45 protein-coding genes are annotated in these 55,173 nt (G+C 68.0%); 29 read left to right on the top strand and 16 right to left on the bottom strand.

Going from position 1 to position 55,173, the window contains the following annotated elements:
• Positions 1–682: 682 nt before the first annotated feature.
• From mraZ to lpxC, 15 genes are all read left to right on the top strand, one after another.
• Entirely contained in the window at positions 683–1,129 is a 447-nt protein-coding gene (gene mraZ, locus FKV25_RS04395; protein ID WP_141517581.1) for a division/cell wall cluster transcriptional repressor MraZ, read from the top strand.
• An 11-nt stretch (positions 1,130–1,140) separates the two neighbouring features.
• Complete coding sequence (gene rsmH, locus FKV25_RS04390; protein WP_246071903.1) at positions 1,141–2,082, top strand: 16S rRNA (cytosine(1402)-N(4))-methyltransferase RsmH; 942 nt, start codon at positions 1,141–1,143, stop codon at positions 2,080–2,082.
• Positions 2,079–2,345 carry a cell division protein FtsL gene (gene ftsL, locus FKV25_RS04385; RefSeq protein ID WP_141517579.1) on the top strand — a complete coding sequence of 89 codons (267 nt, stop codon included), beginning with the start codon at positions 2,079–2,081 and terminating at the stop codon, positions 2,343–2,345. The genes rsmH and ftsL overlap by 4 nt, the downstream gene beginning before the upstream one ends.
• Positions 2,346–2,479: 134 nt before the next feature.
• A complete protein-coding gene (locus tag FKV25_RS04380; protein WP_211345364.1) occupies positions 2,480–4,222 on the top strand; it encodes a peptidoglycan D,D-transpeptidase FtsI family protein in 1,743 nt (580 codons plus the stop codon).
• A 5-nt stretch (positions 4,223–4,227) separates the two neighbouring features.
• On the top strand, positions 4,228–5,688 hold the full coding sequence (locus FKV25_RS04375; protein WP_141517585.1) for a UDP-N-acetylmuramoyl-L-alanyl-D-glutamate--2,6-diaminopimelate ligase: 1,461 nt from the start codon (positions 4,228–4,230) through the stop codon (positions 5,686–5,688).
• Positions 5,685–7,079: a UDP-N-acetylmuramoyl-tripeptide--D-alanyl-D-alanine ligase gene (locus FKV25_RS04370; protein ID WP_141517577.1), complete on the top strand. Its 1,395-nt coding sequence runs from the start codon at positions 5,685–5,687 to the stop codon at positions 7,077–7,079. The genes FKV25_RS04375 and FKV25_RS04370 overlap by 4 nt, the downstream gene beginning before the upstream one ends.
• Entirely contained in the window at positions 7,069–8,154 is a 1,086-nt protein-coding gene (mraY, locus tag FKV25_RS04365; RefSeq protein WP_141517576.1) for a phospho-N-acetylmuramoyl-pentapeptide-transferase, read from the top strand. Before FKV25_RS04370 ends, mraY begins: the two co-directional genes overlap by 11 nt.
• Positions 8,154–9,458 carry a putative lipid II flippase FtsW gene (gene ftsW, locus FKV25_RS04360; RefSeq protein ID WP_141517575.1) on the top strand — a complete coding sequence of 435 codons (1,305 nt, stop codon included), beginning with the start codon at positions 8,154–8,156 and terminating at the stop codon, positions 9,456–9,458. The genes mraY and ftsW overlap by 1 nt, the downstream gene beginning before the upstream one ends.
• Positions 9,455–10,567 carry an undecaprenyldiphospho-muramoylpentapeptide beta-N-acetylglucosaminyltransferase gene (gene murG, locus FKV25_RS04355; protein WP_141517574.1) on the top strand — a complete coding sequence of 371 codons (1,113 nt, stop codon included), beginning with the start codon at positions 9,455–9,457 and terminating at the stop codon, positions 10,565–10,567. Before ftsW ends, murG begins: the two co-directional genes overlap by 4 nt.
• Positions 10,564–12,027 carry a UDP-N-acetylmuramate--L-alanine ligase gene (murC, locus tag FKV25_RS04350; RefSeq protein WP_141517573.1) on the top strand — a complete coding sequence of 488 codons (1,464 nt, stop codon included), beginning with the start codon at positions 10,564–10,566 and terminating at the stop codon, positions 12,025–12,027. Before murG ends, murC begins: the two co-directional genes overlap by 4 nt.
• Positions 12,024–12,995 (top strand): D-alanine--D-alanine ligase, encoded by a 972-nt coding sequence (locus tag FKV25_RS04345; RefSeq protein WP_141517572.1) that lies wholly within the window; start codon positions 12,024–12,026, stop codon positions 12,993–12,995. Before murC ends, FKV25_RS04345 begins: the two co-directional genes overlap by 4 nt.
• Positions 12,992–13,729, top strand: coding sequence for a cell division protein FtsQ/DivIB (locus FKV25_RS04340; protein ID WP_141517571.1), 738 nt, complete (start codon positions 12,992–12,994; stop codon positions 13,727–13,729). Before FKV25_RS04345 ends, FKV25_RS04340 begins: the two co-directional genes overlap by 4 nt.
• Positions 13,726–14,976: a cell division protein FtsA gene (gene ftsA, locus FKV25_RS04335; RefSeq protein WP_141517570.1), complete on the top strand. Its 1,251-nt coding sequence runs from the start codon at positions 13,726–13,728 to the stop codon at positions 14,974–14,976. The genes FKV25_RS04340 and ftsA overlap by 4 nt, the downstream gene beginning before the upstream one ends.
• Positions 14,977–15,200: 224 nt before the next feature.
• Positions 15,201–16,421, top strand: coding sequence for a cell division protein FtsZ (gene ftsZ / locus FKV25_RS04330; RefSeq protein WP_141517569.1), 1,221 nt, complete (start codon positions 15,201–15,203; stop codon positions 16,419–16,421).
• Between the two features lie 246 nt (positions 16,422–16,667).
• Entirely contained in the window at positions 16,668–17,579 is a 912-nt protein-coding gene (lpxC, locus tag FKV25_RS04325) for a UDP-3-O-acyl-N-acetylglucosamine deacetylase (protein WP_141517568.1), read from the top strand.
• 284 nt (positions 17,580–17,863) lie between these two features.
• On the opposite strand, the gene FKV25_RS04320 is transcribed toward lpxC, so the two are convergent.
• Complete coding sequence (locus tag FKV25_RS04320; protein WP_425462605.1) at positions 17,864–18,310, bottom strand: DciA family protein; 447 nt, start codon at positions 18,308–18,310, stop codon at positions 17,864–17,866.
• A gap of 7 nt (positions 18,311–18,317) precedes the next feature.
• Here FKV25_RS04320 and FKV25_RS04315 point away from each other — a divergent pair, with 7 nt between their 5' ends.
• The 3 genes from FKV25_RS04315 (at position 18,318) to FKV25_RS04305 (ending at position 23,470) form a co-directional block, all read left to right on the top strand.
• Entirely contained in the window at positions 18,318–19,226 is a 909-nt protein-coding gene (locus FKV25_RS04315) for a M23 family metallopeptidase (RefSeq protein ID WP_141517567.1), read from the top strand.
• Between the two features lie 437 nt (positions 19,227–19,663).
• Entirely contained in the window at positions 19,664–22,408 is a 2,745-nt protein-coding gene (gene secA / locus FKV25_RS04310) for a preprotein translocase subunit SecA (RefSeq protein ID WP_141517566.1), read from the top strand.
• Positions 22,409–22,525: 117 nt separating this feature from the next.
• Entirely contained in the window at positions 22,526–23,470 is a 945-nt protein-coding gene (locus tag FKV25_RS04305) for a Nudix family hydrolase (RefSeq protein ID WP_141517583.1), read from the top strand.
• 121 nt (positions 23,471–23,591) lie between these two features.
• Here the strand turns inward: FKV25_RS04305 and coaE are convergent, their stop codons facing one another.
• Genes coaE through pilB form a run of 4 tightly spaced genes read right to left on the bottom strand, consistent with a single transcriptional unit; the run spans position 23,592 to position 28,119 of the window.
• Positions 23,592–24,200, bottom strand: coding sequence for a dephospho-CoA kinase (gene coaE, locus FKV25_RS04300; RefSeq protein WP_141517565.1), 609 nt, complete (start codon positions 24,198–24,200; stop codon positions 23,592–23,594).
• Positions 24,201–24,252: 52 nt separating this feature from the next.
• The gene (locus FKV25_RS04295) at positions 24,253–25,116 is read right to left on the bottom strand and encodes a prepilin peptidase (RefSeq protein WP_141517564.1); all 864 of its coding nucleotides are present in this window, start codon (positions 25,114–25,116) and stop codon (positions 24,253–24,255) included.
• A gap of 24 nt (positions 25,117–25,140) precedes the next feature.
• Entirely contained in the window at positions 25,141–26,397 is a 1,257-nt protein-coding gene (locus FKV25_RS04290) for a type II secretion system F family protein (protein WP_141517563.1), read from the bottom strand.
• A gap of 3 nt (positions 26,398–26,400) precedes the next feature.
• Positions 26,401–28,119, bottom strand: a complete 1,719-nt coding sequence (pilB, locus tag FKV25_RS04285) for a type IV-A pilus assembly ATPase PilB (protein ID WP_141517562.1) — start codon at positions 28,117–28,119, stop codon at positions 26,401–26,403.
• A 123-nt stretch (positions 28,120–28,242) separates the two neighbouring features.
• On the opposite strand from pilB, the gene FKV25_RS04280 reads away from it, so the two are divergent.
• Genes FKV25_RS04280 through FKV25_RS04265 form a run of 4 tightly spaced genes read left to right on the top strand, consistent with a single transcriptional unit; the run spans position 28,243 to position 31,823 of the window.
• A complete protein-coding gene (locus FKV25_RS04280; protein ID WP_141517561.1) occupies positions 28,243–29,115 on the top strand; it encodes a glycosyltransferase family 2 protein in 873 nt (290 codons plus the stop codon).
• Positions 29,112–29,837 (top strand): class I SAM-dependent methyltransferase, encoded by a 726-nt coding sequence (locus FKV25_RS04275; RefSeq protein ID WP_141517560.1) that lies wholly within the window; start codon positions 29,112–29,114, stop codon positions 29,835–29,837. Before FKV25_RS04280 ends, FKV25_RS04275 begins: the two co-directional genes overlap by 4 nt.
• A gap of 17 nt (positions 29,838–29,854) precedes the next feature.
• Complete coding sequence (locus tag FKV25_RS04270; protein ID WP_170218522.1) at positions 29,855–30,985, top strand: glycosyltransferase; 1,131 nt, start codon at positions 29,855–29,857, stop codon at positions 30,983–30,985.
• Positions 30,978–31,823, top strand: a complete 846-nt coding sequence (locus FKV25_RS04265) for a GNAT family N-acetyltransferase (protein ID WP_170218520.1) — start codon at positions 30,978–30,980, stop codon at positions 31,821–31,823. Before FKV25_RS04270 ends, FKV25_RS04265 begins: the two co-directional genes overlap by 8 nt.
• Here the strand turns inward: FKV25_RS04265 and FKV25_RS04260 are convergent.
• From FKV25_RS04260 to FKV25_RS04220, 9 genes are all read right to left on the bottom strand, one after another.
• Positions 31,806–32,867, bottom strand: coding sequence for an NAD(P)-binding domain-containing protein (locus FKV25_RS04260; RefSeq protein ID WP_170218518.1), 1,062 nt, complete (start codon positions 32,865–32,867; stop codon positions 31,806–31,808). The genes FKV25_RS04265 and FKV25_RS04260 overlap by 18 nt on opposite strands.
• A complete protein-coding gene (locus tag FKV25_RS04255; protein WP_170218516.1) occupies positions 32,864–33,613 on the bottom strand; it encodes a class I SAM-dependent methyltransferase in 750 nt (249 codons plus the stop codon). Before FKV25_RS04255 ends, FKV25_RS04260 begins: the two co-directional genes overlap by 4 nt.
• Positions 33,600–34,505: a lysylphosphatidylglycerol synthase domain-containing protein gene (locus FKV25_RS04250; RefSeq protein WP_170218514.1), complete on the bottom strand. Its 906-nt coding sequence runs from the start codon at positions 34,503–34,505 to the stop codon at positions 33,600–33,602. Before FKV25_RS04250 ends, FKV25_RS04255 begins: the two co-directional genes overlap by 14 nt.
• A gap of 86 nt (positions 34,506–34,591) precedes the next feature.
• Positions 34,592–35,755 (bottom strand): DegT/DnrJ/EryC1/StrS family aminotransferase, encoded by a 1,164-nt coding sequence (locus tag FKV25_RS04245; protein WP_141517554.1) that lies wholly within the window; start codon positions 35,753–35,755, stop codon positions 34,592–34,594.
• 95 nt (positions 35,756–35,850) lie between these two features.
• Positions 35,851–37,671: a hypothetical protein gene (locus FKV25_RS04240; protein WP_141517553.1), complete on the bottom strand. Its 1,821-nt coding sequence runs from the start codon at positions 37,669–37,671 to the stop codon at positions 35,851–35,853.
• Positions 37,672–37,805: 134 nt separating this feature from the next.
• Positions 37,806–38,213 carry a pilin gene (locus FKV25_RS04235; protein ID WP_141517552.1) on the bottom strand — a complete coding sequence of 136 codons (408 nt, stop codon included), beginning with the start codon at positions 38,211–38,213 and terminating at the stop codon, positions 37,806–37,808.
• Between the two features lie 121 nt (positions 38,214–38,334).
• A complete protein-coding gene (locus FKV25_RS04230; protein WP_141517551.1) occupies positions 38,335–38,769 on the bottom strand; it encodes a pilin in 435 nt (144 codons plus the stop codon).
• Positions 38,770–39,463: 694 nt separating this feature from the next.
• Positions 39,464–40,846 (bottom strand): sigma-54-dependent transcriptional regulator, encoded by a 1,383-nt coding sequence (locus tag FKV25_RS04225; RefSeq protein WP_141517550.1) that lies wholly within the window; start codon positions 40,844–40,846, stop codon positions 39,464–39,466.
• 95 nt (positions 40,847–40,941) lie between these two features.
• Positions 40,942–42,537 (bottom strand): sensor histidine kinase, encoded by a 1,596-nt coding sequence (locus FKV25_RS04220; protein WP_246071905.1) that lies wholly within the window; start codon positions 42,535–42,537, stop codon positions 40,942–40,944.
• A 260-nt stretch (positions 42,538–42,797) separates the two neighbouring features.
• On the opposite strand from FKV25_RS04220, the gene sucC reads away from it, so the two are divergent.
• Together sucC and sucD are read left to right on the top strand one after the other, a co-directional pair.
• Positions 42,798–43,958, top strand: a complete 1,161-nt coding sequence (sucC, locus tag FKV25_RS04215; RefSeq protein ID WP_141517549.1) for an ADP-forming succinate--CoA ligase subunit beta — start codon at positions 42,798–42,800, stop codon at positions 43,956–43,958.
• Between the two features lie 109 nt (positions 43,959–44,067).
• Positions 44,068–44,943: a succinate--CoA ligase subunit alpha gene (gene sucD, locus FKV25_RS04210; protein ID WP_141517548.1), complete on the top strand. Its 876-nt coding sequence runs from the start codon at positions 44,068–44,070 to the stop codon at positions 44,941–44,943.
• A gap of 75 nt (positions 44,944–45,018) precedes the next feature.
• On the opposite strand, the gene FKV25_RS04205 is transcribed toward sucD, so the two are convergent.
• On the bottom strand, positions 45,019–45,408 hold the full coding sequence (locus FKV25_RS04205) for a tautomerase family protein (RefSeq protein WP_141517547.1): 390 nt from the start codon (positions 45,406–45,408) through the stop codon (positions 45,019–45,021).
• Positions 45,409–45,866: 458 nt separating this feature from the next.
• Between FKV25_RS04205 and FKV25_RS04200 the strand changes: the two genes are divergently transcribed.
• Positions 45,867–47,534 carry an NAD+ synthase gene (locus FKV25_RS04200; RefSeq protein ID WP_141517546.1) on the top strand — a complete coding sequence of 556 codons (1,668 nt, stop codon included), beginning with the start codon at positions 45,867–45,869 and terminating at the stop codon, positions 47,532–47,534.
• A gap of 379 nt (positions 47,535–47,913) precedes the next feature.
• Here FKV25_RS04200 and FKV25_RS04190 read toward each other — a convergent pair whose 3' ends face one another.
• A complete protein-coding gene (locus FKV25_RS04190) occupies positions 47,914–48,774 on the bottom strand; it encodes an outer membrane protein assembly factor BamD (RefSeq protein ID WP_141517544.1) in 861 nt (286 codons plus the stop codon).
• A gap of 102 nt (positions 48,775–48,876) precedes the next feature.
• Here FKV25_RS04190 and rluD point away from each other — a divergent pair, with 102 nt between their 5' ends.
• The 4 genes from rluD (at position 48,877) to clpB (ending at position 55,110) form a co-directional block, all read left to right on the top strand.
• The gene (gene rluD / locus FKV25_RS04185; protein WP_141517543.1) at positions 48,877–49,851 is read left to right on the top strand and encodes a 23S rRNA pseudouridine(1911/1915/1917) synthase RluD; all 975 of its coding nucleotides are present in this window, start codon (positions 48,877–48,879) and stop codon (positions 49,849–49,851) included.
• Between the two features lies 1 nt (position 49,852).
• Complete coding sequence (gene pgeF / locus FKV25_RS04180) at positions 49,853–50,602, top strand: peptidoglycan editing factor PgeF (protein WP_141517542.1); 750 nt, start codon at positions 49,853–49,855, stop codon at positions 50,600–50,602.
• Between the two features lie 190 nt (positions 50,603–50,792).
• Positions 50,793–52,397, top strand: coding sequence for a SulP family inorganic anion transporter (locus FKV25_RS04175; protein WP_141517541.1), 1,605 nt, complete (start codon positions 50,793–50,795; stop codon positions 52,395–52,397).
• Between the two features lie 127 nt (positions 52,398–52,524).
• Positions 52,525–55,110 carry an ATP-dependent chaperone ClpB gene (gene clpB, locus FKV25_RS04170; RefSeq protein ID WP_141517540.1) on the top strand — a complete coding sequence of 862 codons (2,586 nt, stop codon included), beginning with the start codon at positions 52,525–52,527 and terminating at the stop codon, positions 55,108–55,110.
• Positions 55,111–55,173: the final 63 nt, after the last annotated feature.

The raw sequence follows: 55,173 nt of genomic DNA, 5'->3' as shown, positions 1-55,173 counted from the left end.
GGGGATTGGGGATTGGGGGTTGGGGGTTGGTGATTGGTTTCGGGATCCACCTGGGGGCCGTGGCATCGAGGGTCTGAACGACCGATCCGGCTGCTTTCACCGTCATCCCAGCGAACGCTGGGATCCAGCTCTATCGTTGAGTCGGGCGTCCGGGTTCGGCATCAACCGCCGACGTTGGTGCAATGCGCTTGGCTTATTGCGCCCTGCGGGGCTGCCGGGAGCCGCCTTCGGCTCCAGTGATCCTGGGGGTCGGGGGCGCGCATCCCGGATCCGGGCGCTCGCGGGCATCAGTGTCCCCTGACGTCAGCCCGCCTATCGAAATCCGATGCGCGATATGTCATATCGATCCCGCGCAACATGCTGCGCCGCAGCAATCCCCGTCAGGCCTTGCCTGAACCAGTCTTCACACGGTCGCCGGGGGTGTTCCAGTCTCAAAATATGAGACTAAACAAGGCTTAGTGGATAAGTCTTGAACAAGTCTGTGAAGTTCTCCGCAAGCCATTGATGTGCCTAGTGAAAATGCACTGGAAAACTTGTTGACAAGCTTTGGGGGCGTGCCTAAGGTGGACATCCGAGGGAAAGCCGGGTTTTTTGTGGTTTTTCGTGGCCGGAGCCGCCCCGTTCGGGCGTTTCCATCGACAGGCAGACCCGCCCGCAGAGGTGGGCGCCAACAGGTGAACCGATGTTCCAGGGCGAGACCGCCATCACGATTGACGACAAGGGCCGATTGGCGGTGCCCACCGCCCATCGCGAGCTTGTCGCGTCCGAGTGCGGCAATCGCCTGGTCATCACCTACAACCCGTTCGAGTCCGGCTCGCTGTACCTCTACCCGCAAGCGGTCTGGGAGCGCGTGCGCGACCAGGTCAACAAGCTGCCAAAGGCCAAGAAGGTCAATCGCAACCTGCAGTTGAAGCTGGTCGGTGCGGCGACCTTCGTCGAGCTGGACGGCAACGGCCGGATCACCGTGCCGGGCAGCCACCGCGCCGCGGTCGGCATCGAGAAGAAGGCCGTCCTGCTGGGCATGGGCGAGAAATTCGAGCTGTGGAGCGAGCAGGCACATCACGCACAGATCCGTCAGACGGTGTCCGACGACGATCTGAGCGACGAACTGCTCGACCTGCAGCTATGACGGGAGGTGGCATGGAGCGCGCGACCGCGTCATCCGGCCACCTTCCCGTGATGTACGCGCAGGTGCTGGACGGCCTGCGCATTGTCGGGGATGGAGCCTACCTGGACGGCACGTTCGGTCGCGGCGGGCATGCGCGCGGCGTGCTGGCACAACTCGGCCCGGGAGGCCGGCTGCTGGTGATGGACAAGGATCCCGAAGCGATTGCCGTGGCCGAACGCGAGTTCGGCGCGGATCCGCGCGTGGCGATCTTCCGCGGCAGCTTCGCCGCGCTCGCCGGCTGGGACGCGACCGCTTCCGGGCTCGACGGCGTGCTGTTCGACCTCGGCGTGTCCTCGCCGCAACTCGACGTGGCCGAGCGCGGCTTCAGCTTCGGCAAGGACGGTCCGCTGGACATGCGCATGGATCCCGACAGCGGCGAGAGCGCGGCGCAATGGCTGGCCCGCGCCGACGAGCGCGAGATCGCCGACGTGCTGTGGACCTACGGCGAAGAGCGGCAGAGCCGCCGCATCGCCCGTGCCATCGTCGCCGACCGCGAGGCGACCCCGCTGCTGCGCACCGCCCAGCTGGCCGAGCTGATCGCCCGGGTGATGCCACGCGGCGACAGCAAGATCCATCCCGCGACGCGCAGCTTCCAGGCCATCCGCATCTTCATCAACCGCGAACTGGCCGACCTCGAGCTCGGCCTGGAAGCGGCGATGGCGCGCCTCAAGCCCGGCGGGCGGCTGGCGGTGATCAGCTTCCACTCGCTGGAAGACCGCATCGTCAAGCGCTTCATCGGCGCCCGCGCCAAGGCGCCGCCGGCCAACCGGCGCATGCCGGTCGAGCAGGCCTTCACCCCGAGCCTGCGGGCCATCGGCGGGGCGATCAAGGCCGGCGACGACGAGACCGCCACCAACCCCCGCGCCCGAAGCGCCGTGCTGCGCGTGGCCGAGAAGCTGGGAGCCCAGGCATGACCCTGCGCCTGGCCCTCGTCGTGCTCGTGGCCGCCAACCTGCTCAGCGCGTTGGCGGTGGTGTATGCCCGCCACGAGAACCGGCAGTTGTTCGTCCAGCTCACGCGCCTGGAGAAGGCCCGCGACGAGCTCGACATCGAGTTCGGCCGCCTGCAGCTGGAGCAGGCCACCTGGGCGGAGAGCAACCGCATCGACCAGGTGGCGCGCGACCGCCTGGGCATGAAGTTCCCGGAAGGGCCCGAGATCGTGGTGGTGCGTCCATGAACCGCCGACCGGCACGGGGCCCTGGACTGGGCGAACGCCTGGGCGACTGGTGGCGCGCGCGGCGCGAGGCCTCGGGCGCCCGCGGCGGCCGCCCGCGCAGCAACCGCGCGCGCTACAACCCGCGCCATCGGCTCATGCTGGTCGGCGGCGTGATGGGCCTGTGCGCCGTCGCGCTGGTCGCGCGCGCGTTCACCCTGCAGGTCGTCAACAGCGAGTTCTACCGCAAGCAGGGCGACGAGCGCATCCTGCGCGAGATCGAGATCCCGACCTCGCGCGGCATGATCACCGACCGCAATGGCGAGCCGCTGGCGGTGTCCACGCCGGTCGAGTCGGTCTGGGGCAATCCGCAGGAACTGGTCGAGGTGCCCGACCGGATCCCCGAGCTGGCCGCGGCGCTGGGCGTGCCCGCCGACGAGCTGGTGCGCCGCATCAGCCAGCGCGCCACGCGCGAGTTCATGTACCTCAAGCGCCGGATCAACCCCGACCAGGCGCAGGCCATCCTCGCCCACGAGATCCCGGGCGTGTACTCGCAGCGCGAGTTCCGCCGCTTCTACCCGCAGGGCGAGGCGCTGTCGCACGTGCTGGGCTTCACCAACGTCGATGACAACGGCCAGGAAGGCCTCGAGCTGGCCTTCGACGAATGGCTCAAGGGCAAGCCCGGCAGCAAGCGCGTGATACGCGACAGCCGCGGCCGCATCGTCGAGAACGTCGAGCTGATCGAAGCCGCGCAGCCCGGCCACGACCTCAACCTGACCATCGACCGCCGCATCCAGTACCTGACCTTCCGCGAGCTGCGCAAGGCGCTCGAGCGCACCGGCGCCAGCAGCGGCTCGGCGGTCGTGCTGGACGTCGCCACCGGCGAGATCCTGGCGATGGCGAATCTGCCGACCTACAACCCGAACGCGCTGGACGGGCAGGGCGCGGACACCCGCCGCAACCGCGCGGTGACGGACGTGATCGAGCCGGGTTCGACGATGAAGCCGCTGACGGTGGCGATCGGCCTGGAGTCCGGTGCGATCACGCCGGCGAGCGTGTTCGACACCAATCCCGGCTGGATCCCCAACGGTCGCTACCGCACCACCGACCACCGCAACTACGGCGTGCTCGACACCACCGGCGTCATCCGCAAGAGCTCGAACGTGGGCGCGGCGAAGATCGTCCATCGCATCGACGACAAGGTCTTCTACGACTTCCTGCGCCGGATGGGCTACGGCAGCAGCACGCACAGCGGTTTCCCCGGCGAGTCGTCGGGCGTGCTGCCGGTGCCCGGCAGCGCGAGCTGGTACGGCACCACCAAGCAGGGCCTGTCCTACGGGTATGGCCTGTCGGCGACCCCGTTGCAGATCGCCGCGGCCTACGCCGCGCTCGGCAATGGCGGCCGGCTGATCGCGCCGACCTTCGTCAAGGGCCAGCGCAACGAGGCCCGGCAGGTACTGGACCCGGCCATCGCCAGCGAAGTGCTGCACATGATGCAGACCGTGACCGAGCCCGGCGGCACCGCGACGCAGGCGGCGATCCTGGGCTACCACGTCGCCGGCAAGACGGGCACCGCGCGCAAGTTCAACGCCAGCGGCGGTTACTCGCGCCGCTACATCTCCTTCTTTGCCGGCCTGGTGCCGGTGGAGGCCCCCCGCTTCTCGATGGTCGTGGTGATCGACGACCCCGATCCAGCCAAGGGCTACTTCGGCGGACTGGTGTCGGCGCCTGTCTTCAAGAGCGTCATGGACGGCGCCCTGCGCCTGATGGACGTGCCGCCGGACGACATCGAGACCTGGCTTGCCGCGCAGGCCGAGGAAGACGCCCGTCGCAGCGGCGCCACGCCGCCGCTGGCGGCCGCCGCGGTGCCGCGCGCCGGCGCACAGGGGGGCACGCCATGACCACCATGCCCCTGGCCGAACTGCTGCCCGACGTCGACGCCGTGCCTGCCGGGCTTTCCATCAATGGCCTGGTCATGGACAGCCGCGAACTGTCGCCTGGCAACGCCTTCGTCGCCATCGCCGGCTTCGGCACGCACGGGCTGGCCTTCGCCGACGAAGTCCGGGCCAAGGGCGCCGCCGCGATCCTGTTCGAGCCTCCGGCGCCGGACGACCTGCCGGCGCCGCCGGACGCGATCGCCGTGCCGGGCCTGCGCGCGCGCCTGGGCGAGATGGGCGACCGCTTCCACGGGCGACCGAGCGCCGGCATGGACGTGGTCGGCGTGACCGGCACCAACGGCAAGACTTCGACGGTCCAGCTGCTCGCCCAGGCCTGGACATTGCTGGGCACGCGCAGCGCGACGATCGGCACGCTCGGTGCGGGCCTGTACGGGCAGGCCGTTGCGACCGGTTTCACCACGCCGCTGGTGTTGCGCCTGCACGGCCTGATCGCCGAGCTGCGCAACGCGGGCGCCGAAGCGCTGGCGATGGAGGTCAGCTCCCATGCCCTCGACCAGGGGCGTGCGGCGGGCGTGCACTTCGACGTCGGCGTCTTCACCAACCTCACCCGCGACCACCTCGACTACCACGGCGACATGCTCGCCTATGGCGCGGCCAAGGCCCGCCTGTTCGAGTGGCCGGAGCTGAAGGCGGCCGTGATCAACATCGACGACGCCTTCGGGCGCGACCTGATGGCATCCCTCGGTACGGGCGTGAAGGCGCTTGCCTGCAGCTCCCACGGCAACCCGGATGCCGGCATCCGGGCAGCCGAGCTGCGGCTGGACGCGCGCGGGCTCCTGTTCGACCTGCAGATCGACGGCGAGTCGCACCCGGTGATCTCGCCCCTGCTCGGTCGCTTCAACGTCGACAACCTGCTGGCCGTCGCCGGCGCGCTGCGTGCGTTCGGCGAAAGCCCGGCGCGCATCGCCGACGTGCTGTCGAGGCTGGAGCCCATCCATGGGCGCATGAACCGGCTCGGCGGCGATGGCCGCCTGCCGCTCGTCGTGGTCGACTACGCGCATACCCCGGACGCCCTCGAGCAGGCGCTGGTCTCGCTGCGCGGGCACGTGCACGGGCGGCTGGTCTGCGTCTTCGGCTGCGGCGGCGAGCGCGACACCGGCAAGCGCCCGCAGATGGCGGCGATCGCCGAACGCCACGCCGACGCGGTGTTCGTCACCGACGACAATCCGCGGGGCGAAGACGGCGACGCCATCGTCGCCGACATCATGGCCGGCTTCGAACGGCCCGATGCCGTCCGCGTGGTGCGCGACCGCCGCGCGGCCATCTCGCGCGCGGTCGCCGAGGCCGGACGCAGCGACATCGTCCTCGTGGCCGGCAAGGGCCACGAGCCCTACCAGGAGATCGACGGCGTGCGCCATCCGTTCGACGACACCCGTGTCGCGGGCGAAGCGCTGGAGGCTCGCGCATGAAGCCGATGACGCTGTCGTCGATCGCACGCGCCGCCCACGGTCGGCTGCAGGGCGGGGACCGGTCCGTCGACGTACTGGCGACGGATACCCGTGCCCTGCCCCGAACGGGCGCCGCGCTGTTCGTCGCGATCAAGGGCGCCAACTTCGATGGCCACGACCATGTCCCGGCCGCCGCCGCGGCAGGTGTGGCCGCCGCCCTGGTGTCGCGCGAGATTCCGCTCGACCTGCCGCAGGTGGTCGTGGCCGACACCGAGCGCGCGCTGGCCGACCTGGCGGGCTTCGTGCAGGGCCAGCGCCAGGGTCGCGTCATCGCGATCACCGGCAGCAACGGCAAGACCAGCGTGAAGGCGCTGGTGACCGCGATCATGCAGCGCGCCGCGCCCGGCACCTACGCCACGCCCGGCAACCGCAACAACGAGATCGGCCTGCCCCTGGCCGTCCTGGACGCGCCCGAAGACGCGCCCTTCGCAATCTATGAAATGGGCGCCGGCAAGCCGGGCGACATCGCCTACCTGGCGCATATCGCGCGTCCCGACATCGCCCTGGTCAACAACGTCGCCCCCGCGCACCTGGAGCGCATGGGCAGCCTGCTAGGCATCGCCGACACCAAGGCCGCCATCTATGACGCACTGCCCGCGGACGGCGTGGCGGTGATCAACGCCGATGACGCCTTCGCGCCGTACTTCGCCGAGCGCGCGCACGGCCGCCGGCTCATCCGCTTCGGCCTGGAGGCCAGCGCCGACGTGCGCGCCCGCGACATCACGGTGGAAGGCGCGGGCTCGCGCTTCGTCATCGAGACCCCGCTGGGCGACGCGCCGGTGCGGTTGTCCCTGCCTGGCCGCCACAACGTCGCCAACGCCCTGGCCGCCGCATCCATGGCGCTGGGTGCCGGCGTCGACCTGGACACCATCGTCGCCGGGCTGGAAGTGGCCCGTCCGGTGCCCGGGCGTCTGGTCACGCACCGGCTGCCCAGTGGCGCCCTGCTGGTGGACGACAGCTACAACGCCAATCCCGGCTCGATGGCCACGGCGATCGACACCCTGGTCTCCCTGGGAGGCGAGGGCTGGCTGGTACTGGGTGACATGCGCGAGATCGGCGACGACGCCGAGGCGATGCACGCCGAGGTCGGCCGCCGCGCGCGCGCCGCCGGCGTCCGCCACCTGCTGGCGCTTGGCCCGATGAGCGCCTGCGCCGCGCGCGCCTTCGGCGACGGCGCCGAGGTCTTCGACAGCCACGAAACCCTCGTCGCGACCCTGGCCGGGCGCATCGGCACCGACGCGCGGGTGCTGGTCAAGGGCTCGCGGGGCAGTGCGATGGACCGGATCGTGGCGGCACTGGTCCCCGCGTCCGGCGCGACCGAAACACCGACAGGGGGCCCAAATGCTGCTTGAACTCTTCCGCTGGCTCGAGCAACTGCAAGGGCACTTCGCCCTGTTCGGCTACCTCACCTTCCGCGGCATCCTGGCGGCGCTGACGTCGCTCGGCCTCTCGTTGTGGTGGGGGCCGGCGGTCATCCGCCGCCTCGCCCAGCTCAAGGGCGGCCAGCCGATCCGCAAGGACGGCCCGGAGTCGCACTTCTCCAAGGCCGGTACGCCGACCATGGGCGGCGCGCTGATCCTGCTGACCATCCTCGCCGCGGTCCTGTTGTGGGGCGACCTGCGCAACCGCTACGTGTGGCTGGTGCTGCTGGTGATGGTGGCGTTCGGCTGGATCGGCTGGTGGGACGACTGGATCAAGATCGTCAAGCGCGACCCCAACGGGATGAAGTCGCGCTGGAAGTACCTGCTGCAGTCGCTGTTCGGCCTTGGTGCCGGCCTGTTCCTGTTCCATACCGCCGACGTGCCGGCGGCGACCAACTTCTACGTGCCGTTCTTCAAGGCGGTGGCCCTGCCGCTGGCCGGCATCAGCTTCGTCGCCATCGCCTACTTCTGGATCGTCGGCTTCTCCAACGCGGTCAACCTGACCGACGGCCTGGACGGCCTGGCGATCATGCCGACGGTACTGGTGGCGTGCGCACTGGGCGTGTTCGCCTACGCGTCCGGCCACGCGCAGTTCGCCGAATACCTGCAGATCCCGCGCGTACCCGGCGCCGGCGAGCTGGTCATCATCTGCGCGGCGATCGCCGGCGCGGGACTGGGCTTCCTGTGGTTCAACACCTACCCGGCGATGGTCTTCATGGGCGACATCGGCGCGCTGGCGCTGGGCGCGGTCCTGGGCACCATCGCGGTGATCGTCCGACAGGAGCTGGTGCTCGTGGTCATGGGCGGCGTGTTCGTGATCGAGACCCTCTCGGTGATGATCCAGGTCGCGTCGTTCAAGCTGACCGGCAAGCGGGTCTTCCGCATGGCGCCGATCCACCACCATTTCGAACTCAAGGGCTGGCCCGAGCCGCGCGTGATCGTGCGTTTCTGGATCATCTCGGTAGTCCTCGTCCTCGTCGGCCTGGCAACGCTGAAGGTGCGCTGATGAGCGAACACGCGTCCAGGCAAGCCACCCGCATCGACGACATCCAGGGGCGTTTCGATCCCTGGCTGCTTGGCGTCGTGCTGGCGCTGGCGTCGCTGGGCGTGGTGATGGTGGGCTCGAGCTCGATCTACCAGGACGCCGACCCCTTCCACTACCTCAGCCGCCACCTGATGTTCCTGGGCGCGGGCGCGGTACTGGCGCTGATGGCCGCGCGCACGGAACTCAAGACCGTGGAGCGGCACAACCACCTGATGCTGCTGGGCTGCGTGGTCCTGCTGCTGCTGGTGTTCATCCCGGGACTGGGGGTGAGCGTCAAGGGTGCGCACCGCTGGATCAACCTGGGGGTGTCGAACTTCCAGGTGGTCGAGGCGGTCAAGGTGCTCTTCATCATCTGGCTGGCCAGCTACCTCGTGCGCTTCCGCGACGAAGTCAACGCCACGTGGAGCGCGATGCTCAAGCCGCTCGGCGTGGTCGTGCTGCTGGTCGCCCTCCTGCTGCTGCAGCCGGACTTCGGCTCGTCCTCGCTGCTGCTCGCCATCACCGCGGGCATGCTGGTGCTGGGCGGCGTCAACATGCCGCGGATGTTCGGCCCGGTGCTCGTCGGCCTGCCTGTCCTGGCCTTCATCGCGGTGCTCGAGCCCTACCGCATGCGCCGCCTGACCTCGTTCATGGACCCCTGGGCGGACCCGTTCGGCAGCGGTTACCAGCTGACCAACGCGCTGATGGCCGCCGGCCGCGGCGAATGGTTCGGCGTCGGCCTGGGCAGTTCGATCCAGAAGCTCTATTACCTGCCCGAAGCGCACACCGACTTCATCCTCGCGGTCATCGCCGAGGAACTGGGCTTCGTCGGCGTGTGCGTGGTGATCGCCCTGTATGCCGTGCTGGTGGGCCGTGCCCTGTGGGTCGGGCTCAAGTGCGTGGAGATGCGCCGCCACTTCTCCGGCTACCTCGCCTTTGGGATCGCCCTGTGGATCGGCCTGCAGAGCTTCGTCTCGATCGGCGTGAACCTGGGCCTGCTGCCGACCAAGGGCCTGACCCTGCCGTTGATCTCCTCCGGCGGCTCCAGCGTGCTGATGACCTGCCTGGCGATGGGCCTGCTGTTGCGGGTGTCCTACGAACTCGAGCGCGCCCAGCGCCAGGTCGCGCGCCTGCGCGGCGAGGACGGGGAGGGCGTGGCCCCGCTATCGCCGGAACCGCCCCGCACGCCGGGCACGCCGCGCAGTTCGCGCCCGTCCGACGCCTCGCCGCGTGGCACCAGCCGCCTGCACCAGCGCATCGAGCCCGTGCTCGGGAGGTCCCCATGACCGCCGCGGCCCAGGCTCCCGTGGTGATCCTTGCCGGCGGCACCGGCGGGCACATCTTCCCCGGCCTTTCGGTCGCATCCGCGATCCAGGCCCGTGGCGTCCCGGTGCGCTGGATCGGCTCGGACGGTGGCATGGAAACCCGCCTCGTACCGCAGCATGGCCTGTCGATCGACACCCTGCGGGTGAGCGGGATCCGCGGCAAGGGCTTCAAGGCCAAGCTCGGCGCCCCCTTGCGCCTGTGGCGGGCCGTCAACGAAGCCAAGCGCCTGCTGCGCGGCATGCAGCCGCGCGCGGTGGTCAGTTTCGGCGGCTTTGCCGCCGGGCCGGGTGGCCTCGCCGCCCGCCAGTTGGGCATTCCCCTCGTCGTGCACGAGCAGAACCGCGCGCCGGGCCTGACCAACCGCGTCCTGGCGCGCATGGCGCGTGACGTGCTGGTGGGTTTCCCCGGCGCCTTCCCCACGCTCGACGAACAGTGGGTCGGCAATCCGGTGCGCGAGGCGATCCTCGCCGTGCCGCCGCCGGAAGAACGCTTCGTGGGCCGCGAAGGCCCGATCCGGGTCCTGGTGCTCGGCGGCAGCCAGGGCGCCCGTGCGCTCAACGAGGCGGTGCCGCGCGCGATCGCCGCCTTGCCGACGACCGTGCGCTGCGAAGTCCGCCACCAGTCCGGCGAGAAGCTGCTGGATGCGACGCGCGAGGCCTACGCGGCGCATCGCGTCGCCGCGAACGTGGAGCCGTTCATCGCCGACATGGCCCAGGCGTATGCCTGGGCGGACGTGGTCGTCTGTCGTGCCGGCGCGCTCACCCTCGCCGAGGTCTGCGCGGTCGGCGTGGCCAGCTTCCTGGTGCCGTTCCCGGAGGCGGTCGACGACCACCAGACCAAGAACGCCGAATACCTGCGCGTGCGCGGCGCCTCGATGCTGCTGCCCCAGGGGCCCTCGCTGCACGAGCGGCTGTCGGCCACGCTGGAGATCCTCGGCGAGCGCGCCGACCTGCTCGGCCTGGCGAAGGCCGCACGCGGCATGGCGCGTCCGGACGCCGCCTCGCGCGTGGCCGACATCGTGCTCCGGGACCCGTCCATCCCCCAACCCAAACAGGAGTCGGCCGCATGAGCGCGACCGTGCGCAGCCGCCGGCTGCAACACCATGGCGATCCCGCGCGCTCCGGCGCCGATGGTCAGCCCTCGCGCGTGCACTTCGTCGGCATCGGCGGCACCGGCATGAGCGGCATCGCCGAGGTCATGTCGACGCTCGGCTATCGCGTGTCCGGCTCGGACATGGCCGACAACGCCGTCACCCGGCGCCTGCAGTCGCTGGGCATCACGGTGCACCGGCAGCACATCGCCTCGAACGTGCTGGGCGCGGACTGCGTGGTGGTGTCCAGCGCGATCCGCGCCGACAACGCCGAGTTGATGGAGGCGCACGCGCAGCGCATCCCGGTCGTGCCGCGCGCTGAGATGCTCGCCGAGCTGATGCGCTTCAAGCGCGGCATCGCGGTGGCCGGCACCCATGGCAAGACCACCACGACCTCGCTGACGGCCAGCGTGCTCGGCGAGGGCGGCGTGGATCCCACCTTCGTGATCGGCGGCCAGCTGCTGGCCGCCGGCGCCAACGCACGACTGGGTTCGGGCGACTGGCTGGTGGCCGAGGCCGACGAGAGCGACGGCAGCTTCCTGCGACTGAACCCGCAGGTCGCGGTCGTGACCAACATCGACGCCGACCACCTCGAGAACTACGGCGGCGAGTTCGTCCAGGTCCAGGCCGCGTTCGAGGAATTCATGCATCGCCTGCCGTTCTACGGGCTGGCCGTGCTGTGCATCGACGATCCCGAGGTCGCCGCGCTCGCCGCGAAGACGCCCCGGCACGTGATGACCTACGGCACCCACGCCGAGGCCGACGTGCGCGCCGAGGACATCCGGCAGGAGGGGCCGAACATGCATTTCACCCTGTGCCTGCCCGATGCCACGCGCACGCCGGTCGAGCTTGCGCTGCCGGGCCGCCACAACGTGCTCAACGCGCTGGCCGCCGCCGCCGTGGGCTGGCAGCTGGGCGTGGAGCCCGGCGCGATCGCCCGGGCCCTGAAGGGTTTCGCCGGCATCGGGCGCCGGTTCAACCTGCTCGCCGAGCTGACCACCCATCGTGGCGCCCGGGTGCAGGTGGTGGACGACTACGGCCACCATCCCAAGGAACTGGAAGCGGTGTTCGCCGCCGCGCGGGGCGGCTGGCCGGACCGTCGCCTAGTGGTCGCCTTCCAGCCCCATCGCTATTCGCGCACGCGCGATCTCTTCGACGAGTTCGCCGCGGTGCTCTCGACGGTGGACGCGGCCGTGCTGACCGAGGTCTACCCGGCCGGCGAGGCGCCGATCGTCGGCGCCGACGCCAAGTCGCTGGCGCGCGCGATCCGCGCCCGTGGCCGGATCGACCCGGTCGTCGTCGCCTCCGCGTCCGAACTGTCGGCGGTCCTGCCCGACGTGCTCGAGGACGGCGACCTGTTGCTGGTGATGGGGGCGGGCGATATCGGCCACGTCGCCCAGGACCTGCTCGCCCATGGTTTCAGGGAGGCTGGCGCATGAGCCAGTCGCTGCCCCCGCCGCGCTTCGACGACCCGGCCGTGTTCGGTCGCGTCGCCGTGCTGATGGGCGGCACCAGTGCCGAGCGCGAGGTGTCGCTCGACTCCGGCCGCAACGTGCTGGACGCGCTCCGCTCGCGCGGCGTCGATGCGTTCGCGGTCGATGGCATCCCCGCCCTGGTCGATGCCATCCGCGACGGGCGCGTCGACCGCGTCTTCAACATCCTCCACGGCAATCGCGGTGGCGGCGAGGACGGCGTGCTGCAGGGGCTGCTCGATGCCCTGGGCGTCCCCTACACCGGGCCCGGCGTGCTGGGGTCGGCCCTGACGATGGACAAGATCCGCACCAAGCAGGTGTGGATGGCCGAGGGCCTGCCGACGCCGCGCTTCGTGCGCCTGGCGCCCGGCGACGACCTGGTGGCCGCCGCGCGTTCGCTCGGCCTGCCGGTGTTCGTGAAGCCCTCCAATGAAGGCTCCAGCGTCGGCGTGTTCCGCATCCTCGAAGAGGCCGACCTGCGCGCCGCGGCCGAGTTCGCCGCCGGCTACCGGGGCGAACTCCTGATGGAGCAGATGGTCCGGGGCAAGGAATTCACCGTCGCCATCCTGGGCGGCGTGGCCCTGCCGTCCATCCGCATCGAACCCGCCGGCGAGTGGTACGACTACCACGCCAAGTACGTCGCCGACGACACGCAATACATCTGCCCGGGTCTTGATGGCGAGGATGAGTCGGCCATCCGCCGGCTCGCGCTCGCGGCCTTCGTCGCCGCCGGCTGCAGCGGCTGGGGCCGCGTGGACGTGATGCGCGACGAGGCGCTGGGCTTCCAGCTGATCGAAATCAACACCGCGCCGGGCATGACCAGCCATTCGCTGGTGCCCAAGGCGGCCGCGCAGGTGGGCGTCGACTACGCCTCTCTGTGCTGGCGCGTGCTCGAGCAGACCCTGGGCGACGACGCGGGAGGTGCGCGCGGATGAGCGCACTTGCGCGCCTGCTGGGCTGGATCCTCGCGGTGGCACTGGTCGTGCTTCCGGTGGTGGCCGTGCTCGAGGGCTGGGTGGGGCAGTCGCAGTGGCCGCTGACCCGCCTGCGCGCCACGGGCGAGTTCGAACGCGTCGATCCCGCGCTGCTGCAGCAGACCCTGTTGCCCTATGCCCGCCAGGGATTCTTCGCGGTCCGCCTGGAGGACGCGCAGCGCGCCGTCTCGCGCCTGCCCTGGGTGGAGACCGCCGAGGTGCGCAAGCGTTGGCCCGACATCCTGGAGGTGCACGTGGTCGAGCACCGCCCGTTCGCGCGTTGGGGCGAGGCGCGGCTGCTGTCCGAACAGGGGCGCCTGTTTCCCGCCGCTGGCATCGAGGTGCCGGCCAACCTGCCGGAACTCGACGGTCCCGACACGCGTGTCTCCGACGTGGTCCGCTTCTACAACGACTCCCGCGAGCTGTTCGCGCCGATGGGCGCCCGCGTGCGCTCGGTCGAGCTGGACGCTCGCGGCAGCTGGCAGGTGGTCCTGGCCAGCGGCACCGAGGTGGTGGTCGGCCGCGACCACGCCGGTGAGCGACTGCGCCGGTTCGTGCGCGTCGTGCCGCAGCTGCTGATGCACCGCGTCGAGCCGCTCGCGCGCGCCGACCTGCGCTACACCAACGGCTTCTCCTTGACGTGGGGCGCCCCCGGGGCCCTCGCGCCGAACCCGCAACCGCAAGGACAATCATGAACCGCAAGGGCGACAAGTCGCTGATCGTTGGCCTCGATATCGGCACCTCCAAGGTGGTGGCGCTGGTCGGCGAGTATTCGCCCGACAACAACGGATCGGGCAATCCCATCGAGGTGATCGGGATCGGATCGCACGAGTCGCGCGGCCTGCGCAAGGGCGTGGTGGTCGACATCGAGTCCACGGTGCAGTCGATCCAGCGTGCGGTCGAGGAGGCCGAGTTGATGGCCGGCTGCGAGATCCGCTCGGTCTATGCCTCCATCTCCGGCAGCCACATCCAGTGCCGCAACTCGCAGGGCATCGCCCCGATCCGCGACGGCGAGGTCAGCCATGGCGATCTCGACCGGGTGCTGGAGGCGGCCAAGGCGGTGGCGATCCCGGCCGACCAGAAAATCCTGCACGCGATCCCGCGCGACTACGTGCTCGACGATTCCCAGGAAGGCATCCGCAACCCGGTGGGCATGACCGGCGTGCGCCTGGAGGTCCACGCCCACCTGGTGGTGTGCGCGCAGTCGGCGGCGGCGAACGTGAGCAAGTGCGTGCAGCGGTGCGGCCTGCAGGTCGACGACCTGGTGCTCGGCGTGCTGGCCTCCAGCCAGGCGGTGCTGACCAGCGACGAGCGCGAACTCGGCGTCGTCCTGGTCGACATCGGCGCGGGCACCACCGACATCGCGGTCTTCGTGCATGGCGCGATCGCGCACAGCGCCAGCCTGCCGATCGCCGGCGACAAGGTCACCGAGGACATCGCGCACATGCTGCGCACGCCGACCCCCGAAGCCGAACAGATCAAGGTGCGCTACGCCTGCGCACTGGCGCAGATGGCGACCGCCGAGGAGTCGATCCAGGTCCCGTCGGTGGGCGACCGCCCCCCGCGCCGCATGCCGCGCCACTCGCTGGCCCAGGCGGTGCAGGCGCGCTACGAGGAACTGTTCGAGATGGTCCAGGCGGAACTGCGGCGCAGCGGCTTCGAACAGCACGTCCGCGCCGGCATGGTGCTGACCGGCGGCGCCTCGAAGATGGAAGGCGTCGTCGAGCTGGCCGAGGAAATGCTGCAGATGCCGGTGCGCGTGGGCATCCCCCAGCACGTGACGGGGCTGGGCGAAGTCGTCGGCAACCCGGTCCACGCCACCGGCGTGGGCCTGCTGCTGATGGGCAGCCAGATCGAACACCCCCGCCGCCCGGTGATCTCCACCGGCCGCGCGGGTTCGTTCTTCAACAAGTTGAAGAACTGGTACCGGGGGGAGTTCTGAGGGCGGTGATTGGTGATTCGTGATTTGTGATTTGTGAAGGGCAACAGCAACAGCAATGGCAAGAGCGGTAGATGAAGCGTAGAGCGGTAGGCGGGTGGAATCGAAGGCAGCAGGAAAACCCTAAAAAACGTCAGTGGTCGGCATGAGTGAAGTGTGCGAGGTGCAAGCCTCCAATCACGGATCACCATTCACGAATCACGGCACCTACAAGAGAGGACGAGGACATGGCACATTTCGAACTGGTAGAGAGCATGGCGCCCAACGCCATCATCAAGGTCATCGGCGTGGGCGGTGGCGGCGGCAACGCCGTGGCCCACATGGTCAGCAGCAACGTCGACGGGGTGGAGTTCATCACCGCCAACACCGATTCGCAGGCGATCAAGAACTGCGGCGCCAAGCTGCAGCTGCAGCTTGGCAGCAACGTCACCAAGGGCCTGGGCGCGGGCGCCAATCCCGAGGTCGGCCGCCAGGCCGCGCTCGAGGATCGCGAGCGCCTGATGGACGCGATGGAAGGCGCGGACATGGTGTTCATCACCGCCGGCATGGGCGGCGGCACCGGCACCGGCGCGGCGCCGGTCGTCGCGCAGCTGGCCAAGGAGATGGGCATCCTGACCGTCGCCGTGGTCACCAAGCCGTTCCCGTTCGAAGGCCGCCGGCGCATGCAGGTGGCCCTGAAGGGCATCGAGGAACTGAGCCACCACTGCGACTCGTTGATCACGATCCCCAACGAGAAGCTGATCACCGTGCTCGGTCGCAACGCGACGATGATCCAGGCGTTCCGCGCCGCCAATGACGTCCTGCAGGGCGCGGTGCAGGGCATCGCCGACCTGATCGTGCGTCCGGGCCTGATCAACGTCGACTTCGCCGACGTGCGCACCGTCATGTCCGAGATGGGCCTGGCGATGATGGGCACCGGCGCCGCCCGCGGCGACGACCGCGCACAGGCCGCCGCCGAGGCCGCGGTGCAGAACCCGTTGCTCGACGACGTCAACCTGTCGGGGGCCAACGGCATCCTGGTCAACATCACCGCCGGCCCGAACTTCACCATGGCCGAGTTCGACGAGGTCGGCCGCACGGTCGAACAGTTCGCCTCCGAGGACGCCACGGTGGTCATCGGCACCGTGCTCGACCCCGACATGCAGGACGAGGTCAAGGTCACCGTCGTGGCCACGGGCCTCAACCGCGCGGTGGCCAAGCAGGGCCGTCCGAACGAGCAGCGCGCGCCGATCCAGCTCGTCCGCAACGGCACGACCGGGCAGCCCGAGTTCAGCGCGATGGACGACGTGGCGCCGACCGCGGCCCCGAGCTTCGGCGGCAGCCTGCGCCGCGGCGGTGGGTCCGCCCACGAAGCGCCGGCCCCGGCACCCACCGCCGACGTCGCCGATTTCGGCGGCAGCGGCGACTACCTGGACATCCCCGCCTTCCTGCGTCGCCAGGCGGACTGATTGTCCCGCCTGGCCCTGGCCAGGCACCCACGGGCCGGACTCGTCCCCGGCCCCTGGCACATTGGTCCCGGACCCCGTGTCCGGGGCGTTTTGACCGTCCCGTCACGGCGGGTCGGTCAGTTTCGCAACTTCGGGTGACACCCGGGCGACAGGAGCGGCTTTTCGTTCAGGTTCAGCTACCTGCATGATATTCTCGCCGTCACTTGACGCCCCCGCGTCCCCCGTCACGAGGCTCCCGGACCGACCATGCTGCGCCAGCGCACCCTCAAGAACGTGATCCGTGCCACCGGCGTGGGCCTCCACAGCGGCGAGAAGGTCTTCCTCACGCTGCGACCGGGTCCGGTCGATGGCGGCATCGTGTTCCGGCGCGTCGACCTCGATCCGGTGGTCGAGCTGCCCGCGCACGCGGACCTGGTGACCGAGACCATGCTGTGCACCGGCCTCAGCCGTGGCGAAGGCAAGGTCATGACGGTCGAGCACCTGATGTCGGCGATGGCCGGCCTGGGCATCGACAACGCGACCATCGACCTGTCCGCCGCCGAGGTGCCGATCATGGACGGCTCGGCCGGTCCGTTCGTGTTCCTGCTGCAGTCGGCGGGGATCGTCGAACAGGACGCGCCCAAGCGTTTCATCCGCATCAAGCACCCGGTGGAAGTGCGCGATGGCGACAAGATCGCCCGCTTCACCCCGCATGACGGCTTCCGGATCGGCTTCACGGTCGAGTTCGACCACCCCGCCATCCCGTCGTCGCAGTCGCGCGCCGAGGTCGAGTTCTCCACCGCGTCCTACGTCAAGGAAGTCAGCCGCGCGCGCACCTTCGGCTTCATGCGCGACCTGGAGTTCATGCGCGAGCGCAACCTCGGCCTCGGTGGCTCGATGGACAACGCGATCGTGCTCGACGAGTTCCGCGTCCTCAACGAGGACGGCCTGCGATACGCCGACGAGTTCGTACGGCACAAGATCCTCGATGCCGTCGGCGACCTCTACCTCGCCGGCCGGCCGATCATCGGGGCCTACGAGGGCTTCAAGTCCGGCCACGCCCTGAACAACAAGCTGGTCCGCGCACTGATGGCCGAGACCTCGGCCTGGGACGAAGTCACCTATGCCGGCGACGAGCCCGAGCCGGTGGCCTACGTGCCCGCTCCGGCAGGCGCCTGACCGCCTCGTCCGGCGCGCTTCAGCCCCGGGCGCGTGCCCGGACGCCCGTTTGCAGGGAATCCGTTCAGTTCGCAGTCACTTTGGCGTGGTTCTTGGCACGGAATTAACGTGCCTCCGTCACAGACGTGAATAGACGCCCCCTTCTTAACTTATATTTAACAAATTATTTCTGATTTGTTATCTATTAGTTAACAAACGTGGACGGTGGGCTCAGTAGGATTTCACGTCGCTTTGTCATCGGCGATGCAAGCCGGGTTCCGGCCTGCTCGCGGGGAGCGCACTTTTCACGACTCGCCGTCCTCTCCGGGGGCCGGTCGAAGCGTATCGAGTGCCGCCTGCAAGGCCTTCCGGCTTTGCGATGACAGGGGGATGGCCTGAAGCGGTGCCCGCTCCGGCGGTGCATGGGGGGTCGAAGACACCTTGACCACCACTTCGGTCGCAACAAGCCCGATGGAGCGGGCCACGTCGAGCAGTTCCGGGGCCGCAAGCCTCAGTTTGGTCCGCCAGACAGGAGCGTCGACGACAAAAACCAGTGTGCCTTCCTTCACGTTAGCCAAGCGCGCGTGCGAGGCGAGTGAAGGAGGCAAGTGGGGATGTAGGCGACGGTCGAGTTCGCCGAGCCATTCGGCCCGGCGGATCGGATCGCCGGCAGGTTCCGACAGCAACGCGCTCAGCGCGTCCTGCGGAGACGACTGGCGGCGGTGCTTCGACTTGGCTTTGGAATCAGACATCGGACTTATGACCTTCAATAAATTTCAATCGCCGCGACGCACTGCCACCGGTCTGCTCGACCGCGGGCACCGCCTCGGCGCATCACGCCCCGGCCTCTATGCCTCGGTCCTCCTGGTGGCGGGCCTGGGCCTCGGCCTGGGTGCCGCGGCCGTCGGTACCGCATCGCTCCGCGCCCAGGTCGCCGACCAGCAGGCGCAGATCGAGGATACCCGTCGCGAGGCGCAGCGCGAGGTGAACGCACTCGCCGCCCGCCTGGGCGAGCTGCAGGCCGAGGCCAATCGCCTCAATGCGCTGGGCGAGCGCCTGACGCGCATCGGCCAGCTGCAGGACGGCGAGTTCGACTTCGAGAAGCCGGTCGGCGTCGGTGGCGCCGGGCCGGTGGAAGATATCAGCAGGCCCGAGCTGGACGAGGGACTGGAACAACTAGACGCCCAGTTCGATGCCGCCGGCGAGCAGCTCTCCGTGCTTGAGTCGCTGCTGTTCACGCGGCAGCTCGACCTCAACGCCGTGCCTTCGCGGTCGCCGGTCTCGCGCAGCTACATCACCTCGGGCTTCGGCTATCGCGCCGATCCGTTCCGTGGTGGTCGCGCGCTGCACAAGGGACTGGATTTCGACGCCAACACGGGCGACGCGGTATTCGCCGTCGCCGATGGCGTGGTCAGCTATTCGGGCGTGCGCTCCGGGTACGGCAAGGTGGTCGAGGTCGACCACGGCAACGGTTATGTGACGCGCTACGCACACAACTCGCGCCTGACCCGCAAGGTCGGCGAGCTGGTGCGGGCGGGGCAGGAGATCGCCAAGGCCGGTTCGACGGGTCGTTCCACGGGCGCCCACGTGCACTTCGAGGTGTGGGAGAACGGCCGGGTAGTGAATCCGCGCAACTTCCTCAACCAGCAGTCACCGCTGAAGGGCTGAGCCCGGACGCCAGGTGGCCGCAGACGCGCCGCGCCCCTTGGGGTGCGGCGTCGTCGTTTCTGGCAGCGGAGACGCGCGTCGATGCGATCGCGTGCGAGCTTGCGGGCAAGCCTCCCCGTTCCGGCCCTCGACCGCAGGTCTCGGGCGCTCGTCGGCTTACAAGGCATGCCTTGTAAGCAAGCCTCCTCGTTCCGGCCCTGCGCGGCACAGCCGCTCCGGGCGCTCGAAAGCCTACAAGGCAGTGCCTTGTAAGCAGGCTTCCTCGTTCCGGCCCTCGACCGCAGGTCTCGGGCGCTCGTCGGCTTACAAGGCATGCCTTGTAAGCAAGCCTCCTCGCCCCCAGCTACAATCGGGGTGCCTAGGGCGCCCGGCGCCCTTTTCTATTGGTGGATCCGGTCGCGTGCCGATCCCGTTCACGAACACAACCGGTTCCGTCCATGCTCAACAACCTGCTTACCCGTGTCTTCGGCAGTCGCAATGACCGCCTGCTGCGCCAGCTCCAGCGCTCCGTCGCCCGGATCAATGCCCTGGAACCGGAGATCGAGAAGCTGTCGGACGCCGAACTGCAGGCCAGGACGCCGGAGTTCCAGAAGCGCATCCAGGACGGTGAGTCCCTCGACAAGATCCTGCCCGAAGCCTTCGCGGTTTGCCGCGAGGCGTCGCGCCGCGTGCTGGGCATGCGCCATTACGACGTCCAGCTGATCGGCGGCATGGTCCTGCACCTGGGCAAGATCGCCGAGATGCGCACCGGCGAGGGCAAGACCCTGGTCGCGACGCTGCCGGTCTACCTCAATGCGCTCGAGGGCAAGGGCGTGCACGTGGTCACCGTCAACGACTACCTCGCCCGGCGCGACTCGGCCTGGATGGGCAAGCTCTACAACTGGCTCGGCCTCAGCGTGGGCGTGGTCTACCCGGGCATGCCGCACGGCGACAAGCGCCAGGCCTACGCCGCCGACATCACCTACGGCACCAACAACGAATTCGGCTTCGACTACCTGCGCGACAACATGGCGCTGTCGAAGGAAGACAAGCACCAGCGCGAGCTCAATTACGCGATCGTCGACGAGGTGGACTCCATCCTGATCGACGAGGCGCGCACGCCGCTGATCATCTCCGGGCCGGCCGACGAGTCGCCGGAGCTCTACATAAAGGTCAACCGCATCGTCCCGAACCTGGTCCGCCAGGAGAGCGAAGACGGCGAGGGCGACTTCTGGGTCGACGAGAAGCAGAAGCAGGTGCACCTGTCCGAAGCCGGCCAGGAACACGCCGAGAAGCTGCTGCGCGACGCCGGCATCCTGCAGGGCGACGAGGACGCGCTCTACAGCGGCCAGAACCTCAGCGTCGTCCACCATCTCAACGCGGCCCTGCGCGCGCACGCGATCTACCAGCGCGACGTCGATTACATCGTGCGCGACGGCGAGGTCATCATCGTCGACGAGTTCACCGGCCGCACCCTGGCCGGCCGCCGCTGGTCCGACGGCCTGCACCAGGCGGTCGAGGCCAAGGAGGGCGTGCCGGTCCAGCGCGAGAACCAGACGCTGGCGAGCATCACCTTCCAGAACCTGTTCCGCATGTACAACAAGCTCTCGGGCATGACCGGCACCGCCGACACCGAGGCCTACGAGTTCCAGAACATCTACGCGCTGGAAGTGGTGGTGATCCCGACCAACAAGCCGGTGCAGCGCAAGGACCACCCGGACGCGGTGTTCCTCAACCGCAACGGCAAGTACCGCGCGGTCGCCAACGAGATCAAGGAAGCCAACGCCAAGGGCCAGCCGGTGCTGGTCGGCACCACCTCGATCGAGGTGTCGGAGCTGCTCAGCCGGCAGCTGCGCGAGGCCGGCATCCACCACGAAGTGCTCAACGCCAAGCAGCATGAGCGCGAGGCGCACATCATCGCCCAGGCCGGTCGCCCGGGCGCGATCACCATCGCCACCAACATGGCCGGCCGCGGTACCGACATCGTGCTGGGCGGCGCGCTGGAAGCCGAGCTCGAAGCCCTCGAGGCGAGCACCGGCGCGCCGGTCGACGAGGTCACCCGCGCCCGCCTCAAGTCCGAGTGGCAGGCCCGCCACGACGCGGTCAAGCAAGCCGGTGGCCTGCACATCATCGGCACCGAGCGCCACGAAAGCCGCCGCATCGACAACCAGCTGCGCGGTCGCGCCGGCCGCCAGGGCGATCCGGGCTCCTCGCGCTTCTACCTGTCGCTGGAAGACAACCTGATGCGCATCTTCGCCGCCGACTGGGTGCAGAAGGTCATGGCGCGGATGGGGCTGAAGGAAGACGACATCATCGAGAGCGCGCTGGTCACCAAGCAGATCGCCAACGCGCAGAAGAAGGTCGAGGCGCACAACTTCGACATCCGCAAGAACCTGCTCGATTTCGACGACGTCAACAACGACCAGCGCAAGGTGATCTACGGCCAGCGCGACGAGCTGCTGGAAGCCGAGAGCGTGCAGGACAACATCGAGGGCATCCGCGAAGACGTGGTCGACGAGATCGTCGCCCGCTACGTGCCCCTCGACTCGGTCGACGAGCAGTGGGACCTGCAGGGCCTGGAAGCGGGCCTGGAGCATGAGCTGGGCGTCAAGGTCGCGCTGGGCGAACTGGTCGCCGGCAGCGACGAGATCGATGCACGGGACATCGCCGAGCACGTGGCCAAGGCCGTCGAGGCGCACTTCGCCGAGCGCGAGGCGCAGCTGGGCAGCGAGACCACGCGCCAGCTGGAGAAGCACATCATGCTCAACGTGCTCGACCAGAACTGGAAGGAGCACCTGGCCCGCATGGACTACCTGCGCCAGGGCATCCACCTGCGCGGCTACGCGCAGAAGCAGCCCAAGCAGGAGTACAAGAAGGAGGCCTTCGAGCTGTTCAGCGAGATGCTCGACAAGGTCAAGCGTGAGGTCGTGACCCTGCTCGCGCGCGTGCGCATCCGCACGGAAGAAGAGATCGCCCTGATGGAGGCGCAGGAACGCGCGGCCGCCGAGGCCAAGGCGCGGCAGATGCAGTTCCAGCACGCCGACGTGGGCGGTTATGGCGCCGACGAGGAGGCCGCGGCCACCGCGGCGCCCGGCCAGGGCTTCCAGCAGGCAGCACGCGCCATGCCCAAGGTCGGGCGCAACGACCCCTGTCCCTGCGGTAGCGGCCAGAAGTACAAGCATTGCCATGGACAGCTCGACTGACGGAGCCTGTCCGCGCCCCTTTCCCCTGGCTGGTCGAGCGGGCGGGGAGGGGGCGGGAATCCGGAAGCACCGGCTGGCCCCGCGGGGTCGACGCATGGAGCGCGCGTGAGCAAGCGGATGGTGGACGTGGTGGCCGGCGTCATACGCGACGCCCGCGGTCGCGTGCTCCTGACCCGACGCACGGAAGGCCGTGACTTTGCCGGTCGCTGGGAGTTCCCCGGCGGCAAGCGCAAGCGGGGCGAGTCGCCCGAGGCGGCCCTGGTGCGCGAACTGCGCGAAGAGCTCGGCATCGAAGCCGAGCCGGGCGCGCACCTGATCAGCGTGCCGCAGGAGTACCCCGACAAGCGCCTGCGCCTGGACGTGCGCGAGGTCGCCGAGTGGGACGGCACCCCGCGCGGCCGCGAGCAGCAGGCCATGGTCTGGGTCCCGCTGGACAAGCTCTCGCGTTACACCATGCCCCCCGCGGACGTGCCCGTGGTGGCCGCCCTGCAGCAGCCCGACCGCTACCTGGTCACGCCCCTGCCAGACGAGGACGACGGCCGCTGGCTGGCGGCGCTCGACGCCTCCCTGGCGGCGGGTGCCAGCCGCGTCCAGTTCCGCGCGCCGGGCCTTCCGCCCGCGCGCTGGAAATCGCTGGCCTCGTCGGTGGCCCGGCACTGCCGGCGGGCGGACGCGCAGCTGCTGCTCAACGCCGACGTTGAACTTGCCCGCCTGCTCGGGGTGGGCGTCCATCTGACCTCGGCACAGCTCATGGCCCTGGATGCCCGTCCGCTGGCCGCGGAGCTGCCGGTCGGGGCCTCATGCCATGACCTGGACGCGCTGCGCAAGGCCGAGGCCCTGGGCTGCGATTTCGCGGTGCTCGGCACCCTGAAACCCACGCCCAGCCACCCCGGCGTCGCGGGCATCGGCTGGGAGGGGTTCGCCCGGCTGCGCGAGCAGGTCTCACTGCCGATCTACGCGATCGGCGGGCTGGATGCGGGCGACATGGACGAGGCGCGCCAGCACGGCGCGCAGGGCATCGCGGCTATCCGGGGTCTGTGGGTCGACGCCGTCGTGGCGTAGGACCGCGCTGGAACGGGCGGGGCGGGCGCGGGGTTCGCTCCCGGTCATCTGCCTAGGCCTCCTGCATGCGTTGCAGTGCCCGTCGCGACGGTTGACCGAGCGCAGGGCCTCGCCCCGGCGCTCAGCCGGCCAGTTGCCGGTATCGCCGGTCCAAAGCCGCGATATGCGTCGGCAGCGCCTGCAGTTCGCCGTCGTTGACGATGACGTCGTCGGCGAGGGCAAGCCGTTGCGGGCGCGTTGCCTGGGCCTGGATCATGCGCTGGGCGAGGCTGTCGTCGATGCCGTCGCGTGCGACCAGGCGCTGGTGCTGGACATCGGTCGGGACGTCGACCACCAGCACCCGGTCCAGCCAGGGGTACGCCTCGCGGCCGCCGCCTTCCGCAAGAAGCGGGATCGCGGCAAGCACGTAGGGACTCGACGCCTGCCGGCACTGGTCCCCCAGGCGTTGGCGGACGCGCGGGTGGATGATGGCTTCCAGGCGCCGCCTGGCGTCGGCGTCGTTGAATACGCGCGCCCGCATGGCCCCACGGTCCAGGGCGCCGGTGGCGTCGAGGACCCCGCTGCCAAACAAGGCAACCACCTCGGCAAGCCCATCCGAGCCCGGGGCGACGGCTTCGCGCGCGGCCAGGTCGGCGTCCGCGACCTCGACGCCCAGGGTCTCGAACAGCCGGGTGACGGTGCTCTTGCCGGAAGCGACGCCGCCGGTCACGCCGATGATGTAGTCGCTCATGCCCGCATTATGCCGACGAAGCCCGGCCAGCGTCGTCGCGCCGGCTCCGGACTCAGCCGAGCCCGGAATAGCGGAGGTAACCGCCTACGATCCAGTCGCCCCAGAAGAACACGATCCAGCCGGCGATGGCCAGGTAAGGACCGAACGGGATGGGCGTGGCCTTGTCGCGGCCCTTGGCCGCCAGCCAGATGGAGCCGATGATCGCGCCCACCAGCGACGAGATCAGGATGGTCGGCAGGATGCCCTTCAGTCCCACCCAGGCACCGATGGCGGCCAACAGCTTGAAGTCCCCGTGGCCCATGCCTTCCTTGCCGGTGACCTGCTTGAACACCCACCAGACCGACCACAGGCTGAGGTACCCGGCGACCGCGCCCAGCAGCGCAGGCTTGGTACCCATGTAGAGGTTGTCCGCGCTGGCGATCAGGCCCAGCCACATCAGCGGCAAGGTCAACTGGTCGGGGAGCAGCTGGGTCCGCAGGTCGATGCCCGACATCGCGATCAGGAAGCAGCTGAACAGGGCGGCGCCGAAGCCCTGCCACCCGAACCCGAACTGCCAGACGCTCACGAGCGCCAGCAGCATGGTCAGCATTTCCACCAGCGGGTACTGCGCCGAGATTCGTGTCTTGCAGCCCCGGCAGCGCCCGCCCTGGATGGCCCAGCTGATGACCGGGATGTTCTCGTACCAGCTCAGCTGGCGCTTGCACTGCGGGCAGTGAGAGCGTTCGACCACGATGCCGGGTGGCGGTGGGTCGTAGGTTTCAGGCTCGCCCAGGACCTCGCGACTGTCGCGTTGCCACTCCCATTCCAGCCGCTTGGGCAGGCGCAGGATGACGACGTTGAGGAAACTGCCGACGAGCAGGCCGAGACCGGCCACCAGCGGATAGCCGATGGCCGGGTTCTGGTCGAGGAATGCCATGGATTGTCCGGATTGGCGCGAAGGTCAGACGACCGCGGCGAGCTTGAAGATCGGCAGGTACATGGCGACCACCATGCCGCCGACGATCACGCCCAGGAAGACCATGATCAAGGGCTCGAGCAGGCTGGCCAGTGCATCGACGGCGTTGTTGACCTCTTCCTCGTAGAAGTCGGCGACCTTGAACAGCATGGCGTCCAGTGCACCGGCCTCCTCGCCGATCGCCACCATCTGGACGACCATGTGCGGGAACAGGTGGGTCTGCTTCATCGACATGTTGACCGTATAACCCACGGACACGTCGTCGCGCATCCGCAGGACAGCCTTCTCGTAAATGATGTTGCCGGTGGCGCCGGCGACGGTGCCGAGGGCCTCCACCAGCGGGACACCTGCCTTGAACGTGACCGCGAGGGTACGCGCAAAGCGCGCGATCGCCGCGTTGTGCATGATCTGCCCGACCACGGGCACCTTGAGCAGCAAGCGGTCCATCAGCTGCGCGAACGCAGGCGATCTCTTGAGGAGCATGATGAAGAGCACGACACCGGAGACGACCGCCAGCAGGATCAGCCACCACCAGCTCACCATGAAGTCGCTGAAGGAGATGATGAGCTTGGTGAATGCGGGCAGGTCGGCGCCGAAGCCCTTGAAGACCTCCTCGAACTGCGGCACCACGAAGATCAGCAGGATCGAGCTGACGAGCAACGCCACGGCGACGACCATGGCGGGGTAGAACATCGCCTTCTTGATCTTGCCCTTGAGGGTCTCGATGTTCTCTTTGTAAGTGGCGACGGTGTCGAGCACCGTCTCCAGCACACCCGCGCTCTCGCCGGCCCGCACCAGGTTGCGATACAGCTCGTCGAACTGCACGGGGTGCTTGCTGATGGCCTCGTAGAGCGAAAGGCCGCCCTCGATGTCCGCCCTGACGGCGTTCACCAGGTTCTTCATCCTGACGTTCTTCTGGCCCTCGGAGATGATCTCCATCGCGGTCACGATGGGCACGCCCGACTTCATCATGGTGGCGATCTGTCGGCTGAAGACCGCGATGTCCTTGGGCGTGATGCGGCTGCCGGCGCTGCCGAAAAGCGGCTTGCCCTTCGCCTTGACCACCTTGGGGGTGATGCCCTGGCGGCGCAGCTCGGCGCGAAGCATGTTGGCGCTCTTGGCCGATTGCTCGCCCTTCATCACGATGCCGCGCTTGTCGGTGCCCTCCCAGACGAAGATCTCCATCGGGTTGGGGCGGCGCACGGTCGCCTGGGTTTGGGTTGCAGTACGAGTTGCGGACATGGCTTAGTCCTTGGTGACGCGGTTGATTTCGGAAAGGCTGGTGGTGCCGCTCTTGACCTTGAGCAGCGCCGACTGGCGAAGATCGTTGATGCCGGCCTGCTGGGCGGCCTCGGCAATCTGCATGGCGTTGCCGCCGGCAAGGACGATGGCCTGGATCTCCTCGGACATCGGCATGACCTGGTAGATGCCGGTCCGGCCCTTGTAGCCCTCGGTGCAGTCCGGGCACCCGACGGCTTCGTAGATCGTCAGGCCGGCATCGATCTCCTCCTGGGTGAACCCTTCCGCCAGCAGCGCATGCGGCGGCAGGTCCACCTCGCGCTTGCAGTCGTGCAGGCGGCGCGCCAGTCGCTGGGCGATGACCAGGGTCACGGACGAGGTGATGTTGAACGGCGCCACGCCCATGTTCATCAGTCGCGCGATGGTCTGCGGGGCGTCGTTCGTATGCAGGGTCGACAGCACCATGTGGCCGGTCTGGGCCGCCTTGATGCCGATCTCGGCGGTCTCCAGGTCGCGGATCTCGCCGACCATGATCACGTCGGGATCCTGTCGCAGGAAGCTGCGAAGGGCGGCGGCGAAGGTCATGCCGCGCTTCACGTTCATCTGCACCTGGTTGATGCCCGGCACGCGGATCTCGACCGGATCCTCGACGGTGGAGATGTTCCGGCTGTCGTCGTTGAGCATGTTCAGCGCGGTATACAGCGACACCGTCTTGCCCGAGCCGGTGGGGCCGGTCACCAGCACCATGCCGTACGGCTTGTGGATGGCGTCGATGAAGAGGTCCTTCTGCGCATCCTCGTAGCCGAGCTTGTCGATGCCGAGCTTTGCGGCGCTGCCGTCCAGCACGCGCAGGACCACCTTTTCGCCGAACAGGGTCGGCAGGGTGCTCATGCGGAAGTCGATCTGCTTGTTCTTGGACAGGTTCAGCTTGATTCGCCCGTCCTGCGGGACGCGTTTCTCGGCGATGTCCAGCTGGCCCATGACCTTCAGGCGCGCGGCGATGCGCGCCTGGAGCTTGACCGGCACCTTGGCGATCTGCTTCAGCAGGCCATCGATGCGCAGGCGGACCCGGTATTCGGTCTCGTAGGGCTCGAAATGGATGTCGGACGCGCCGCGGCGGATCGCGTCGACGAGGATCTTGTTGACGAACTTGACCACGGGCGTGTCGTCGCCCTTGGCATCGTGGCCGCTGTCGCCGCCGGCCTCGTCGTCGACGCCACCGACCTCAAGGTTCTCCAGGCCCTCGTCGTTGCTGCCCTCGAGCACGTCGCTGTTGTCCAGCCAGCGCTCGAGGTTGCGCTTGATCGACTCCTCCTCGACCAGCACGGCGTCGACCGCCAGGTTGGTCTGGAACTTGATTTCGTCGAGCGCGTGGATGTTGGTGGGGTCGGCGATGCCGACGAAGATCCGGTTGCCCCGCTTGAAGAGCGGCAGCACGTTGTGCTTGCGCGCCAGCTCCTCGCTGACCAGCTTGACGGCGGACTGGCTGGGATCGAGGGTGCCCGGGTCGAACAGGGGCAGGCCGAACTCGACCGAGTTGGCGGCCGCGAGTGCCGGCTGGGCCACCAGCCTCTTCTCGACCAGGTAGGTCGCCAGCGGCTTCTTCTCGGCGGTGGCGGCGGACATGGCTTCGCGGGCGGCGGCCTCGTCGAGGGCCCCGTCCATGACCAGGCGCCGGGCAATGCCGGTGATACCCACCAAGTTGGCGGTCGAAACCGTGTTCATCTGGCCCCCAGACACTCTCCCCGGGACGACTTTACCGCAATCCCGGGCTTTGGCGAACGGACGGAGCGCACCTTTCCGGCACGCCGTTTCAGGGTACTCTTTCGCACGATGAAAGGGGGATGCATGCGCGTTACCGTGGTTTTACCCGCAAAGAACGAATCCGCCGGCCTGGCGCGGACCCTGCCCGGGCTGGCCGATGCCGTGCCGGGTGCGGAGGTCATCGTCGTGGACGACGGGTCCACCGATGATACGGCCGAGGTGGCGGCCCGACACGGGGCCCGGGTCCTGTCCTCGCCCTACTCGATGGGCAATGGCGCGGCCATCAAGCGGGGCGCGCGCGCCGCCGGCGGCGACGTCATCGTCTTCATGGATGGCGACGGCCAGCACGACCCGGCGCATATCCCGCTCCTGCTGGAACGGATCGAGGCCGGTTACGACCTGGTGGTGGGCGCCCGCGACGGCAGTGGCCAGGCGAACCTGCACCGCGGCCTCGCCAACCGCCTTTACAACACGCTGGCCTCCTGGATGACCGGGCACAAGGTGCTGGACCTGACCTCGGGTTTCCGCGCCGTCCGCGCCGACAAGTTCCGTGAGTTCCTGCATCTGCTGCCGAACGGATTCAGCTATCCTACGACCAGCACCATGGCGTTCTTCAGGAGCGCCTATCCGGTCACCTACGTCCCGATCCCCGTGGCCAAGCGCGTGGGCACGAACAGCCATATCCGCCCGCTGCGGGATGGCGTGCGATTCCTTCTCATCATCTTCCGGATCGCCACACTCTACTCGCCGTTGAAGCTGTTCGCGCCCACTGCGGCAGGCTTTTTCCTGACGGGGATCGGCTACTACGCGTGGACCTTTACGACGATGGGTCGCTTCACCAACATGAGCGCTCTGCTCCTGAGCGCGGCAGTGATCGTCTTCCTGATCGGGTTGGTGAGCGAACAGATCACAGGCTTGACCTATCTGGCCGCCCGTTCCAACCAAGAGCCCGGATGAGATCGCATTTTCGTCGAGTCATGGAGGCGTGCCGCGGCACGGTGCTCCATCCGCAGTGGCTGCTGCGCGGCTCCCATGGAGTTGAAGACCTGGTTCGCTGTCTTCCGAAGGGAAGAGTATTGGACGTGGGATGCGCAGATCGTTGGATCGCGAAGCAATTGCCCATGGAGTGCGACTACCTTGGCATGGACTATCCGGCTACAGGTAGGGACATGTACGGCGCGCGTCCGGACTTCTTTGCCGACGCCGCGCGAATTCCGCTCCCCGATGCCTCCATGGAGGCGGTGTTGATGTTGGAGGTGGTCGAGCACCTGCGCTATCCCCGAGAGGCACTCGCCGAATGCGCCAGAATTCTCGTGCCGGGGGGAATTCTGCTTGCGTCGATGCCCTTCCTTTACCCCATGCACGACGAGCCGCACGACTATCAGCGCTACACCCTCCATGGATGGAGACGCGAAGTGGAGGCTGTTGGACTGGAGCTTAATCAGATCCATCCAACACTTAAGGCCATTGAAACTGCAGGCTTGCTGGCATGTCTAGCGCTGGCAGGCGGATTGCAGGATTCCCTGCGGGGCGGCAGGTCAGTGCGAGCAATGGCGCTGCTCCCTGTCGTCGGACTCGTCGTGCCTTCTATCAACGTGATTACCTGGCTGGTGGCCAAGCTCTGGCCGTCGTGGCCGGCTGCGCCCTCGGGTTACGTGCTGAGCGCCACGAAAAAGTGAACCGCGGAAGCTCCCTGTTGCTGGTCACCACTTCCTTCCCGATCAAGGGAGATGGTAGTGAGGCGGCTGGCGCGTTCGTGTCCGATTTCGCAACGGAACTGTCCCGGCACGTGCCAGTCAAGGTCGTGGCCCCCGCTCAACGGAAAATCGTGGAGCGCTGGAGCGACAGGGTTGATATCCATCGATACGCGGCGCCCGACCAGCCGTTGTCGACCTTGAAACCTTGGCGGCCCAGGGACTTGCTGAGCATTCGCCAAGTACTCGCGGGTGGAGAAGCGGCTGTCGCGGAAGCTGTGGCCTCAGGGGGGGTCGGGCATATCCTGGCACTCTGGGCCCTGCCTTCAGGACATTGGGCGCGCCGGGTCTCAGCCGTCACTGGGGTACCGTATTCGGTGTGGACACTGGGCAGCGACATCTGGTCCCTTGGACGGATTCCTTTCGTGCGGACTTACCTGGGGCGCGTGCTGCGTGATGCCGATGGCTGTTACTCAGATGGTTTGCAGCTTGCGAAGGACACGCAGCGGATTGCTGGCCGCCCGGTCCGATTCCTGCCAAGCACGCGTCGCCTGCCAGCGCCCGCATGCCTGCGTGAGCGTGACGCGCCGCCCTACCGGCTCTTGTTCTTGGGCCGTTGGCATGCCAACAAGGGGGTCGATATCCTGATGAGGTCCTTGTCCCTCCTTTCCGAAAAGGACTGGACCCTGATCCACGAAGTGCACATCGCGGGTGGCGGGCCCCTGCAGGCGATGGTCGAGGCCGGTGTCCGTACTCTCGTCGCGGCGGGACGCCCGGTCCGATTGAGTGGGTACCTCGATAGGGGAGAAGCTGCAAGTGCACTGGACGAAGCCGACAGGCTTCTGATTCCTTCCCGGGTGGAAAGCATTCCGGTCGTCTTCTCGGATTCGATGAAGTCTGGCCTCCCCGTCGTCGCAATGCCGGTGGGCGACCTGCCGGAACTGATCGGGTCCGGCACGGGTTGGCTTGCTGAGAACGTGAGTCCTGGCGCCTTCAAGCATGCGATACGCGCGAGCCTGCGCTCAAGTGTCGATAGCTCGGATCTGAGGCGCATGTCTGGCATGTTCTCCCTGGAAAACGTGGCGTCCGACCTGATCGGTCGCACGCATGCGAATGGAAGGCGGGATGATTGACCTCGACTCGCAGGAATGGAGCCGCGCACTGCGCGAAGGGATGGGCGCGCGCTTCGAGCGCTTTGCGGATGGAGGGATGCTTGCATGTTTCAGGGCGGGACCCTTCCGAGTGGCCTATCCCGACTTCCTGATCGGCAGCGGCTCCGAGCTTTCCCCCGATGCGCTGGCCTCGAGGGTGGAGGCCGCCCGTGGATTCGGCGCGGACCTGGTCCGTGTTCAGTCCGAATCTGTCCTGGACGATCGGCGAGTGATGAAAGTGCATCGCCTGGGAACCGTGGCGATTCCCAACCTGGAGGGGTGGAGTGCGCGAGAACTTGAGAAGGCCCGTCGGGCGAGCAATCGGCGATCACGGTCCTCCCTGAAAATACGGCCCGGGCGAACGAGTGACGGGGCTGCACTCCATCGCCTTTACCGTGCGACCCTGCTCAGGCATGGGGGGGCCCTCCGCTATAGCCAGCGCTATTTCGAGCTCATCGCGCCTCACGCCAGCCTGGTCGCGGAACTGGATGGCCAACTGTGTGGCTTCGTCTGCGTAGGCTTCCAGGCGCACAGGGCGTGTTACATGCATGGCGCGCACGATTCCGGGGCGCGTTCGCACTACCCATCTGATCAACTGTTCCTTGAAATGCTTGAAACGGCGCGAGAAAAAGGCATCCGACGGTTTGATTTCCTGCCTTCGCCGCCCGCCCAGCAAAGCCTCAATGCCTATAAAAAGGCCTGGGGAGGCGTGGATCAATCGCTGTCGGTGAGTGATCTCGCCCTCCATCCCGTTCGAACCCACGCGTTCACCCTTGCCACCAAGCTGATGAACTCGCTGGCGTCACTTCGAAAGGCGTGAATCCTCCACCAGCTTACTGGCCAGTCTTCGTGCATCCGCGCGGATGCCACGGAGATAGCGGCTCCTGTGGTCGTAGAGATTGTCGAAGCCGAGCAGGTGGATACCGGACATTCCTGAAATCTCAAAGTTGGAATGGAGGGGGACCCCGTATTCATCGAGGCGAACCCCATCAGTCAACAGTCGAAGATCCGCCTGGTAACCGGTCGCATGGAGTACGGCAGCAGCTGGCAACCGCGACCCGTCTTCGAGAAACAGTTCTCCACGCTCGATCTTCCTTATGCGCGGCATCACCTTCACTCGACCGGTCTGAACGAGCTCCCGGGTCCTGCCTCCCTCCATCACCGGAAAGGACGGGCGGCGCAGGCCCGGCTTCAACCATGCCTCCAGCGTCTCCCAGAAGAAGTAGCAGACTTCGCGCGCGTCGGCGAGAAGTCCATGTCGCCGGTACTCCAAGGGAGATCGGACGCTGATGGCGCAGGGGATGTCGCGTGCAGACAGCTCCAGCATGAGCTGTCCTGCCGTGACCCGGCGACCCACTACAACCACTGGTCTGGCGCCATCGCGAAGGGCGTCGAGCTCTGCGTAGTCCCGGATGGCCGATGCGTGGAGGACACGGACTGATCCATCGGTCGGGATCGCCGGATCGGGTTGCCGAGGCATGGAAAAGTACCCGGTGGCCAGAACGACTGCCGCAAACGGGCCCGCAGCGCCATGGGTGGCCTGCAGCATCCAGCCTCCATCCACTCGTTGGAGCGCTGTGACCGCGCAGGATTGATGGACCTTGCCCCGCAGCGTTCCCGCGGTTGCGAGAAGGTGGTCCAGATACTCGCCCGCCAAGGGCTTGCGGAATGGATTGCCCTTGAACATGGCCCGCGGGTGTAGCACGTCGGTCCACCACGGACTCAGGACCCGGAGGTCGGCGGGTGCCGCGCGCCACGTATGGCCGATTTGTTCCTTCTCGAAAACCTCATACGGAACTCCGACGGCGTCTAGTGCTGCCGCCAGCGAGATTCCGGCGGGACCGGCACCAATGATCGCGATCACGCGGATGCCTCGAAACAGACTTCGGCGTAGTCCCAGGGAAACACACCCGATCGCGAAGCCACGATGGCTTCCATTCGTCTCGCCAGCCCCCAGGCTCGCGAGGGAAGCAATCCTGCCCGTATCAGAGGCGTGGAAGGGAAGCGGCCATGCCGCAGAATCGTGCGTCGTTCAAGGGTGAATCCGGCGAGCGCCAGCAACCGGGACCATTCAGTGAGCGTTCGTTGGACCTTTCGCCCATTCTCCATGGTTCGCCGGCGGCGTCGCGCCTGCTCGATCATGATGAAGGGAGCACCAGGTGACAATGCCTGGCGGACGTCGTCCATCACCCGCAGTACGCGAGCGTCGTCCACGATGTAGCTCAGGACCACGTAGGTGACGGCCGCGTCCAATGAGTCCCGTGCAAGGGGCAGGCATCGGCCATCCGTCAAAACGAACAGCGCATCCTCGTTCTGGCACCGGATGCTGGCATGTCGAAGCAGCCCGGGCGATATATCGACTCCCACCACCGAATGTCCTTCGCGGAGCAAGGGCAAGGTGCTGCTGCCGCTTCCGCAGCCAAGGTCGAGAACAGTCCCCTGCCTGATTCCGCGGCGATCGACGCCCTCCTTGAACGCGCGATCCCGAATGGATGCGAGGTAGGCATTCTTGAGCCCTCGGTGGTCATTCGGATCGATGACCGCTGCATCCGGGTCGAGTTCCGACAGGCCATCCCAGTAGTGGCGCTGGTCCGCCTCAGGAGTGGTCACGATGGCGTCCGTGCAAGAAGAGTGTCGAAACTGCCGCCACGACCAGCTCCGCAAAGAAGAATGTCGCGCGTGCCAGTGCCGCCGTCACCGCGAGCGTGGCGGCGTCGAGCCCTGCGATCTGGGGGCTGCCGACGAAAATGGCCTCGCGTACGGCGATGCCGGCCGGCACCACGAAGGCGAGCAGGGCGATAAGCGACGCGCCGCCGTACCACGCGGCGGACATGATGGTTTCGTGCCAGCTGCTCCGATCGTGGAGGAATACAAAGAAAGCCAGGAAGTAGAACACCCACTCCGCGCAGAGGATGGCTGACCCCTTGATCGGCATGGGAGGCAACCGCGCAGGAGGGGGGGCGGGCATCAGTCGCGGCGAGAGGCGGTGAATGCGATGCATCGCCCAGGATTCGATCGTCGGGTTCCGATGCAGCCACTCGATGGCGATTACCACCGGAATCAGGAGAAGCAGCCAGGCGAGCGAATATCGAAACGCCAGCAATACGCTGGACACGACACCGACCGCGAGCAGGTTGGTCGTCGCCATCTGCCAGAGGTTGGCAATGACGACATCCGTCGCACGGTTTGTAGTCGTCATTCGCTGCGCCTGGTAGACGACCCCCCAGATCTTGCCCGGGAGGTAACGCACGATCTGCGCTTGAAGGTAAATCGGAAGCCCGTGCCGACGGGATGTCCTGCTTCCGGAAAGTCGGTCCAGCAGGTTCAGATGATAGATGCCCTTCAGTGCGAACATGGGCACTGCCGCCATCGATGCCAAGGCCACGTTCAACCAACTCACCCTCACCAGGGATGTGCGAAGCTCGCTCAGTTGCGGCACCAGCGTATAGGCCAGGAAGGCAGCCGCGGCCAGTACAAGCGTCCAGGTGAGTATCCTGCGCATCACGGAACGAGGGGTTTGCCCGCGAGAGGCCGGCGGTGTGTGCATGGTGCTCCCAGGGGGGACTCGCCTCTGCGACATGCGTGGCCTCAGCCGAGGGCGCGCCTGACGGCTTCGGTGACCCGGTGTTGGTCGACGTCGGCAAGCTTCGGTGACAGAGGCAAGCTGACGGTTTGGCGGCCGATCTCCATGGCATGTGGCCATTCATGGGGTCGCCAGCCGAACCGATCCTGATAGTACGGGTGTTCGGCCAAGGACAGATAGTGCACCCCGGTGCCAACGCCTTGCCCATGCATCCGGTCGAGGAACCCATCGCGTCCGACGCCGCTTTCGGCTTCGTCGACCATCACGGTGTAGAGGTGGTACGCATGGCGCGTGTCAGGCGCATCCGGAGCTGGTAGCCGGAGAGGGAGGGCGGCCAGCGCCTGTTGGTAGTAGCCCCATATTTCCCTGCGGCGCCGCCAGCTCGCTTCGACGCGTGCCAGTTGATGGATGCCGATGGCGGCCTGCAGGTCCATCATGTTGTACTTGAACCCACTTTCCACGACCTGGTAGTGCTTGTAACCCTTGTCGCCGAACCGGTGCCAGGCATCCTTGCTCATGCCGTGGAGGGACAAGACGCGCGCCCGTGCCATTTTCGCCTCGTCCCGGGCCAGGATCATGCCACCCTCCCCGGTCACGACGTTCTTGGTGACGTAGAAGCTGAAGCATCCGAAATCGCCAAACGTGCCCGCCCGCTGGCCCTTGTACTCGGTCTCGATGGCGTGCGCGCAGTCCTCGATCACGGCTAGTCCGTGCTTGTTGGCGATCTGCATGATCCGATCCATTTCGCAGGGCCGACCGGCGAAGTGGACGGGGAGGATCGCACTGGTGCGTGGTGTGATGGCCGCTTCGATCGCCGATGGATCGATGTTCTGGGTCTCAGGGTCCACGTCCGCCAGGACCGGGACCAGACCCGCGTGAATGATGGCATTTGCGGTGGCGCAGAACGTCAGGGGCGTCGTGATGACCTCGCTTCCCGGCTCCAGTCGCAACGCCACCATGGCGATGTGCAGGGCGGCCGTGCAGGAGTTCAAGCCCGCGACCTGGCTGGGCTTCACGCCCTTGTAGGCAGCGAACTCGGCCTCGAAGCGCGCGACCCGGGGCCCGGTACCCAGCCAGCCCGAGCGCATGCATGCCACTACCTCTTCGATCTCGGCTTCGTGGATGTCCGGGGCGGCGAATACGATGAAGGGTTGGGGCGAGCTCTGCATGGCGAAGGCCGTGGCTACCGTTCGAAGGACCTGTTTGGATTCACGAGGCTATAGTGCCGCACGCAGGGCGGTGCCGGGGCGACGACCGCCTGCGTTCACAACGCCGCCGGGACGGGAATGCCCTGGCGGCGTGCTTCGTCGCGAACGGCATCGACGAGTGCTGGCTGGCCCTCTTTCTCGAGGTTGTCGAGGATCCTCGAAACGTACGCGGGATCCTCGGTGCTGCTGGCGACCGCCTGACGGAACAATCGTTCGGCGCGCGCCGCGTCGCCCAGGTAGCGGAGGGCATGGTCCCCCGCCTGGGCATGGCTCTGGGGCGGCAACCGGACCCGGTCAAACATCAGGACGAACGCATCGGAAAGCGCCTGGTCGTCGAGCTCGACACCCTTGTAGCGGTTCTCCAGCAGCGCAAAGAGTGCGTGGGTAGTGGCGGGCGTGATGACGTTGTTCGCCAGCTTGCGGTGGACGTTCAGCCAAGCGTCCGCTGGAACGGGCAGGCCGGCCGACGCCCGCATGAGGATAAGGGCCTGGTCCCCGAGGATCGAGCTGCCGGGCATCGCGGCTTCGCGCTCGAACTGGTTGATGGCGAAACTGTAGAACGGCGATTCCGTGTTGCCGTCCGCCATCTCGTAGTAGGTGACGCCCAGTTCGTGAGCCGCGCGTTCGGAGCGCGGGTTGTTGCCCGCCAGGTCGGTGGCCAGCAGGAGACGGTCGCCCCAGGTGGCCGAGCGGAGAAGTGTCAGGACTCCGAGCCCGACCAGCAGCACGACGACACCGGCGTACTTGATGGCGGGCCCATCGCGCACCGGCAGCCGCTGGATGATGTCGGTCAGGACGAACAGGACGCCGAGGAGCGCGAAATAGTTCCGGTGTTCGAACACCAGCTCGAGCGGGATGACATTGCTGGTGATCACATGGGCGGCGAAGAACCACATGATGCCCAGGGCGGCGAGGGGCGCACGTGCCCGGAGGAGCCAGCCCGCCGCAAGCAACGCGGTCATGAACACGGCACCACAGAGCGTTGTCACGGGTTCCAGCAACGACCGCGAGGGAAGTACGTCGTCGTAGTAGAACGGCATTTGGCCCGGGGTAGGCCAGACGATCTGGCCGAGGTACAGCGGCAGGACGCGCAACTGCGTCATCAGGCGCTCCACGGTATTGAAGTTCCGCGAAGCGTAGGGATCCGGGCTGCTGTAGCGCGGCAGCACCCAGGCCATGAACACGACGACGGCAAGCATGATGCTGATGCCGTAGGCCCAGCGCCAACGCCGGCTTGTCCGGGGACTGGCCGCACGGAAGCCGAGGACGGTGAGTTCCAGCGCCAGCGTGTAGGCGGGGAACAACGCCGCGGTCTCTTTGGCGGACAGGCCCAGAAGCAGCAAGGGCAGGCAAGCCAGGAGCCATGGCCAGCCTGCCTGGCCGCGGATCTGTCGACGGCGCCCGTGTACGTAGCTGATCAGGGCCAGGAGGACGAACAACAGGGACAGCGTTTCCATTCGCTGCACCACGTAGAGGACCGTGGAGACCTGTAGCGGGTGGATGGCCCAGGCCAGGGACACGGCGAAGGCTGCCCAGCGGGAATTCGATTGCCTGGTCCCCAGGCAAACCAGGACCTGCGCGACGAGCACGAAGACCAGCAGCGCATTGAAGGCATGGACGATCAGTCCGCCGAGCTTGTAACCCCAGGGGTCAAGGCCGCCGAGGGCATGGTTGATCGCGAACGTCAGCATGGCCAGGGGACGGCCCAGGCCGCCTGGATCGAAACTGAAGGCCGACTTCCAAAGTGTGGCGGGCGCCAGGTCCTGCGCATGGACGCGCGCATTACTCACGAGCGCCGGGAAGTCGTCGAACACAAAAGGTCCACCGAGCCCCGGCCAGAACAGCAGCAACGTCAGTGCGAACAGCGCGAGGGCCAAGGGCCAGACTACTGGCCGCGACCACGTCGCGATCGGATTCCACGTTGGCCTGGTCGGCGCGACGCGATCGAGGGGATTTGACATCGGGTGTGACTCCACTACGGTTCCCGAAGCCACACCCCAGGTACCAGATTTTATTGGCAGTGCGCGGGCAGCAGCTTGGGGGCGACGCCCGCGGGTGCTTCGCAATGCCATTCGCCGGAGGCGATGCGCACGATCTTGATCGTCTTGCCGACGATCACCGGCGCCCCGCGAAGCACGCAACTGATTTCACCATCGAGGCCAGGCGTGACGGAAATGACACTGCATCTGGGCGTGCTCGAGGCAAGGCCCAGCGTGGTCGCGTCAAACGTCGAAAGGTTGTCGACGAGCAGCTTTGACTCGAAAAGCGTCTTGCCCGAGTTGACTTCGGCGAGTCCCGCCGTCAACTGGCTCTTGACCGTGTAGTTCTGGTAGGCCGGTAGAGCGATTGCAGCCAGGATGGCAATGATGGCCACCACGATCATCAGCTCAATGAGGGTGAAGCCTTGGTGCTTGTGCATGTCGTCTCCCCCCGAGACCTCGAAGCCACCAGCCGTTCGCGCAACGTCGTCGGTGCGCCTGGAAATGACAAGGGGCGGCGGAGCCGCCCCTTGTTTTCAAACAGAACCGGTCGCCGCGGTATTAGTTGCAGCCGCCCGGGTTGTACTTGGTGTTGTAGTTGGCGCCGGCCGTGATGCCGCAGTCCCACTGGCCCGAAGCATTGCGGGTCAGGGTCAGGGTCGTACCGGTAACCTTCGGGTTGCCCTGGACGGTGCAAGCGATGGTCTGGCCATTGCCGGCGCCCCAGGTGCCGCCCGGCGTGACGGCGCTGCAACGCGGGGTGCTGGCCGACAGGCCCAGGTCAGCAGCGGTCGGAGTCGCACCAGCGGTGTTCGTGCCAGCCTGGATACCTTCTTCATAGGCGGTGACACCGCCACGGATGTCGGCGAGGCCTGCGGTCATCTGCGACTTGGCCACGTAGTCCTGGTAGGCCGGCAGCGCGATGGCGGCCAGGATGGCGATGATCGCCACGACGATCATCAGTTCGATCAGGGTAAAGCCTTGCTGCTTCTTCATTGGTAAATCCCCTAGGAGTTGTTGAACTTCACGTGCCTGCCGGCCCGGGTCCCCGGTCCATCGGCTTGCCGTGCTTGCTGCACGTGCAGGAATACATACGCAACTCCCGTGCCAAGTCCATGAACGAGGCCTGTATCACGCTTGGCTGGGCTCATGGGCTCATAGTGTGACGAGCGTCAAATTGGTGGTGACGCTATGTGTCATTAATCGTAAAAAAGGTGACGTTATGCGTCACTTTTGGAGTCTAAAGCCCGGTTTGCCGGCGTTTGGCGGGCCACGTCGCAACGTCTTCGTGCCCGTGCCGTGAGTGGCTGCCGGGCTGGCTGGTCGACGTCGCATACGGCGGGTGCATGGAGCCGCGTCGGGGGCATTTGCGAGTCCCGCCCAAGCGTAGCGGGGTTGGGCCGGGGTCGGCTGCCGGCCATTTTGCGAGGAGGGCACTTTGCGGAGAGGGTGAGAGGCTCCTGTGAGCCTGGGGTCGCACCCGACGTCAGCAGCTCAATGCAGGAAGGAGGGCGCGCGAAGGGGAGGCGACATGGCGCGGGGTCTGGCGTGTCGCCGGCGCTGCTTTCCACGCGTCGATCCTGCCATGCGGCGGAAGGGCTGGATCCCAGCGTTCGCTGGGATGACGTGCCAAGGGCATGGTGCGGTAGGCAGGAAGCGGGCGCCCGCGCCCGGGCTCCCGGCGGGTGGCTCAGTCGATGCCGAGCTTCTTGAGCTTGTAGCGCAGGGCGCGGAAGGTGATCCCCAGCGACTGCGCGGTCTTGGTCTTGTTGTAGCGGTTTTCCTGCAGCGCATGCTGGATCGCGGCGCGCTCGATTTCCTCGATGTACGAGGGCAGGGCGCTGGTGGCTGTGTCGCGCGGATCGATGCTGCGGGGGTCGACGCCCGCAGCGGCTGCGGCCTGGTGAGACTCGCTCGTCGCACCACCCCGGGGCAGGTGCAGGTCGGACGCGGTGAGCACGTCGCCGTCGGACAGGGCCAGTGCGCGCTCGAGGATGTTCTCGAGTTCGCGCACGTTGCCCGGGAACGGGTATTCGCGCAGGGCCTTCACGGCGTCGTCGGCCAGGGTGGGCACGCCGCGCCCCTGGGCTTCGGCCAGGCGGCCCATGATCTTGGTCGACAGGCCCGGCAGGTCTTCGAGCCGCTCGCGCAGCGGCGGCACGGCCAGCTCGATGACGTTGATCCGGTAATAGAGGTCCTGGCGGAACTTGCCTTCGGCGACCAGCTTGGCCAGGTCCTTGTGCGTGGCCGAGAGGATGCGCACGTCGACCGGGTGTTCGGTGTTGGCGCCGACGGCCCGGACCGACTTCTCCTGGATCGCGCGAAGCAGCTTGACCTGCATCGGCAGCGGCAGCTCGGCGACCTCGTCGAGGAACAGGGTGCCGCCCTCGGCGGTCTGGAACAGGCCGGGCTTGTCGGCGTGCGCGCCGGTGAAGCTGCCCTTCTTGTGGCCGAAGAACTCGCTCTCCATCAGCTCCGACGGGATCGCGCCGCAATTCACCGGGACGAAGGGCGCGTCCGCCCGGGCACCCTCGGCGTGGATGGTGCGGGCGACGAGCTCCTTGCCGACGCCGGACTCGCCGGCGATGTAGACCGGCGCCTGGCTGCGGGCGACCTTGGCGATGGTCTGGCGGAGCGTGGTCATCGCCGGCGATTCGCCGTACAGGCGCGAGGCCACCGCGTCGCTTCCGGCCTTGCGGGCCTGCTGCAGGTCCAGGGCATGCCGGACCAGGTCACGCAGCACGGGCAGGTCGACGGGCTTGGCGACGAAGTCGAAGGCGCCGGCCTTCAGTGCCTCGACCGCGGCCTCGACATTGCCGAAGGCGGTGATCATGGCGACCGGAGTCTCGGGGTACTTCTGGCTGATTTCACCCACCAGGTCGATGCCCGAGCCGTCCGGCAGGCGCATGTCGGTCAGGCACAGGTCGTAGGTATTGCGCTGCAACTGGTTGCGCGCATCGCCGAGGTTGGACGCGGTGTCGCAACGCACGCCCATCCGGCTCAAGGTCATCACCAAGAGCTCGCGGATGTCGCGTTCGTCGTCGACTATGAGTGCGCTGCGTGTTTCTGACATCGAGTCCTCCGCCCGCCAAGATAGCCGAACGCCGGGGTGTGGCCAAGCGGCTCAGGCCGCATTCGTTGCCATTTCTGGGCTGTTGGAGGCGCCGGTCACGCCCGGGTGGCCGAGGCGGGGAAGCGGATGCGGAAGCAACTGCCGACGCCCGGGGTGGGCACGTACTCCAGCGTGGCCTGGTTGGCCCGGCAGAGCTCGCGGGCGATATAGAGGCCCAGGCCGGTGCCGTGCGGCGAGGTGGTATAGAAGGGCTTGAACAGCTGCCCGGCCTGGCGCTCGGGGATGCCGGGGCCGCGGTCCAGCACGTCGATCCGGCTGCCGCCGGCGCCATCGGGCTGGGCATGGATGGTGATCCGCGCGGGCTCGCCGGGCTTGCGCCCGTACAGCAGGGCGTTGTGGACGAGAACCGTCAGCACCTGGTGCAGCTGGCGGGGGTCGACCATGACCGGCAGCGAGGGGCGGCTGGAGGTCGAGCTCAGGCTGTCGTCCTCCAGCGGGTGGCCGGCCAGGTACTCGGTGACGAACTGGCGGCACAGGCCCACCAGGTCGACATGCTCGGGCTTGGCCGGCTCGCGGCGGGCCAGGCCCAGCACGTTGTCGACGATCCCGTTCATGCGGGTGCCCTGCTGGTGGATGATCTCCAGCAGCCGGCGGTCGGCCGGACGGATGTCGTCGGACTCCTCCAGTAGCTGGACGGCGTAGTTGATCGCGGCCAGCGGGTTGCGGATCTCGTGGGCCAGGCTGGCCGAGAACCGGCCCAGCGTGGCCAGGGTGATCGACTCGGCACGCTTGGACAGCAGGGAGGTGTCGTCGAGGAAGACCAGCGTCTGGTCGCTGCCGGCGAGCAGGCGGGTGAAGCGAGGCACGATGTCGGAGAAGTCCGGGCTGGGCTGAAACGGGGTCTCGTCGTTCTTGCCGCCGTCGCGCCAGACGGCCAGGCGCCGCGCGAGCTCGGGCATGACCAGGTCGAGCTGCCAGTCCTCCTCGCGCGTGCCGCCGAGCAGCACCGTCGCCGCTTCGTTGGCCAGGGTGATGCGGTTGCGGCCGTCCACCAGCAACACGCCGGTGCGCAGGCGACGGATGATCAGCTCGTTGACCTCCACCAGGTGGGCGGTCTCCTCGCCCCGGCGCTCGGCCAGGTCCTGGCTGGCGCGCATCTGCCGGCCCAGCACGCTGGTCAGGGTGGCCATGGCCATGTAGGCCACCGCGAACATGAGGGGCTCGATCAGCGAGCGGGTCGCCTGGTCCTCGATGATCCGGGTCCAGAAGTGCTCCACGGTCAGGCCCGCCACGGCCACCAGGGCCACGCCGATGCCGTAGCGGGTGGGCAGCAGCAGGGCGGCGGCGCCGACGTTGAAGATGAGCATCAGGGCGATGCCGGTGCTGGCGGCCGGTATCGAGTGCATGGCCAGGATGCCGAAGAACAGGTCGGCGCTGATGCCGATCATCGTGCACAGGCGCAGGTCGCCCTTGCGACCAAAGGCGAACAGCAGGACCGCCGAGAAGGCGTAGGCGATCGCCAGGGCCTGGGCGAACAGGGCATGGCGGGTTTCGGGCAACTGCTCGGCGATCGGACCGAACAGCACCAGCAGCAGCATGGCCGCTTCCAGCAGGCGGTAGAGGGTGAAGAAGTGGAGCTCGCGTCGGAGCGCCTTGTCGGCGTCGGCGACCTGCAGGGCGGCGATTTTCAGGGGCAAGCGCGGCGCTCCGTGGGTGGCTGGCGGGGGTGGGGCGGCGGACCCCCGGGGACCGAGTATAGGGAGCTGCGCCCGGGAAGTGTCGAAGCGGGCGCTCCGGCCGGGTCCGCCGCGGCCGGCTCCCCGTGGGGCCGGGCGGGCGGGTTTTGCCCGTGGCGCCCCAATCGGCGACAATGGCGGGCCCCATCGCGCCCGCTCCGGGCTTTCCGGAGCGCCGCCGCGAGGGACGTCTGTTCAACTCCCCTCGGTGACGCATGAACTTCCACGAATACCAGGCAAAGCAGCTCTTTGCCGACTACGGCATCGCAGTGCCGACCGGCCGCGTGGCCCGTACCCCCGACGAAGCCGTTGCCGCGGCCAAGGAAATCCCGGGCGACCTGTGGGTCGTCAAGGCCCAGATCCATGCGGGCGGCCGTGGCAAGGCCGGCGGCGTCAAGCTGGCCAGGACCTTTGATGAGGTCAAGGAATACGCCAAGGCCATGCTGGGCACGAAGATGGAGACCTACCAGTCGGCCGGCGTTGCCCTGCCGATCGATTCGGTCCTGATCTCCGAAGGCACCGACATCGACAAGGAACTGTACCTGTCGGTGCTGGTCGACCGCGGCACCCAGTCGATCACCTTCATCGCCTCCAGCGAGGGTGGCGTGGAGATCGAGAAGGTCGCCGAGGAGACCCCGCACCTGATCAAGACCCTCAACGTGAACTACGTCGAGGGCCTGCAGCCCTACCAGTGCCGCGAGCTGGGCTTCTCGCTGGGCCTGACCGCCAAGCAGGTCGGCCAGCTGACCAAGATCATGCTGGGCCTGTTCAAGCTGTTCAACGAAAAGGACCTGGCCCTGGTCGAGCTGAATCCGCTGGCGATCCTGACCAATGGCGACCTGGCCGTGCTCGACGGCAAGGTCAACAGCGACGACAACGCCACCTTCCGCCACAAGGACCTGGCCGCGATGCGCGACATCCGCCAGGAGGACGAGACCGAGGTCAAGGCCAGCCAGCACGACCTCAACTACGTCACCATGGACGGCAACATCGGCTGCATGGTCAACGGCGCCGGCCTGGCGATGGCGACCATGGACGTCATCAAGCTGGAAGGCGGCGAGCCGGCCAACTTCCTCGACGTCGGCGGCGGCGCCACCAAGGAGCGCGTCACCGAGGCGTTCAAGCTCATCCTCTCGAGCGACAAGGTCAAGGCGATCTTCGTCAACATCTTCGGCGGCATCGTCCGCTGCGACATGATCGCCGAGGGCATCATCGCCGCGGTCAAGGAAGTCGACGTCAAGGTCCCGGTGATCGTGCGCCTGGAAGGCACCAACGTCGAGGCCGGCAAGGAGCTGCTGAAGAACTCCGGGCTGGCGATCACGGCGGCCGACGACATCAACGACGGCGCCAGGAAGGCCGTCGCCGCCGTCGCCTGACAAGAGTTGCCGTAGCCCGGGTAAGCGTAGCGCACCCGGGGCACTCCCAACATTTTCCCGGGTGCGGCCCATGGCCTTCCCCGGGCTACGAGAAACAAGGGACTTTGCAATGTCCGTGCTAATCAACAAGAACACCAAGGTCATCGTCCAGGGCTTCACCGGCTCGCAGGGCACCTTCCACGCCGAGCAGATGCTCGAGTACGGCACCCAGGTCGTCGGTGGCGTGACCCCGGGCAAGGGCGGCACCGAGCACCTCGGCCTGCCCGTGTTCAACACCGTGTCCGACGCGGTCGCCGCGACCGGCGCCGACGCCTCGGTCATCTACGTGCCGCCGCCGTTCGCGGCCGACGCGATCCTCGAGGCGGCCGATGCCGGCATCAAGGTCATCGTCTGCATTACCGAGGGCATCCCGGTGCTCGACATGCTGCGCGTCAAGAACGTGCTCAACGACCACGACGACGTGGTCCTGGTCGGCCCGAACTGCCCCGGCGTGATCACCCCGGGCGAGTGCAAGATCGGCATCATGCCGGGCCACATCCACAAGCCGGGCAAGATCGGCATCGTCTCGCGCTCCGGCACGCTGACCTACGAAGCGGTCAAGCAGACCACCGACGTCGGCCTCGGCCAGTCGACCTGCATCGGCATCGGCGGCGACCCGATCAACGGCACCAACTTCATCGACGCGCTGAAGCTGTTCCAGGACGACCCGCAGACCGAGGGCATCATCATGGTCGGCGAGATCGGCGGCAGCGCCGAGGAAGAGGCCGCCGAGTTCATCAGCCAGTACGTGACCAAGCCCGTGGTCGGCTTCATCGCCGGCGCCAGCGCCCCGAAGGGCAAGCGCATGGGCCATGCCGGTGCGATTGCATCGGGCGGCCAGGGCACCGCCGAAGGCAAGTTCGCCGCGATGGAGAAGGCCGGCGTCACCACGGTGAAGTCGCCCGGCGACCTCGGCGCGGCGATCGCCAAGCGCCTCAACGGCTGAGCCGCGATCCGCCTCGTCGTACGAAAAAGGCCACCTCCGGGTGGCCTTTTTCGTTGCGTCCCCGGGCGGTGGGCGCTAGACCCCGACCGGGTAGTCGACCATCACCTCGTCGCCGGACTTGCCGGCCAGGCCCCAGTTCCAGCGGGGCGTCTCGGTGATGCTGATCTCGACGTCGCGTCGGGGAATCCCGTGGCGTTCCTCCAGTCGTTCGAACAACAGGCGGATGAGGGCTTTCTTGGCCGACATCGAGCGGCCCTCGAAACAGCTGATCTCCAGCACCAGGTAACGGTCGGAATGGCCGTCGGGGAAGATGAAGTCCTCCGGCGCCAGGCCGAAGAAGCGATGGAAGCGGTGCTCCGCCGGCAGGCGGAACGCTTCCGTCATGCAGCTGTGGATGGTGTCCGACAGGGCGCTGCGGATCGGGTCCAGTTGCGATTTGAGGCCGTATATCTTGATGCGGGACATGGGGTTGGACTGCTGGCTTGGCGGTGGCGGAAGGCTGCCGCAGGCGGTGGCGGGACGCTCGGGGGTGCGCCTGGATGGAGGTCCGTATCCTGTCGGGCCCACTCCCCGTGGGCCATTCGCGCGACCGGCGGGGCCAGGGCGGGAACGAGCGGCAGGGTATCAACAAAAAAACGCGGGGGGGAGGGAAGCCCCCACCCATCGCCGTCGGAAAACAGGCATGCTCGACCGGTCCTGGCGGCGGCCCGCCCGTCCAGCGCATGCCTGGCCGGTCGCCTGCGTCGTCGGGAGAGGCACCCGGGCTGCGGCCCGGGCGCGAATCCGCGGCCCGCGCGCAGCCGGAAGGCGCCCCGTGGGCTGGTGGCGCGCCCGCGGCTTCTGAAACAATGCCGGCGTCGCGCGTGATCGTGCGCGCCCGCTCCCGCGGCCGATCCGGCCCGACCAATCCCCCAGGTGGCTCCATGTCCCAGACGCTTCGAATCGCCATGGCCCAGTTCGACTTCCCGGTCGGCGCGGTCCAGGCCAACGCCGAACGCATCCTCGCGATGATCAACGAGGCGCGCGACGAGTACGGGGCGGACCTGGTGCTGTTCCCGGAGCTGGCCCTGAGCGGTTATCCGCCGGAGGACCTCTTGATGCGCCCCGGCTTCCTCGCCGATTGCCACGTGGAGATGGAGAAGCTCGCCGCGGGGGTCGCCGGCATCACCGCCGTCGTGGGCTGGCCGCAGTCGGCCGGCAGCGTGGTTTACAACGCGGCCAGCGTGCTGCGCGACGGCCAGGTGACGCATACCTACCGCAAGCGCGAACTGCCCAACTACGCGGTGTTCGACGAGCGCCGCTACTTCACCCTCGATCCCGACGGCGAAACCTGCGTGTTCGAGGTCGACGGCGTGCGCGTCGGCCTGGTGATCTGCGAGGACCTCTGGTTCGCCGAGCCCATGGCCGAGGCGGTCGCGGCCGGCGCGGAACTGCTGCTGGTGCCGAATGCCTCGCCCTTCGAGCGCGACAAGCATGCCGACCGCGACGCGCTGCTGGGGCGCCGCATCCGCGAGAGCCGGGCGCACGGCCCCGGGGTGGGCATCGCCTACCTCAACCTCGTGGGCGGGCAGGACGCGCTGATGTTCGACGGGGCATCGGTCGTCGCCGACGCCGATGGCAGCGTGCATCCGGCGGCCGCGGCCTTCACCGACCAGTGGCTGGTGGTCGATTTCAACCGCGAGCGCCGTGCATTCCTGCCCGTGCAGTGGATGGACGAGGGCGACGAGAGCCGCGATGCGCTGGCGTGGCGCGCGATCGTGCGCGGCACCGCTGATTACTGCCGCAAGAACGGGTTCGGCAAGGTCTGGCTCGGGCTGTCGGGCGGCATCGATTCGTCGCTGGTGCTGGCGTTGGCGGTCGACGCGCTGGGCGCGGAGAACGTGACCGCGGTGCGGATGCCCTCGCGCTATACCGCCGACCTGTCGAACGACCTGGCCCAGGTGCAATGCGATTCACTCGGGGTGCGTTTGCTGACCCTGCCGATCGAGAAACCGTTCCAGGGCTTCCTCGACGCACTCGAAGGCGCCTTCGAAGGCGTCGCGGTCGACACCACCGAGGAGAACCTGCAGTCGCGCACCCGCGGCGCATTGCTGATGGCGCTGTCGAACAAGTTCGGCGGGCTGTTGCTGACGACCGGCAACAAGAGCGAGTACGCCGTCGGCTACGCCACCATCTACGGCGACATGTGCGGCGGCTACGCGCCGATCAAGGACCTCTACAAGACCGAGGTCTATGCGCTGGCGCGCTGGCGCAACACGGTCGGTGGCAGCGCACCCAACGGGGGGCAGGTGATCCCGCAGGAGGTCATCGACCGCGCGCCTTCGGCCGAGCTGCGCGCCGACCAGAAGGACCAGGACTCGCTGCCGCCCTATGACGTGCTCGACGCCATCCTGCTGCGCTACGTCGACCAGGAACAGTCGCGCGACGACATCGTCTCGGCCGGCTACGACGCGGCGACCGTCGACAAGGTGCTGCGCCTGGTGCGGATCAGCGAATGGAAGCGGCACCAGTCCGCGCCTGGGCCCAAGGTCTCGCGCCGCGCCTTCAGCCGCGAGCGGCGCTACCCGATCACCAACGGTTACGGGTTCTGAGGGCTCGGGCGTAAGTCCCGGATGCGCGTGGGCCGTCTGGCCCGCGCGGTTTTTTGCCCGTCATCGCCAGGCGACGGGCCGTGGGTGTTCAGGGTGTCCTCCGGAAGGGGCAGTTCCTACGGGTTCGAGACAGGGCTCAGGGGCCGCCGCGAAGCGAGGAGCTGGATCCCAGCGTTCGCTGGGATGACGGCGTTGGGCGAGGGCTGTGGCGGAGGCCACGCGAGCCGATGCGGGGACCGTCCGACTCCCGACTCCCGACTCCCCATTCCCCATTCCCCATTCCCCATTCCCCATTCCCCATTCCCCATTCCCCATTCCCCATTCCCCAAAAAAAACGCCGCCCCAGGGGCGGCGTCTTCGCATCGGGAACCGGGTCCCGTTACATGTTGTCGAGGGCCGACTTCTCGCCCGCGAAGGGGTTGAGCTTGCGCCAATCGCTCGGGTAGTCGGGCCAGTTCTTGCCGGCCAGGTACGGATGGTCGGGTTCCTTGGCCTGCAGTTCCTTGCGCGCGTTCTCGGCCAGCGCATCGTTGCCCATGCCCTCGTACGCGAGGGCGAGGGTGGCGATGGCGTCGTTCTGGTACATGCTGTCCGGGTAGGTCTTCATCAGGTAGGTCGCCCGGTTCGCTGCCGCCACGTAGGCGGTGCGCCGCAGGTAGTACAGGGCGACGTCCATCTGGTGGCGCGCGAAGGTGTCGCGCAGCTCGGCCATCTTCTCCTCCGCTGCCGCCGCGTAGCGGCTGTTCGGATAGCGGTCGACCACGAGCTGGAAGTCGTTGTAGGCCTGGCGCGGCGTCGAGAGGTCGCGGCGGCTGGAGTCCAGGCGCCAGACGCGCTGCAGGAACACCGCGTCGCGGCTGGAGTTGGTCAGCCCGCGCAGGTAGTACAGGTACGCTGCGTTGCGGTGCGTGGGGTAGGTGCGCAGGAAGCGGTCGATGCTGCTGATCGCATCCTCGTGCTTGCCGGCCTTGTACTGGGCGTAGGCGATCTCCATCAGCGCCTGCTCGGTGTACGGGCCGTAGGGGTACTGGGCGACCAGGCGCTTGAACGTGGTCTCCGCGCCGGACCAGTTCTCGTTCACCATCGACTTGTGCGCTTTCTCGTACAGCGCTTCGACGGGCTGGCCTTCATCGGCGTCCTTGTCCTTGAAACGCGAGCAGCCGGTGGCCACGACGAGGGCGAGCACGAGGATGCCGGCCAGGCGGGGCAGGGAACGGGCGAGGGTGGAACTTGCGGTCATGGGAAGCTTCAACGGGCGCCGAGGGCACGAACTGCCGATAATAGCAGTCCGGGCCCCCGTGGCCTTAATCGATGCCCAGCCCCGGCAAGGCCGCCCCAGACAATGACCGATACCCCCTCCCCGCTGACCGCCACCGTCCCCGACCATGCCGCCGGAAGGCGCTTCGACGCCGTCCTGGCCGAACTGTTCCCGGCCTATTCGCGCTCCCGCCTGGCCGCCTGGATCAAGTCCGGCGACGCCCTCCTGGACGGCCAGCAGGTCCGGCCGCGCGACCCGGTGCGCGGCGGCGAGGCCGTGGCGCTGCGGGTCATCGAGGAGGTCCAGACCCATTCCGCGCCCGAGGCGATCCCGCTGGACGTGCTGTTCGAGGACGAGCACGTCTTCGTCATCAACAAGCCCGCGGGCCTGGTCGTCCATCCCGGCGCCGGCAATCCCGCCGGCACCCTCGTCAACGCCCTGCTGCACCGCGACCCCAACCTGAACACGCTGGCCCGCGCCGGCATCGTGCACCGGCTCGACAAGGACACGTCGGGCGTCATGGTGGTGGCCCGCACCCTGGTCGCCCACACGGCCCTGATCGAGCAGCTGTCCTCGCGCCAGGTCCACCGGCAGTACCTGGCCGTGGTGGTCGGGTCGATGGTCGCCGGCGGCACCGCGGATTTCCCGATCGACCGCCATCCGCGCGACCGCATCCGCATGGCGGTGCGCGAGGACGGACGCGAGGCGGTGACCCACTACCGCCTGCGCGAGCGCTTCCGTGCCCACACGCTGCTGGAGTGCCGGCTGGAGACCGGCCGGACCCACCAGATCCGCGTGCACATGGCGCACGTGAAGTACCCGATCGTTGGCGACCCCATGTACGGCGGACCGCTCAAGCTGCCCAGGGGCGCGACGCCCGAACTGGTCGAGGCGCTGCGCGGTTTCAAGCGCCAGGCCCTGCATGCCGAGACCCTCGAGTTCATGCATCCGGTCAGCGGCGAACCGGTCCGCTGTTCGGCGCCGATGCCGGCCGACATGCAGGCCCTGGTCGCGGTGCTCCGGGAAGACAGCCGGCTGGCCCACGAAGCGGCCCGCTGAGATGGCGACGCCGTGGTTCGAGGTCGATTGGCCCGCGCCGCCGCGGGTCCGCGCGATCAGCACCCTGCGCCACGGCGGCGGCCAGTCGCCGCCGCCCTTCGACGACTTCAACCTCGGGCTGCGCTGCGGCGACGCACCGGAGAGCGCCCAGGCCAACCGCGAGGCATTGATCCGGCGCGCAGGCCTGCCTTCGGCCCCGCGCTGGTTGCGGCAGGTGCACGGCACCGGCGTGCTGCGCCTGGGGACGGCGGGCGACGGTGGAGAGCCCGAGGCCGACGCCGCGGTGACCGCCGAGCCGGGCGTGGTGATCGCCATCCAGACCGCCGACTGCCTGCCCGTGCTGTTCTGCGCCGACGACGGTCGCGAGGTGGGTGGCGCGCATGCCGGCTGGCGTGGCCTGGCCGCCGGGGTGTTGGAAGCGACGGTAGCGGCCCTGCGCACGCCGCCCGATCGCCTGTGCGCGTGGCTGGGGCCCGCGGCCGGACCCGTGGCCTATGAAGTGGGCGAGGAGGTCCGCGAGGCATTCGTGTCCAGCGACCGCGGCGCGGAGGCCGCGTTCGCCGCCACCCGGCCAGGCCACTGGAACGTCGACCTTTATGCGCTGGCGCGCCGCCGCCTGGCCGTCGCCGGTGTGCCCTCCGGACGGATCCATGGCGGCACGCGCTGCACGATCTCCGAGCCAACGGCGTTCTTCTCCCATCGCCGCGACGGACGCAGCGGGCGCATGGCCAGCCTGCTGTGGATCGAATGAACGCGGCGCGATGCGGCGGCTGGGGGTACGCGTGACGTGCCGACGAGCACGGTCGGAAGCGTCCGCCCTGAGCAGCATGACCCGCCCGGGCGTGCGCCATACTGGAGCCGGACAGCATGCAGGGGCGGCGACATGAAGAAGGAGACGTCGGTCGTGGCGGCCGCGCGGGTCGCGAACCGGAGGGGCAGCGATGACTGAGCGCGCTGCGCCGCGCTGGTTCGTGCCCGGCGACCTCAACGGCTTCTTCGGGCTGGTCGTCGACAACCTGTCGATCCTCGGCTTCATCGCGGCCGCGCTGGTCGGGATCTTCGGCTTCCCGGCCGAGGTCGTGTTCACCCGGATGTTCCCGGGCACCGCCTTCGGCGTGCTGGTGGGCAACCTGATCTACACCCTGATGGCGCGCCGGCTGGCGCTGCGCACGGGGCGCGACGACGTCACGGCGATGCCGCTGGGCCTGGATGCACCGACCAGCATCGGCATGGCCCTGCTGGTGCTCGGTCCGGCCTTCACCCGGTTCCAGGCCGAGGGCATGGACACCGAGGCGGCGGCGCTGGCGACCTGGCAGCTGGGCATGGCCGCACTGATGGTGATGGGCACGCTGAAACTGGTGCTCTCGTTCGCCGGCGACCTGATCACGCGGATCGTGCCGCGGGCGGCACTGTTGGGGTCGATCGGCGGCGCCGCGCTGGTGCTGCTGGGCTTCCTGCCGCTGATCGAGACCTTGCGCTCGCCCGTGGTCGGCCTGGCGACGTTCGGCCTGCTGCTGTACGTGCTGGTCGCGCGCGGCCGGCTGCCGGTCCGAATCCCGGGCGTGCTGCTGGCCTTCCTGGTGGGTACGGCGCTGTACTACGGCCTCGGCATCGCCGGCCTGGGCGCGCCGGGCTTCGCCCTGCCACGCGCGATGCCGCTTGGCCTCACGCTGCCGTGGCCGGGGCTGGGTTTCATCGACGGCTTGCCACTGACCGTGCCCTACCTGTCGCTGTTGCTGCCGTTCGGGCTGTTGATGGTGGTGGGCGGCATCAACGTCAGCGAGAGCGCGCGCGCTGCCGGCGACGACTACCGCACCCGCGACGTGCTGCTGGCCGAGGCCGTGTCGACCCTGGTCGCCGGCCTGTGCGGCGGCGTCGCGCAGACCACGCCCTACATCGGCCAGCCCGCGTACAAGCACATGGGCGCGCGCATGGGCTACACGCTGTTGACCGGCCTGTTCATTGGCATCGGCGGCATGCTGGGCTTCGTGTCGGGCCTGGTGCAGTGGCTGCCGCTGGCGGTGCTGGCGCCGATCATCGCCTACGTCGGCCTGGACATCACGGTGCAGGCCTTCCAAAGCACCCGCCGCGAGCACGCGATCGCCGTGGCCCTGGCGTTCCTGCCCTCGGTCGCCTACCTGCTGGTCATCAAGCTCGGCAATCCGGCCTGGATCGAACCGGCGCGCTTCGCCGAGCTGTATGCCCACGGCGAAGGCAGCGGCCTGCCGGAGCTGGCCACCATCGTGGTCCTGGGCAATGGCTTCATCATCACCGCCATGCTCTGGGCCTCGGCCCTGGTGGCGATGATCGAGGGGCGCCTGCGCCTGGCGGCGGGCTGGCTTCTGGCCGCGGCCGCGCTGTGCCTGTTCGGCGTGATCCACTCGGTGCACCCGCAGGGCGGCATTTACCTGCCATGGGCCCTGCAGGGGCTGGGCCGGGTCATCGCATGGCAGTTCGCGGCGGGCTACGCGGTGCTGGCGGGCATGCTGGCCCTGCTCTCGCTGCAGGCCGCCGGCCCTCGCGAGCGGGCGCCACCCGGGGCGTAGGCGCGCCTCGACATTGCATGAACAGCCGTTTGCGCATCCTTGAATCGCGCTTGAATCGTCGGCGCGCGAGCCGCATTTCGCAGTCATGCGGCAATGCGGCCGCCCCCGTTTTCCGAGGATTCCCCACATGCGGATGGACAAGCTGACTTCGCGCTTCCAGCAGGCGATCGCCGATGCGCAATCGCTGGCGGTCGGGCGCGACCACAACGTGATCGAACCGGTGCACCTGTTGACCGCGCTGCTCGACCAGGCCGGCGGCGGCACCCGGCCGCTGCTGGTGCAGGCCGGCGTCAACGTGCCCCTGCTGCGCGAGCGCCTGGGCGAGGCGTTGGAGAAGCTGCCGAAGGTCAGCGGGCAGGAGGGCAACGTCTCGGCCGGCAACGACCTGGCACGGCTGCTCAACGTGACCGACAAGCTCGCCCAGCAGCGCGGCGACGCCTTCATCGCGTCCGAGTTGTTCCTGCTCGCCGCGCTCGAGGGCAGCAGCGAGGCAGGCAAGCTGCTCAAGGCCGCCGGCGCCGACAAGGCCCGCCTGGAAGCGGCGATCGACAAGGCCCGCGGCGGCGAATCGGTGCAGTCCGAGAATGCCGAGGAACAGCGCCAGGCGCTGGAGAAATACTGCGTCGACCTGACCGCGCGCGCCGAGTCCGGCAAGCTGGACCCGGTCATCGGTCGCGACGAGGAAATCCGCCGCACGGTGCAGGTGCTGCAGCGCCGGACCAAGAACAACCCGGTCCTGATCGGCGAGCCCGGCGTGGGCAAGACCGCGATCGTCGAGGGCCTGGCCCAGCGCATCGTCAATGGCGAAGTGCCCGAGGGCCTGCGCGGCAAGCGCGTGCTCGCGCTCGACATGGGTGCGCTGATCGCCGGTGCGAAGTTCCGTGGCGAGTTCGAGGAGCGCTTGAAGGGCGTGCTCAACGACCTGTCCAGGGACGAGGGCCAGGTGATCCTCTTCATCGACGAGCTGCACACCATGGTCGGCGCCGGCAAGGCCGATGGCGCGATGGACGCCGGCAACATGCTCAAGCCGGCGCTGGCGCGCGGCGAGCTGCACTGCATCGGCGCGACCACCCTGGACGAGTACCGCAAGTACGTCGAGAAGGACGCCGCGCTCGAGCGCCGCTTCCAGAAGGTCTTCGTCGGCGAGCCCTCGGTCGAGGACACCATCGCCATCCTGCGCGGCCTGAAGGAGAAGTACGCCGTCCACCATGGCGTGGAGATCACCGATCCGGCGATCGTCGCCGCGGCGACGCTGAGCAACCGCTACATCGCCGACCGCCAGTTGCCGGACAAGGCCATCGACCTGATGGACGAGGCGGCCAGCCGCATCCGCATGGAGATCGACTCCAAGCCCGAGGAGCTCGACCGCAAGGAGCGCCGGCTGATCCAGCTCAAGATCCAGCGCGAGGCACTGAAGAAGGAGAAGGACGACGCGTCGAAGCAGCGGCTGGCCGACCTCGAGGCCGAGATCGCCACGCTCGAGCGCGAGTTCAATGACCTGGAGGAAGTGTGGAAGGCCGAGAAGGCCACCCTGCAGGGCGCGACGAAGATCAAGGAGCAGATCGAGGCGGCCAAGCTCGAGCTGGAGGCCGCGCAGCGCAAGCAGGACTTCGGCCGCATGAGCGAGATCCAGTACGGCACCCTGCCGGAGCTGGAGAAGCAGCTGCAGGCGGCCCAGGAGGCCGAGAAGCAGGGCTTCAGCCTGCTGCAGGACAAGGTCACCGCCGAGGAGATCGCCGAGGTCGTCGCGCGCTGGACCGGCATCCCGGTGTCGAAGATGCTCGAGGGCGAGCGCGAGAAGCTGCTGAAGATGGAAGAGCACCTGCACGCGCGCGTGGTCGGTCAGGAGGAGGCGATCAAGGTCGTGTCCGACGCGGTGCGCCGCTCGCGCGCCGGGCTGTCCGACCCCAACCGGCCGAGCGGGTCCTTCCTGTTCCTCGGCCCGACCGGCGTCGGCAAGACCGAGCTGTGCAAGGCGCTGGCCGAGTTCCTGTTCGACTCCCCGGACGCGATGGTGCGCATCGACATGAGCGAATTCATGGAGAAGCACGCCGTCTCGCGCCTGGTCGGCGCGCCCCCGGGTTACGTCGGCTACGAGGAGGGCGGTTACCTGACCGAGGCGGTGCGCCGCCGGCCCTACAGCGTGATCCTGCTCGACGAGGTCGAGAAGGCGCACCCGGACGTGTTCAACATCCTGCTGCAAGTGCTCGACGACGGGCGCCTGACCGATGGCCAGGGCCGCACGGTCGACTTCCGCAACACGGTCATCGTGATGACCTCCAACCTCGGCAGCCAGATGATCCAGGAGATGTCGGACGACGACTCCGCCGAGGGCTACACCAAGATGAAGGCGGCGGTCATGGGCGTGGTGCAGAACCACTTCCGGCCGGAGTTCATCAACCGGCTCGACGACATCGTCGTGTTCCATCCGCTGGGCAAGGCGCAGATCCGCGAGATCGCGCGGATCCAGATGGCTGGCCTCGACAAGCGGCTCGCCGAGCGCGGCCTCAAGCTCGAACTGGGCGACAACGCGCTGGCGCTGCTCGCCAACGTCGGCTTCGACCCGGTGTACGGGGCGAGGCCCTTGAAGCGGGCGATCCAGCAACAGCTGGAAAACCCGCTGGCGCAGCGGATCCTGTCCGGCGAGTTCGTGGCCGGCGACACCATCGTGGCCGATGCCGAGGGCGGCCAACTGGTGTTCCACAAGCCCTGAGTCCCTCCCGCCGCGGCCACCCTGGCCGCCGCGCCGCCGTCGGGTGCTCCGGCGCCCGTCGGC

Source organism: Marilutibacter aestuarii (genome assembly GCF_006546775.1).
Classification (GTDB): domain Bacteria; phylum Pseudomonadota; class Gammaproteobacteria; order Xanthomonadales; family Xanthomonadaceae; genus Marilutibacter; species Marilutibacter aestuarii.
Note: the sequence above shows the minus strand (reverse complement) of the source record. Positions and strands in the feature narration are given on the sequence as shown.

Coding starts and splice junctions, on each gene's coding strand:
- mraZ (WP_141517581.1), top strand. CDS start 683: ATGTTCCAGGGCGAGACCGCCATCACGATTGACGACAAGGGCCGATTG.
- rsmH (WP_246071903.1), top strand. CDS start 1,141: ATGGAGCGCGCGACCGCGTCATCCGGCCACCTTCCCGTGATGTACGCG.
- ftsL (WP_141517579.1), top strand. CDS start 2,079: ATGACCCTGCGCCTGGCCCTCGTCGTGCTCGTGGCCGCCAACCTGCTC.
- FKV25_RS04380 (WP_211345364.1), top strand. CDS start 2,480: ATGCTGGTCGGCGGCGTGATGGGCCTGTGCGCCGTCGCGCTGGTCGCG.
- FKV25_RS04375 (WP_141517585.1), top strand. CDS start 4,228: ATGCCCCTGGCCGAACTGCTGCCCGACGTCGACGCCGTGCCTGCCGGG.
- FKV25_RS04370 (WP_141517577.1), top strand. CDS start 5,685: ATGAAGCCGATGACGCTGTCGTCGATCGCACGCGCCGCCCACGGTCGG.
- mraY (WP_141517576.1), top strand. CDS start 7,069: ATGCTGCTTGAACTCTTCCGCTGGCTCGAGCAACTGCAAGGGCACTTC.
- ftsW (WP_141517575.1), top strand. CDS start 8,154: ATGAGCGAACACGCGTCCAGGCAAGCCACCCGCATCGACGACATCCAG.
- murG (WP_141517574.1), top strand. CDS start 9,455: ATGACCGCCGCGGCCCAGGCTCCCGTGGTGATCCTTGCCGGCGGCACC.
- murC (WP_141517573.1), top strand. CDS start 10,564: ATGAGCGCGACCGTGCGCAGCCGCCGGCTGCAACACCATGGCGATCCC.
- FKV25_RS04345 (WP_141517572.1), top strand. CDS start 12,024: ATGAGCCAGTCGCTGCCCCCGCCGCGCTTCGACGACCCGGCCGTGTTC.
- FKV25_RS04340 (WP_141517571.1), top strand. CDS start 12,992: ATGAGCGCACTTGCGCGCCTGCTGGGCTGGATCCTCGCGGTGGCACTG.
- ftsA (WP_141517570.1), top strand. CDS start 13,726: ATGAACCGCAAGGGCGACAAGTCGCTGATCGTTGGCCTCGATATCGGC.
- ftsZ (WP_141517569.1), top strand. CDS start 15,201: ATGGCACATTTCGAACTGGTAGAGAGCATGGCGCCCAACGCCATCATC.
- lpxC (WP_141517568.1), top strand. CDS start 16,668: ATGCTGCGCCAGCGCACCCTCAAGAACGTGATCCGTGCCACCGGCGTG.
- FKV25_RS04320 (WP_425462605.1), bottom strand. CDS start 18,310: ATGTCTGATTCCAAAGCCAAGTCGAAGCACCGCCGCCAGTCGTCTCCG.
- FKV25_RS04315 (WP_141517567.1), top strand. CDS start 18,318: ATGACCTTCAATAAATTTCAATCGCCGCGACGCACTGCCACCGGTCTG.
- secA (WP_141517566.1), top strand. CDS start 19,664: ATGCTCAACAACCTGCTTACCCGTGTCTTCGGCAGTCGCAATGACCGC.
- FKV25_RS04305 (WP_141517583.1), top strand. CDS start 22,526: ATGGTGGACGTGGTGGCCGGCGTCATACGCGACGCCCGCGGTCGCGTG.
- coaE (WP_141517565.1), bottom strand. CDS start 24,200: ATGAGCGACTACATCATCGGCGTGACCGGCGGCGTCGCTTCCGGCAAG.
- FKV25_RS04295 (WP_141517564.1), bottom strand. CDS start 25,116: ATGGCATTCCTCGACCAGAACCCGGCCATCGGCTATCCGCTGGTGGCC.
- FKV25_RS04290 (WP_141517563.1), bottom strand. CDS start 26,397: ATGTCCGCAACTCGTACTGCAACCCAAACCCAGGCGACCGTGCGCCGC.
- pilB (WP_141517562.1), bottom strand. CDS start 28,119: ATGAACACGGTTTCGACCGCCAACTTGGTGGGTATCACCGGCATTGCC.
- FKV25_RS04280 (WP_141517561.1), top strand. CDS start 28,243: ATGCGCGTTACCGTGGTTTTACCCGCAAAGAACGAATCCGCCGGCCTG.
- FKV25_RS04275 (WP_141517560.1), top strand. CDS start 29,112: ATGAGATCGCATTTTCGTCGAGTCATGGAGGCGTGCCGCGGCACGGTG.
- FKV25_RS04265 (WP_170218520.1), top strand. CDS start 30,978: ATGATTGACCTCGACTCGCAGGAATGGAGCCGCGCACTGCGCGAAGGG.
- FKV25_RS04250 (WP_170218514.1), bottom strand. CDS start 34,505: ATGCGCAGGATACTCACCTGGACGCTTGTACTGGCCGCGGCTGCCTTC.
- FKV25_RS04245 (WP_141517554.1), bottom strand. CDS start 35,755: ATGCAGAGCTCGCCCCAACCCTTCATCGTATTCGCCGCCCCGGACATC.
- FKV25_RS04235 (WP_141517552.1), bottom strand. CDS start 38,213: ATGCACAAGCACCAAGGCTTCACCCTCATTGAGCTGATGATCGTGGTG.
- FKV25_RS04230 (WP_141517551.1), bottom strand. CDS start 38,769: ATGAAGAAGCAGCAAGGCTTTACCCTGATCGAACTGATGATCGTCGTG.
- FKV25_RS04225 (WP_141517550.1), bottom strand. CDS start 40,846: ATGTCAGAAACACGCAGCGCACTCATAGTCGACGACGAACGCGACATC.
- sucC (WP_141517549.1), top strand. CDS start 42,798: ATGAACTTCCACGAATACCAGGCAAAGCAGCTCTTTGCCGACTACGGC.
- sucD (WP_141517548.1), top strand. CDS start 44,068: ATGTCCGTGCTAATCAACAAGAACACCAAGGTCATCGTCCAGGGCTTC.
- FKV25_RS04205 (WP_141517547.1), bottom strand. CDS start 45,408: ATGTCCCGCATCAAGATATACGGCCTCAAATCGCAACTGGACCCGATC.
- FKV25_RS04200 (WP_141517546.1), top strand. CDS start 45,867: ATGTCCCAGACGCTTCGAATCGCCATGGCCCAGTTCGACTTCCCGGTC.
- FKV25_RS04190 (WP_141517544.1), bottom strand. CDS start 48,774: ATGACCGCAAGTTCCACCCTCGCCCGTTCCCTGCCCCGCCTGGCCGGC.
- rluD (WP_141517543.1), top strand. CDS start 48,877: ATGACCGATACCCCCTCCCCGCTGACCGCCACCGTCCCCGACCATGCC.
- pgeF (WP_141517542.1), top strand. CDS start 49,853: ATGGCGACGCCGTGGTTCGAGGTCGATTGGCCCGCGCCGCCGCGGGTC.
- FKV25_RS04175 (WP_141517541.1), top strand. CDS start 50,793: ATGACTGAGCGCGCTGCGCCGCGCTGGTTCGTGCCCGGCGACCTCAAC.
- clpB (WP_141517540.1), top strand. CDS start 52,525: ATGCGGATGGACAAGCTGACTTCGCGCTTCCAGCAGGCGATCGCCGAT.